General features: G+C 37.9%; 15 protein-coding genes (2 of these 15 cut by a window edge). All 15 read right to left on the reverse strand.

The window, feature by feature from the left end; genetic code table 11:
• Positions 1–436, reverse strand: partial view of an MMPL family transporter gene (locus J7604_RS06820; protein ID WP_293893047.1) — the 5' portion only. It extends 2,156 nt beyond the left edge of the window; 436 of the gene's 2,592 nt are visible here — the first part of the coding sequence; the start codon lies at positions 434–436; the stop codon falls past the left edge of the window.
• Positions 437–539: 103 nt separating this feature from the next.
• A complete protein-coding gene (locus J7604_RS06825) occupies positions 540–1,289 on the reverse strand; it encodes a polyketide synthase (protein WP_293893050.1) in 750 nt (249 codons plus the stop codon).
• Between the two features lie 2 nt (positions 1,290–1,291).
• Positions 1,292–2,083: an enoyl-CoA hydratase/isomerase gene (locus J7604_RS06830; protein WP_293893053.1), complete on the reverse strand. Its 792-nt coding sequence runs from the start codon at positions 2,081–2,083 to the stop codon at positions 1,292–1,294.
• Positions 2,071–3,330, reverse strand: a complete 1,260-nt coding sequence (locus J7604_RS06835) for a hydroxymethylglutaryl-CoA synthase family protein (protein ID WP_293893056.1) — start codon at positions 3,328–3,330, stop codon at positions 2,071–2,073. The genes J7604_RS06830 and J7604_RS06835 overlap by 13 nt, the downstream gene beginning before the upstream one ends.
• Before the next feature lie 309 nt (positions 3,331–3,639).
• Positions 3,640–4,572 carry a hypothetical protein gene (locus tag J7604_RS06840; protein ID WP_293893059.1) on the reverse strand — a complete coding sequence of 311 codons (933 nt, stop codon included), beginning with the start codon at positions 4,570–4,572 and terminating at the stop codon, positions 3,640–3,642.
• A 136-nt stretch (positions 4,573–4,708) separates the two neighbouring features.
• Positions 4,709–5,647 (reverse strand): NAD(P)-dependent alcohol dehydrogenase, encoded by a 939-nt coding sequence (locus J7604_RS06845; RefSeq protein WP_293893062.1) that lies wholly within the window; start codon positions 5,645–5,647, stop codon positions 4,709–4,711.
• 60 nt (positions 5,648–5,707) lie between these two features.
• Positions 5,708–12,949 (reverse strand): SDR family NAD(P)-dependent oxidoreductase, encoded by a 7,242-nt coding sequence (locus tag J7604_RS06850; RefSeq protein WP_293893065.1) that lies wholly within the window; start codon positions 12,947–12,949, stop codon positions 5,708–5,710.
• Between the two features lie 95 nt (positions 12,950–13,044).
• Positions 13,045–19,590 (reverse strand): SDR family NAD(P)-dependent oxidoreductase, encoded by a 6,546-nt coding sequence (locus J7604_RS06855; protein ID WP_293893068.1) that lies wholly within the window; start codon positions 19,588–19,590, stop codon positions 13,045–13,047.
• Positions 19,591–19,623: 33 nt separating this feature from the next.
• The gene (locus tag J7604_RS06860) at positions 19,624–35,121 is read right to left on the reverse strand and encodes an SDR family NAD(P)-dependent oxidoreductase (protein WP_293893072.1); all 15,498 of its coding nucleotides are present in this window, start codon (positions 35,119–35,121) and stop codon (positions 19,624–19,626) included.
• A 7-nt stretch (positions 35,122–35,128) separates the two neighbouring features.
• Complete coding sequence (locus tag J7604_RS06865) at positions 35,129–41,374, reverse strand: polyketide synthase (protein ID WP_293893075.1); 6,246 nt, start codon at positions 41,372–41,374, stop codon at positions 35,129–35,131.
• A gap of 61 nt (positions 41,375–41,435) precedes the next feature.
• Positions 41,436–52,193 carry a beta-ketoacyl synthase N-terminal-like domain-containing protein gene (locus J7604_RS06870; RefSeq protein ID WP_293893078.1) on the reverse strand — a complete coding sequence of 3,586 codons (10,758 nt, stop codon included), beginning with the start codon at positions 52,191–52,193 and terminating at the stop codon, positions 41,436–41,438.
• Positions 52,194–52,232: 39 nt separating this feature from the next.
• Positions 52,233–53,165: a hypothetical protein gene (locus J7604_RS06875; protein WP_028981300.1), complete on the reverse strand. Its 933-nt coding sequence runs from the start codon at positions 53,163–53,165 to the stop codon at positions 52,233–52,235.
• A gap of 265 nt (positions 53,166–53,430) precedes the next feature.
• The gene (locus J7604_RS06880; protein ID WP_293893084.1) at positions 53,431–54,147 is read right to left on the reverse strand and encodes a hypothetical protein; all 717 of its coding nucleotides are present in this window, start codon (positions 54,145–54,147) and stop codon (positions 53,431–53,433) included.
• An 83-nt stretch (positions 54,148–54,230) separates the two neighbouring features.
• Positions 54,231–55,541 carry an FAD-dependent oxidoreductase gene (locus J7604_RS06885; RefSeq protein WP_293893087.1) on the reverse strand — a complete coding sequence of 437 codons (1,311 nt, stop codon included), beginning with the start codon at positions 55,539–55,541 and terminating at the stop codon, positions 54,231–54,233.
• Positions 55,542–55,559: 18 nt separating this feature from the next.
• A protein-coding gene (locus J7604_RS06890) for an SDR family NAD(P)-dependent oxidoreductase (protein ID WP_293893090.1) crosses the window boundary here: on the reverse strand, positions 55,560–57,671 show its final stretch. It continues 12,642 nt past the right edge of the window; the window shows 2,112 of its 14,754 coding nt (coding positions 12,643–14,754); its start codon lies off the right edge, out of view — the gene reads right to left on this strand; its stop codon occupies positions 55,560–55,562.

A 57,671-nucleotide genomic window follows, 5' to 3' on the forward strand; every position in this document is an offset into this window, starting at 1 on the left:
AAGGTTTGGAGATAAGCATATCTTCTTCAACAGCTAACACAGGTGCATTAACTAGACTGTTGATTTTTACAATATGATCAAGTGCAGACTTTTCTCCTTCCTTTAACTTTGACCTGTAATCAAGAAGCTCCTCACGAATTCCTCTTATTGCTTCCAGCGATTTGTGAGAAAACACATTTCCATCTTTGGGCTTATAAACTATATAAACACCATCTTCACTTCCAAACTGAGCGTGATACTCATTAAATGCAACATATACAGGATCGTTCTTTGCAAACCACCCTTCAATTGTAAGATCAAATTTGGACTTCTGCATTCCAAAGAAACATGCTACAGTAGCACCAATGAAAAACAGTGAGAAGAGCAGCTTCCTTTTCCGAACCTGATCTGGAAGATTGGCAAAGTACTCCGAAATGGAGTTAGTGATTCTTTTCATAAATTTTATGATTGATTAAATTATTGTCAAAAATTAATATGGAATGGTTAGCTAGCAAACGAAGGCAAAATCTTTAGATTTAGACTATGACTTATTTATTATATTACTTTCCAAAGAGGTCTTTAATCCTATCTCTTACTTCAGGTTGAAGGAATGTTATTTCATGCATTGCCTCCTCTTGTTCGATTACTTTTGGAAGACCGGCCCGGAGGTCTGCAACCAAATGATCCTTTAAAGTAACAAGTGACACCCTTGGTTTTTCAGCAATCGTCTTTGCCAACTCCAAAGCATATTCCATTACTTGTTCCCGTGGAAGTACAGGAAAAGGAATACCTCTTTTCTGCAACTCTTCTCCTCTATATGTTTTAGCAGAAAGCATCATTTCTTCAGCCAAACTTATTCCCAGCTTTTTTGGAAGGATGAAAGTTGATCCCATACCTGGAGTAAAGCCATATTTCATAAAGTTGGTAGTATAAATACTCTCCCTACTTAGAATCACAAAATCAGCAAACATTCCCATTACAAAACCACCTCCTATCCCATGCCCTTGCATTGCTGAAATTACCGGAATCGGGCAATTCAAAGCCAGGCTATAAAGATCAATATCCGTAAACCTTGCCTTTCCGTCAGAAATTTCAAGTAATCCTTCTTTGGTACCTCCACTGGCAAAGTAGCTTTCATAACCAGTTAATATAACTACTTTATATTGAGCCTGAGTTTTTATAGTTTCAAAAGCTTGAATCAGCCCTTCTGCCAAAGGAACAGAGAACATATTCTTGCTTTCCTTATCCTGCATTTTGATCTGGACAATTCCAGCACTTATCTCTTTAAGTTCAATAACCTCCTCTGACATAATTAAGCTCCTTCCCAGGGAAATTTCCCTGTTTTTACGTATCGTGAAATTTTAGCAAGATTATTGTGATCCGAGAACACTTCAATATTAGCATCAAATGCCTTTTGCCTTGACCTCAAAAGGTCTTCATCCAAGGATCCTATATACTTCTTGTAGCGTGCAACCCCTTCCTTAGATAATCGTCTAAGTCTCAGCAAATGCTTCCTCAATAAATTTTCACTACTTTCTTCATAAGCATCCACTAGGCCCCATTCATGAGCTTGTTTGGCTGTGATAGGGGACGTCATTAATGTCATATAATTCGCTTTGGAAAATCCCATTCGACGAATTAGAAATGGCAATACACAAGCTGGCATTAATCCGAAAAGAAGTTCAGATAAACTGAATACTGCTTTTTCTTCACATAACACGATATCACTGGCTGCAACAAACCCTATCCCACCAGCATTGGCCTTTCCCCTTACATGAGCAATTGTAATATAAGGTCCGGAGGTCATCTGTAACCACAGATTGTAAAGAGGTTCCGGATCTTGCTCATGATGCTGAGTTTGACTTTCAAGGCTTTCCTGAATCCCTTTAAAATCCGCACCAAAGCAAAACACTTCTGGCAAACCTTCTATTACAACAATCTTAACTTCATTTTCACATTGAGCCAGCACTTCGGAAAACTCCTCAATAAGGCCATCATTAATAGTATTATTCGCATCTGGGCGATACATCTGTATATAACAAATGTCGTCTTCGAACCTTGCCTTGATATTTTTATAAGGCTTTGAACTGACTAAGACACCCATTCGTATATTCTTTTAAATTCTTTTATCTCTTTTAAGAATAAAGTTTCTTTACCCATTGCCTTTCTTGCTTGAGGAATGAAACTGCTATCCAAAGTCACATTACGTGTGCCAAATTTAAGTGCATTACTTCCTATGAGAAGGTTTTCATATTCCTCCATCGTCAGTTCATATCTTTTATCTAATTGCTCTCTTATATTAAGAGCCCTTATGCGCAGCTGTCCCTCCTTTCTTGCCACACCACTAAAAAACTCCGAACAACATCCTGAACCATAAGAAAAACAACCAATCCTCTGAGGTGCATCCAGGTTAGCGTTGTCTATTGTGCTTGCTAAAGACAACATTGCGGTAGCTCCCATGATATTGCCCACACGCTGACAATAAGTAAGCCCTGGAATCACCCTGCGATTAAAATCCTCTTCAATATCTTTTGGCTTCGCCTGAACCATTTTGCGCATCAGGTTACGATGAGCACCTTTGATCATACCTCCAAACGGAGTATGGAAAGACAAGTAGCCAAATGTTTTGGCATAGTCTGCACCCTTAACACGTTTTTGATATTCGATAAAAGAGTTTTCACAACAATCAAGATAAGACAGCAATGACAAATCTGAGTCTGCAGCTTCTGAATCTGCAGAAGGTCTGCAAGTATCCATAACTTCATAACCATAGTAGCCATTAGCTCCAACATCTATCTGGAATACGTGAGGCTTTTCACTAATTAGAACTGCTACCGCTCCCGCTCCATTGCTAGGTTCTGCAAATGACCAATCCTGCGAAAGAGCATCACCGCCATCTTCAATCATGAAACGTGAAATATCTGTGGCAATTAGTAATGCTTTGGCTCCTGGTGATGTTTGTGATAAAATAAAATTGATTGCCATTTGCAATCCAGCCACACCTGAGTAGCAAGCATTTTTAAGTTCGACCAAACGACAATTACGATTCAAACCTAAGTAATGATGAATGTATGTACTCATTGACTTGGCAAAATCAAAAGAGGATTCAGTGGATGTAATAACCAGTTCTATACGATCCTTCTCTTCCGGACTCAATGCGTCAATCAAAGGTTTGGCAGCATTTACTCCGAAGGTAATGGGATCTTCATATGGCAATGCAACCGTCTTTTCTTTCATCATAAGGTTATTAAACCGAGTCATATCCAACTTACGATATTCGGCAAGCTTCTCTACGTCCAAATAGGATGTACCAGCGAAAACATTAATCGCTTCAATTCCGACTATACTCATATATTTATTTATGGTAAATTTTTATAAAACTATTATATGTATTAATAGTATATAGTATGTATGCTATATACCGGTACTGATTGGGTATTAATTAAAATATGCTGTTATGAAAATAGAAGTTATTAATAGCTGTTTAAAAGACTTCTTTTCAATATTGCCATAAGGCAAATAATATGCGTACTCAAAAAAACTATCTCTGTAAGAGTTAGTAAAAATAATTATCAGGAATTGAACTACAAAATAGATATGAAATTTTAATATGAAGATATCGTCAAATTTCTCCAGCAATATTATAACCTCATATTTGTATTATGCTTCCTGCATTGAAAAAGATTTGCTTTTCAATGAAGATCTTATCCAAGAATTTAAAATTGACTGACGAGTCTGCGCATCATTTCCCAGCATGTGGTGCAGCTGAATTGTGATACCCATACGTCCGTGTGTTGTCATACATGCAGCACCAATCGGATACATAGATGGAACATTCGGACAAACCATCCAATGACCGCTCCCAGGTATATCCCATACTCCGACATTTGAGAATGTGCCTGTCCAGCTTTCACCTTGTTGCTTTCTATCGACTAGATATTTACGCATTTTCTCCTGACCCATCATTGATCCACCCTGAATGCCAAACCAAGCTCCCCAGTGATAGCCTCTCTTCATTAAGCCAACAATTTTTTCATGAAGTTGCTTTATTGAAAAATCATGATCTACGTCTACAGCTAAGAAAGAAGTATGAATTAGTTCAGCAGAACGTTCTACACCTCCGCGAACATTTACAGGAACAGACCAACGTCTATTTGCTGAAGGCGGCATCAGTTGAGCCGACACCACTGCATCTAAGTGATATAATAAATAAGAATTCACCGTTACACCTGCAGCTCTAGCGGCAAACTTGATTTCCTCTGTTTCTTCCTTAGTGAATAAATACCAAGAGATACGTTCATGAACAGGAAGCGAAATGCGTTTTGCATTAGGGTCAATCCGAAGCCACTCTTGCTTTCTGACACCTGCTGTAGGCAAGTATGCCATCATTCCACGTAGCTTACGAAAAAAAGTGTACTTGTCATCCTTCAAAGTTGGAACCTGATCCACTTTCAGACCTTGCGCCCGCATCAGATACGCCAAACCTCCTACCCCATCATAATCGTAGTGAGGTAGCTCTGTCCATTCAGGCTGAGTTGCACCTTCTTTAATTTGCCCGAAAATTCCTGAGACATCTTCGCCGCAGTCTTCCATGGCTCTAAACCATTCACCTGGCCAATCAATATTCTTTTTCATATTCTCCTCCTATTTTTATTATTATGTTTACTATTTCTTGGGTTAACAACAATTCTGATTAGTCCTACAAATCTATTTTACAAATCCTCAGACATCATCTCATCCAGTAATCCTGGTGGGAAACAGTAATTACTACATTTCCCTTTGCATGTTCTTTATCAACATACCTATGAGCATCTGCCAATTGCTCCAATGGATAACATCTATCAATGACAGGCTTAAACTTTCCCTTTTCAACAAGCTCTTTGAGTAAGACAAAATCTTCAGTAAGTATTTTTGCAGTTCCTGAAGAAAACACCGAAACATATCTTCCATTTGGCTTAAGTAACTTTTTACTTTTTTTATAATTGATTTTACCGACAGCATCAAAGATTATATCATAAAGTTCTTTACTATCGGTATACTCTTTTTTTGTATAATCAATCACAGTATCCGTTCCGAGAGATTTCACCAAATCGATATTTGAAGTACTGCAGACACCAGTAACTTCCGCACCGAAGTATTTAGCAAGCTGGATTGCTGAAGTTCCAATTGCTCCAGACGCACCATAAATAAGTACTTTATCTCCTTTTTTTATGCCACCTTTTCTTTTAAGGAAATGTAAGGCATTAGAACCTCCATAAGGCACAGCAATAGCTTCTTCGTAAGATACATTCGTTGGCTTTAATGCCATAACACATTTTTCTGGAAGGTTCACATACTGTGCATAGGCTCCTAATCGAGAACCTGTACGAGCATATACCTGATCACCTTTTTGAAATTGAGACACATCTTTTCCTACAGATTCAATTTCTCCTGCCACGTACAAACCAAGTATAGGTTTTCTTGGCCTTGTCAAACCAAACATTAATCTTATCAAAATCTTTGCTGCAGGAAAAGGGACATTTAAACCTCTGATTCTTCTGTCTGGTGCAGTTATAGGCGTCGCATAAATTTTTATTAAAACTTCATTATTTTTTGGCACAGGTTTTTCAACCTCTTTAAGTTGAAGGACCTCCGGAGGTCCATATTTTGTGCATACCATTGCTCTCATAGCGGTTCTTTAAGGTTTATCAAACTGGTTAAATTAAAAAAGTATATAACGTTAAAATATCTAAAGCTTACCTAAAGCCCTGACATAAAAGTTTGTTAACTTCACTAAAAGATCTCCACCCTCATTCAACAATTGGATGTTGAATTTTTTTACTTCTGCCTTTGCTTGTTTTTCATTATCTGCATTTTCAACATAAGCATAGCAGACATGTGACATAGGGCGAATGATTTCCAATTCATCGATAGCAAATGGTAGATATGGCGTTGTAGGTTCCGATCCGCCAAGCAAGCCGGCCACAGTCTGCAATGCTCCATCAAGCAAAGAAGGATGGAGGATAAACTGATCAAAATCTGATTTCAAATAATCCGCAATCTTCAATTTAGATAAGGCAAATGACTCACTGATGTAAAACTCCTGAATGGTTTGAAAACCCAAACCGTAGTTAAAACCAGCATTAGTAAATAAATTATATAGATTTGAGCCGCTCTGGGGCTTTGCACATTTTTCCTTTAGAACATTAATTGAGAAGGACTTCTCTGCGGTCTCTGAATGACCAATTCCATTTTTGAAAAACAACCTGCCCTCTGAATGAAGTACTCTTTCATTATCATCATTCAATGATACAATTTGATATTCGATTCCTCTTCCGTTTGGTTTCAATATCGTTTGAACCAATTGAGGACCTGTTTTAAAGCTTAATGGATTAGCCCAAACAATATCCGTGATTTTAGACACCTTCTGCTCACCTGCTATATTTCCTGAAATACCTGCCATTTCCAGAAAACCTGAACCTGGAAAGATCTTTTCCTTATGCACCTGATGATCCATCGCGTAAAATTCCTTATCGGACAATAATGAGCTAAAGCTCACTTCTCTTAAAGTAGAAGAGTTATATGAAACCAAAGGATGCATGTTAGCATGTGCATTTCCTTGATCAGATACTTTTTTCTTTTCTTGAGCATTTACATCTGAAACCCAATAACGCTCCTTAGCAAAAGGATATGTCGGCAGTGCAATTCTATTGGGTTTATTTGTTTCATATAAATTTTCCCAATCAACATCAGTTCCTGCAACCCATAATTCTGCCAGTTTACATAGATCTTTTGATCTAAACATCTTTTGAATATCTTCACTATTGGGGGATTTCTTTCTCCCCTCGCGCGGGTCATATTTCCCTTGATAAATATTATCAGATGGTATCTGCTGTCTCCAGCCCTTTAAATGCTCCATTAGTTCCGTCCTTCCCGAAACAATAATTGCTAGTCGCTCTTGCATACCTTCACGACCAACTTGCAATGAATAAGAAAGATCTGATAGATTTACATTCTTTTCTTTACCTACAAAAGTCAGAAGACGATTGACAGATTCACGAAGGCGGTCTTCATTTTTTGCAGAAAGGATTACAAGATAAGATCCTGGTTCATTCACATTTTCCTTTACATCAGCCTTCTCATATTCCTCCAAAATCATGCATGCGTTCACGCCTCCCGCTCCAAATGAATTGATAATAGCTCTTCTAGGATAATCAGGAGAGGACTCCCATGTTGTTAGTTTATGCTCAAGATAAAAAGGAGATTCTTTGAAATCGATATTTGGATTTACCTCCTCTGAATGGATGGTAGGGACAATCTGCTTATGTTTCATTTGCAATAAAACTTTTGCTACACCTGCAATTCCAGCAGCAGACTCAGGATGTCCAATGTTTGCTTTGACCGAACCAATAGGACAGAATTGTTTTTTCTTAGTTTGCTTATTAAATGCATTGGTTAAAGCTACTATTTCAAGGCTATCACCTAACTGCGTGCCAGTTCCATGGCCCTCAATATATCCTATAGTCTCAGGATGAATTTGCGACTTTCTAAGTGTATGTTCAATAAGGCTTGCTTGTGAATTTGGATTTGGAGCGGAATATCCGTTTGACCTTCCTCCATGGTCAAATGCACTGCCAGCTACTACTGCATAAATATGATCTTTATCTGCAATCGCTTTTCTAAGTGGTTTAAGTATTACAGACCCAACTCCTTCTCCTGGCACAAAGCCATCATCACCTGCACCATAACTGCGACACTTACCTTCCAGAGAAACCATTCTTCTTTTGCAGAAGGAGTGATATTTGGACGGATGTAAATATAGATTAACTCCTCCGGCCACAGCGACCTGGCACTCTTGCTTTTTCAAACTCTCACATGCAAGATGGATGGCAACCAGCGAAGAAGAACAAGCAGTATCAATTGGCATGCTTGGACCCTGAAAGTCGAATATGTATGAGACACGATTTGCAATAGACCATGGCTGTGCGCTAGGAACAACATTCCCCCTGCTCCATTCTTCAGCTGCCAATAAGCTATAAGAATTTGTAGTCACACCAACAAAGACTCCCACATCAGCACTCTTTGCTTTAGGATGACGTTTTTTCAAACTGTTCTTGCTATATCCTGCATCTTCTATTGCCCCCCATACCGATTGCAAGAAAAGACGCTCCTGAGGATCCATAATCTTTGCTTCTTCAGAAGAAATATTGAAGAATTGCGGATCAAATTTGTCTACATCATTTACAAAGCCTCCCCACTTACAATATATCTTTCCCTCTGCAGCCCTCTCAGGATCCTGGTGATAGAACTGTTCATAATCCCAACGGCTGGCAGGAACAAGATCGATCAAATCTTTTCCCTGTTTCAGATTTTCCCAGTACTTATTTAAATCTTCCGATTGGGGGTAGTAACCATGAATTCCAATAATTGCAATCTGCTCATTATCTCCATATTCATGCTTTATCTCAATGCCTTTTTCTTCTTCTAAATGAACTTCACTATCCTCAATAGTTTGAATCTCTTCTTCTGAATACTCCAGATTAAAAAACTGAACTAAGGCCTTACCTGCTTCTCGTGTCAGGTATCCTGCTAATTCTTCTATTGTTGAATATTCATAAAACAACGTCTTGGATAAAGCTCCTAAGTCTTTTTCCAAAGTGACATTAAAACGGCTAACGATGATAGAATCAATACCAAAAGTCTCAAACCGTTCCTGCGAATCAATCTTCTCAGGAGAAAGCTTAATTTCAGCACCTACTAAAGCTTTCAGATATGCTTCCGTTTTTTCCAAAAGAATTGCAGGATCAATAGTGCTAGTCAGGACTTTGGTATCTGCCTTCTTTGATTCCTGACCTGAATAAACATTAACCCTTGATGGATAGCCGTAAAAAGCTATGCCTTGCGTCAGATGTGATTGTAAGAACTCCTCCAAATATTGAATACCAACATTGATAGGTATCGGACAAACTCCCGTTACTTTCTTTGCTATGGCAAGTTCATCCAGAGAAAGAACCATTCCTCCCTCTTCCCAAAAAGGCCAGTTAATTGAAAGAGTCTTGCCAAAACGCTTTTGTTGCTTCTTCTTGCTTTCTCTCAATTCAGCAAATGAATCTAAAAAGTGATTTCCATAAGCATATTCACATTGCCCTAAATTACCCATCACTCCAGCAATAGAAGAAAACAAGATAAACACATCTAAATTTTCATCCTTCGTCGCCTGATCTAAATTAAGCGTTCCATAAATTTTAGGTGCTAACACCTTTTCAATTTCTTCTTTCGTTTTCTTTAGTATAAAAGAATCTTTATTGACGCCTGCCGAATGGATCACACCATTTATCTGAGAAAACTGAAGCTTTGCTTTATGAACAACGGCTTCCATATCTTCCAACTTAGAGGCATCAGCTTGCAAATAAATAACTTCTGCTTTATAGGCCTTTAGTTGATTTACCTTTGCTTCTTGTTCTGCTTTTAGCGCAGATCTTCCGAAAAGAATCAATTTACACTGATAGTTTTTAGCTAAGTATTCGCTGATAATATACCCTAAGCCTCCTAAAGCTCCTGATATGATGTAGACCCCACCTTGCTTAAAAGGCAATGTTGTTAATTTATTTGATACTGGGATATAGCTCGACAATTCTCTGATATTCCTGATATATTTTCCATTATCATGTTTATATCGGACTTCATTTTTATTCCAAAGTTCCTCCCTAAACTCATCCAGAATAATATTGATTTTGCTTTCAATTGAGATCTCAGGATTCGCCGAATTACTCTGAACTTCAATTACCTTAGCAAGATACTTTGGATTCTCTAAATTAAGTGTTTTGAAGAAAGCACCAATTGCCGCACTTTGTGGAACTGTTATACTTCCGTTTGTCGAGAAGATTGATAAAATTTTAACGGACTGTTGATTCTTCTGATGAAGCAGAGCTTTGCAGAGATAAAAGAGCGTATAAAAACTATCATTAACCTGACTATCTTTCTCAAGATGCTCAGTTGTTAATCCATGATATATAATTTGACGAGGAAGCTGATTCCGCTCTTTTAGAGTATCTACTAGTTGATTGAATTGACCTTCCTTGTCTTGGTTAATGGTAAAAACATTAGATGCCAGTTCCTGATAGTCACCTCCCAATTTTACCAGTATGAAGGATTTATCCGCAATGCTTCCCTTCAGCTTTTCTATTGCTGCATTGTATAATTCATCTGTAGTGTCTATAACCAGAGTCGGACCTTCTGCAAATGATTTATTTGTCTCTGATTGAAGAGATATCGGACTTTTCTTCCAATCAGGATAAAAATACATTTTCTGAATTTTTTCCTCCACTTCCTGAGCAGCCTTGTTTTTAGGCTTCATCTCATTGACTTTCTCCTGACTTACAGGAGAAGGATTTACAGATACTTCAACCCAATACTTTTCCTTTGCAAAAGGATAGGTAGGCAGACTGACACGCTGAGGTTTATTATTTCCATAAAGCTTACTCCAGTCAAGCTCCAGACCTTTTACCCATAAATCAACAAGCTTAGAAAGGTTTTTATCACTTATCCATTTATCAACTATCTTTTGTAAATCTGCATCAGTACCATATATAGTCAAGTGATCCTTATCACGTGTTACCTGTCCTTGATAACAATTTTCAATGCTCTGTACACCTGAAATATAAGCTTTAAGTTTTTCAGATAACTCATCAATTGAATTGACCACAAAACCTAAACGTTCTCTCATCTCGTCTCTGCCCACCTGCAATGTATAGGCCATGTCAATCAAATCAATTGACTCTTTATTTTTAAGAATAAAATCAGATAAGTCTTGGCCACGTTGTTTGAGTTGTGCAGGAATTCTTGCTGATAAAGGAATGATGATTCCTCCATTGTTAGTGATGCCAGGAAGAGTTCCATTTTTCTTTGGCTTCTGAAGATACTCTTCGATAACCAAGTGTGAATTGGTTCCACTAAATCCAAAAGAGCTTACACTTGCTCTACGTACTGGACTAACATTATTCACTTTCCAATCCTGCTTTTCCCTGGAAATATAGAATGGGGAATTCTTGAAATCAAAGATGGTATTCTCTTTTACAACATTTAAAGTAGGCACCAAAGTTTTATGCTTTAGCGATAGCAATACTTTCTGTACACTTGCAACTCCCGCTGCGCCGGATGTGTGTCCAACATTGCTTTTTACGGATCCCAACGCACAGAAATTCTTCTTCAAGGTTTTCTCTTTAAATACAGTAGAAAGAGCCTCCAATTCAATCGGATCACCTAACTTAGTTCCTGTGCCATGAGTTTCTACATAACTAATAGTTTCAGGATTAATTTTATACTTAGAATAAATTTCTCTTTCTAACTCTGTTTGACTGTTAACACTTGGAGCAGTGATACCATTTGTTTTACCATCCTGATTAATGCCTGATCCCAGAATAACACCATAGATATGATCATTATCTCTCTGAGCATCTTCCAACCTTTTAAGTACAACAGCTCCTACTCCTTCCCCTGGCACAAAACCATTGGCAGAATCATCGAAAGTCTTGCATTGGCCTTCAGGAGATAACATTCCCGCCTGACACATTCCAATATAAGCTTCGGGGATTAAATACAAACTCACCCCTCCGGCAAGAGCCATATCTATCTCACCATTTAACAATGCCTGACAAGCAACGTGCATTCCAACCAATGAAGAAGAACACGCAGTATCAATCGGAACGGCCGGACCTTTCAAATTCAAGAAGTATGAAAGACGAGCAGCTCCAATGGCAAAGCTGTTTCCGGTTATATTTACGGATGAGGAATTATTTTTCGCAATGAGGTAACTATATTCATTACTCATTATGCCCAAGTAAACTCCACATTTTTTATTACTTAAGGTAGCACCTGAATAACCTGCATCTTCAAATGCTTTATAACCTTCCTCCAAAAACAAACGATGCTGAGGGTCCATCGCTTCTGCCTCTGAAGGTGAAATCTGGAAAAACAACGGATCAAAACATTCCACATCATCCAGCATCCCCATCCACTTGCAATACATTTTACCTTTTTGCTTAGGATCTGCATCGTAGTATTGCTGGATATCCCAACGAGAAGAAGGAACTTCAATGATGGAATTTTTACCCTGAGCCAAATTCTCCCAGTACTGATCTAAGTTCTGTGCCTGAGGATACCTACCTGACATACCTATAATCGCTATTTTATCATTAGCAACCAGATTAGTACTATCAACAACTTGTTTAGGACGAGCTTTCCTGGTCAGATTAGGAAATGAACTTGCTAATGGGACAGTTACTTTAGAAGCAGAAGCCTGAATTACTGGTTGCCTAAGTGAAATTTCTTTTACAGAAGTAACCGGCAAATTCCCCAACTCTTTTGATAAAAACAACGTAAGCTCTTTTATGGTTGAATAATCATAAATCTTTGTAGAAGATACTTCCAACCCTAAGCTTTTATTAATAAACTTAATCCATTCAACTCCTACTATGGAATCAAGACCCATATCAATAAATGACTTATTAACATCCACTTCTGATGGTTTTAAATACAGTGCATCAGCCAAACTTTTAACCAAGACTTCCTGGATATGGTCATTAGTATATACAAGGCCTTGTCCGATTGAGTCACTTGAGGGATTTGAATATAAATTTGCAGAAGCAGCTAATGTCTTCAAATCTGAAATACTATTGGCCGGTAAAGAAGATAATGTACTAACAGGAGCAACTCTCACATTTTCTAGTTCTTTCGATACATACAAGGATAGTTCCTTGATAGTAGCGTAATCGTAAATCTTTGTGGAAGAAATTTCAAGGCCAAAGGTTTTATTAATAAACTTTATCCATTCTACTCCTACTATGGAATCAAGACCAAGATCTATAAAAGATTTATTAATATCTATTTCTGATGGACTCAAATAAAGCGCCTCAGCCAAGCTAGTAACCAAGGCCTGCTGAATTTGCTCTTTGGTATAAAAAAGTTCTTTTTCTTTTATGGAATTTAACATGGTTGTGGAATACGATATAAGATGGAATACTCTGTTTTGGTTTCACCAGCAATCATATGTGGTAGTTCACTGCAAAATCTGTCTACTGAAGTTTATTACATTTCAGATAGAGTAGAAACCGAAACGCTTTTCAATTCTTTTGTTAAAAATGTTGCAAGCTCTTTAATAGTTGCATAATCATATATCCTTGTAGAGGATATATCCAGGCCAAGCTTTTTGTTGATAAACTTAACCCATTCTACTCCAACTATAGAATCAAGTCCCATATCGGTAAACGATTTGTCGATATCTATTTCTGAGGGCTTCAAATAGAGTGCTTCCGCTAAACTTGCAATTAATACATGCTGAATATGCTCTTTATTATAAACTAAGCCTTGCTCATTTATCGGAGTGAGTGGTTCCAAAGAAACATTTCCCGGTGAAAGGTTCTCAACACCTTCAAGAACATATTCACTTTGAGGTTCAGCCACTAAAGGGAACAGCACTTCTGCTTGCTCAGGAGTCTGTGCATTTTCTATTTCTTTAGAAAGGAATAATGCTAATTCCTTAATGGTTGCATAATCATAGATCTTTGTAGAAGATATTTCCAAACCAAGAGTTTTATTAATAAACTTTATCCATTCTACTCCTACTATTGAATCAAGGCCAAGATCTATAAAGGATTTATGAACATCAATTTCTGAAGGCTTTAAATAAAGTGCTTCAGCCAGACTCGAAATTAATATTTCCTGAATTTGATCTTTTGTATATTCCGTATCACTTCTTTTTGAGGAAGCTAAGGGTTGCAATGTCAATTCAATTGGTGATAATTTTGAGTTACCTGAAATACTGTCTTCGAGGTTAATCGCTCCAAGAGAATTATTTAACTGTATTCCTTGTGGCTTGGAAAGGAAAGTATCAGCAATATTGTCATTTACTTGTAGAGAATCTATTAACTTTATTTCCTGAGGCTTTTCAACAATAGACTTTAATGTGATCGTATTTATTTCATCCGAGCCATTCAATTGTATTGCCTGTGGCTTACTTTTTACTCTTTCCGGAAAACTACTAACGTTTACTGGTAAAACAACTTCTTTATTGACTTTCAGGGGAGCACTTATTTTAATTTGTTGTAAAGACAATCCTTTCATCTGCACACAGACATTACCATGTTTATCGCAGAGGTCAACATCTAACTTGATGATCTGATCATTCGGATTGTTTCCTTCATTATAACGTACCCAAGCATACATCTCATTCTTACAGGCAGTTGTTATGCGCAATGCGTCCAGAGAAAATGGCAAAAGAGGGAATCTCAACTGTTGTTGCAAATCAGCAATTAAACAAATAGATACTTGCAAAACACCTTCAATTATGCTAGGATTCAAAACAAAATCTTTCTGGTTTTTTTCAACCGAAGCCGGTAAAGACAGGTGTGCAAGAAGTTGTTTATCACCTTTATAGACAGAAGATATCCCTTGATATGCAGCGCCATAATGAAGGCCTAGTGAAGAAAAGAATGTATAAAGGCCCGCAGGTTCTAATCTGGAAAATCCCCTATTCTGAACAAGGTTCATTATATCAATTCTGGCAGGAGCCTGTTCTTTGTAATAAACAGCCTCTCCCTGGCAATGAACAACCTCCTGATCATTTTCATGGCTGAGGACATCATAACTAACCTGTCCTTTTTCTTCTCCAAACAAAGCCACTGTAACTTTCTTATTCTCATTAGCAATAAAAGGTTGTCCCCAAATCAAATTACTTAGTTCCAGAACAGAAGATCGTTGATTATTAGGTGATGCTAGTTCAACTGCTTTGCGAATCATTTCCAGATATACCGCTGCTGACAGAACCTTTTGTTTAGAGCCATCGTCAGTATTCATTTGATGGTCTGCTATGAAAAATTCTTCACCTGTAAAAGCGGAACTGAAGCTCACTTGGCTCAAATCAGAAGTGTTTGTATGAACCAAAGGATGAAGTATTGATGGCTTATTTACCGTTAAAGAATTTTTTCCATTATTCAATAAATCAACCCAATATCTTTCTCTCGCAAAAGGGTATACAGGAAGGCTAATAAACTTTGGCTTTACTTCATTATAAAGTTTATTCCAATCCAGGTCCAAACCATTCACCCATAAGTCAAGTAATTTAGCTAGCTTCTTATGTGCAACCCATTTATCTATTGTTTCCTGGAAGTCAGGATCCTCACTTAATAAGGCGATAGGTCCTTTTTTGTGATTAGCTTGTCCATGATAGAAGCCATCAATTTCAGGAACACCATTTACGCAAGCTGTTAGCTTTTCAGCTAGTTCTTCAATCGAGTGAACAATAAAACCTACCCTTTCAACCATCGCTTCTCTTCCAATCTGTAGCGTATATGCCAGAGCAACAAGGTCAATCTGATTTGCTGAATTTGTTTTCGAAAGTGAGGAGTTAACAAACTTTAACAGATCCTTGATCTTTTGTTTTAACTGTTCTTCCGTTCTAGCTGAAAGAAGAATGAGGGCTTCTGCCATTTGCTGATGTTGTTTTTCAGCAGGCGACACATATTCTTCAATGATGAGGTGGGCATTCGATCCTCCTGCACCAAAGGATGACAAACCTGCAATTCTTGGTTGCAGCTTACCATCTATCACAGGTTGCTCCCAGGTTTTTAATTTCTGATTAACTATAAAAGGTGTTTTTGTAAAATCTATATATGGATTCAGGACTTTGGAATGCAATGAAGGAACTATTTGTTTATGCTTCATTTGTAATAAGACTTTAGTAAGCCCTGCAATTCCTGCAGCGGATTCACAATGACCTATATTGGACTTGGCCGATCCTATCAAACAAAAACCTGTATCATCTGTCTGCTTTTGAAAAGCCTGACTTAATGCAGCAATCTCAATAGGGTCACCCAACTTGGTTCCCGTACCATGAGCTTCGATATAACTGATCTGACGGGCATTTACATTTGCGTCTGTAAGTGCCCTGCTAATCATGCTGGCCTGAGCCTGCGGATTTGGAACGCTATAACCATTGGTCTTCCCTCCATGATTGAGCGTGCTGCCTTTGATAACTCCGTAAATATGATTACCATCCTTAATCGCTTCAGATAGACGCTTTAAAACAACTACACCCACGCCTTCCCCGGGAATATATCCATCTCCGCCTTCGCCAAAGCTTTGACAGTGACCATCACTGGATATGAATTGTCCGGCACTTATCACCAGATATTTGTTAGGATGTATACTAACATTGACTCCACCTGCAATTGCTAAATTGGTTCGTCCCTGATTCAAATCCTGACATGCAAGATGGATTGCTGTTAAAGAAGACGAGCACATTGTATCCACCGTCATACTTGGTCCATGCAGGTTCAGAATATATGATACCCGATTGGCAATACTCGCATAGCTGGTGCCGATCCCCATACGATTACCCAATGCGCTCGCTTGTGCACCAAACAATTGGTATTCACCATACATTACGCCAACATAAACCCCTACTTGCCCTGGCAAATCCTGTTCTTCAGCAATTTGCAAACTTGCACGGGTATAACCGGCATCTTCCATTGCCATCCATGAATGCTGTAAAAACAGGCGCTCCTGAGGATCTATTAATGCAGCTTCACGAGGAGAAATATTAAAAAAGCGAGGATCAAATTCATCAACTCCTTCAATGAAACCGCCCCATTTACTATAATGATGTCCACCTTTTGATCTGTCTTCAGTATAATAATCTTTCCAGTCCCAACGCTCTTTTGGCACTTCAATGATGCAATCTTTACCATTACTCAGATTTTGCCAATATTCTTCAATATTAAATGCTTCTGGGTAACGGCCACTTAAACCAACAATAGCAATTGGCTCTGTCTTCTTTGAATGCTTAGATTTTGTTGGAGGATTAACACCACGCTGCCTGCTAATACGTCTGTCCGAATTAACTTTAGCTTTAACCAGAGGCTTTGGTTCAAGTACAGGACTAGCATTTCTTTCTACAGCTACATTATCAGTCTTAAAGATTTGATTCAATACATCTGGATGGGATTTGATAAAGTATTCAGCTAACTCGCGAATAGTCTGATATTCGAAAAACAAAGTTTTAGATAATGTTCCAAAAGTTTTTTCCAACTGATTGGTCAGGTTCATCGCTAAAATTGAATCGATACCATATTTCTCTAATGGAGCCTGTGTATCAATTTTATGCGCTTGCAGCTTTAACAAACCTGAAAATTGCTTTTTCAGATATTCTTCTGTTTGCTCGTTTAGAGGTTTTATATCCTTACTAGCTACTATAACTTGCTTCACCGGACGCGCAATTGAAGATGACTCCACCTCTGGCTGATGAATTTTATCTGCAATTAAATTCTTACGTAATTGATTAAGATCTCCCTGTGCTACAAGTATTTGATTGTATTGTAAAGTAAGGCTTTGATAAAATACTCGCATTCCTGCTTCAGTAGGCATGGGATACATTCCTCTTTGCTGCATCCATTTCTGGCTTTCCTGATCAGCTCCCATTCCACCCTCCTGCCATAAGGCCCAATTAAAGGAGATTGTCTTACCAAATCTTTTATTCTGAGAGGACAACTCATTGCGATACATTGCAAATTGATCCATAAATCCATTCGCAACTGCATAATCGGATTGGCCACTATTTCCGGTAACGGAGGCGCCTGAAGAAAACAGTACCATGAAATCCAGATCGATGTCCTTTGCTGCAACATCTAAATTGTATGTACCGATTACTTTTGGACTGAGAACATCATTAAACTCTTTAGCTGTTTTCTTTATAATAAAACTATCAGAAATCATCCCGGCACTGTGAATAATGCCATTCAGCTGATTGTAATTCTTTTTGATAGAAGAAATAAGTCGATGTACCTGATCAAGATCAGCGATATCAAGCTGTTTGTATACGACTTGGCCTTTCTCACATGGTAACTTACTCAATAGAGCTTGTTTCTCTGTGTTTAACTCTGAACGTCCTGTTAATATAACTCTGGCATTCTTTGACTGTCTGAGAATTTCTTTCGTAAATAAAATTCCCAATCCTCCTAACCCTCCAGTGATGAGGTAAACGCCCTGATCTTTGAAACCAATTGATGGATAATTCTCAGTTTCTTGTATTTCCTTTAATCTTAAAACATGACGCGAACCCGGAGTATACTTAATTATACTGTCTTGCGGTCTTGCCACATTTTCCTGCAATTGTTTTACTAAATCTTCTTCAGTAAATTTTGAATCAGAAAGAACTATCTGACCGAAAAACTTTGGATTCTCCTGAGCTGCCGATTTAAGTAATCCAGACAGACCCATGAAAACTCCTCCATTAATGCTCTCTTCCCTGACTCCAATGACAATTTGAACCATCACCTTATCAAAGGTCTTCTCCTTAAGAACCTTTTGGATCAGTTCGAAACAAGCAAGAGAAATTTCACTATAGCTTTCTGAAATACTTATCTGTGTAATATGAAATTTATGGCAGATGCCTTGCGGAGTCAAAGCTTCCACTTTCTTTTCATCAATATTATCAAGATTTATCAGAACAATGTGCTGCTTGCTAAACGTCAATTGATTTGATTTCACATGTGATCCAGGCTGCACTAAATCCCAAACCGGCACAGCAAGCATAGTTCCTATACTTTCATTTTCAGGTTCTTTCTCAATGATATTTGATTCTATATTGATTACTCGTGAAGAAAAACCACGCAACTGAACACATACATTTCCATCCTGATCACACAGGTCAATATCCATTTTAGTAATTTTATCATCTTGCTTACCACCTTGTGAATAGCGAACCCAGGCAAACATCTCTTTTGTGCATGGTGAGATCACACGAATTGATTCCAGCGCAAAAGGAAGTGATTGAGTACGCTCACTTGGCAGGTTGTTAAAATCTGCTATTAAACCTATCGCCGTTTGCAAGGCTCCATCTATTAAGCTTGGATGAAGCTGGTAATTTTTAAGAGTATTACTAACTGAAGCAGGTAAACTTAAGCCAGCAACCAATTGTCTATTGCCTTTATAGATGGCAGTTAATGATTGATGTGAAGGGCCAAACGCAAGACCTAATTTTTTATAGACTGAGTATACGTTGGACGCTTCTATTCTACCTTCCAGCATTTGCCCTTTCAACTGCTCTCTATCAAACTTAATAGATTCCGGCTTGCTGATAAATCTGGCTTGTCCCTGACAATGGATCGTTTCCTGCTGGTTTCCTTCACCATCTTTTTCTACGCTATAGATCTCAAAATCCACTTCACCTTCATTGATCTCTTCATCACTTGCGAACAAGGCTATAGTAACTTGCTTTTGATGATTGACGACAAGAGGTTGTAACCAAACCACACTATGCAATTCAAGGATAGAGTCTTGTTCTGCTGGCATAGCCTTTTCAACTGCCGCTCTTATCATTTCCAGATAGGCAGCACCAGGCAGGACCTTTTGTCCGTTTACCACATGATCTTTCAGGAAAGATTCTTCTTCTGTAAAAACTGAAGTATAGCTTTGCTGAGTCAGATCAGAAGTATTATCGTGCAATAAAGGATGAATATGTGCCTTTATTGAAGTTGATGAATGAAGAGAATATTGTTTAATAAGAGCTAGGGCGTTTGCCTTTGACAATCGCTTGCTCTTTAATTCCGAAACCACATATTCTATAAAATTAGCCATCCTCTTTCTCTTTTTATGGTTGTTCCTAATGAATTAAGCTAGACTAGTTAATAATTTAATAGCCTGTTCAGTATCTATTGAGTCATTATCAATTCTATTGATGATATCCTCTATGGACTCTAAATTTGCATTTGTCATCAATTTATTGTCTGTTGCCCGATTCAGATCCAGGCTGTCGATCCAGTATCTTTCCTTAGAGAAAGGATATCCAGGCAAACTGATACGTTTTGGTTTCACATCGCTGTATAATTTATCCCACTCCAATTCCAGTCCTTTGACCCATAGATCCAAAAGCTTGGAAAGCTTGTTTCTGCTGATCCATTTGTCAACAGCTTCTTTCATATCATCATCCTGGCTGATGATACTTATAGCTTCGCTCTTTCTCTTTACTATCCCAGTTAACATATTTTCAACATGTTGCTCTCCATGAATATAAGCTTCAAGCTTTTCAGCTAACTGACTTAAAGAATTGACTATAAATCCAAGTCTATGCTCCATTGCTTCCCTTGCAATCTGCAGGGTATATGCTACTGAGACAAGGTCAATTTTAGGAATTGAATTGGTAGCCTGCTCTAATGACTGATTTTTAACTAAATCAGATGTGCGGATAAAATTCAACAGATCTTGGGCCTTTTGCTTCAGTTGTTCCTCATTTCTGGCAGATAGCGGGATAATCACATTTATCTTTTGGTCACTAACATCTGAAGTTAAACCTTCTGTCGGTGGTATGTATTCCTGAACAATGAGATGTGCATTAGCTCCACCGGCGCCAAAAGAAGATATACCTGCAATTCTTGGTTTTTCCTTCCCATCAATTACTGGTCTGTCCCAGTCGCTCAGTTTTCGATTTACGTCAAATGGTGTTTTCTGGAAGTCAATATGTGGATTCAACTTCTCTGCATGCAAGGATGGAACAATCTGCTGATACTTCATTTGCAGCAGAACTTTTGTGAATCCTGATATTCCAGCTGCTGCCTCCAGATGACCTATATTGGATTTGACAGAGCCTATCTTACAATAACCTGTATCCTGTGTATCCTTGGAGAACGCCTGTTTTAACCCTGTTATCTCTATTGGATCACCAAGTTCTGTACCGGTTCCGTGTGCTTCAATGTAACTGATGTCGCGTGCATTAATTCCCGCTTTATCTATTGCACGACGAATTAATTCAGCCTGAGCAGTAGGATTCGGAACGGTGTAACCATTTGTTTTTCCTCCATGGTTTACATTTGTTGCCAGAATTACTCCTTGAATATTATCATTATCTCTGATTGCATCTGCCAAAGGTCTTAATAAAACAACTCCAACCCCCTCTCCAGGAACAAAGCCATTTCCTCCTTCACCAAAGCTTTTACAAAGACCATCTTTAGAGAACATATGCTGTGCAGACATATCAACATAACTTGAAGGATGTACATAAACATTGACTCCACCAACAAATGCAAGGTCACAATCTCCACGATGTATATGTTCACAAGCTTCATGAATAGCAGTCAGAGACGAAGAACACATAGTATCAATTGGCATACTCGGACCGTTGATATCCAGGAAGTAAGACAAGCGATTAGCTACTGATCCAAAAGATGTGTGAGGATAAAATTTCTCCTCTCTGATGGCTTGGGTTGATCCGTAGAGGTTATATCCAGGTCTTGTCACACCTGCAAATACACCAACTTTACGATTGAATTTATTCTGTAATGCACCGCGAGTATAACCCGAATTTTCAAGCGCATGCCAGGCCGCTTGTAAAAACAGCCTTTCCTGAGGGTCCATGTTCAATGCATCCCTAGGTGAGATACCAAAGAACAAAGCATCAAATTCTGAAAACTCATTTATAAAACCACCCCACTTAGAATAGCTCTTCCCTTGTTCTATAGCAAGCTTTTCATCCTGCTCAAAGAACTCATCCAGAGACCAGCGTTCATTCGGAATTTCGCTTATACTATTTTTACCTGATTTGAGGTTTTCCCAATATTTCTCTAAGTTAGGAGCCTCAGGATATAGACCGCTGATTCCTATAACTGCGATTGGCCCTTTATCTTGCACCAGGCTCGAAACGGTTTGCACAGCATTTCGCGACAGAAGACGTCCTGATCTGCCAAATGCCGATCCGCTATTAATCTTAGAAGGTTGAATGGTGGATTGAACGGATGGCTGAACATTAGTTGATCTTTCCTCGATTGGCTGAACATCCAATTCAAACTGCGTCTGCAAGGTTGGCTTCTGAGTTTCTATCAGATGTTTTGCCAATGCATTGATCGTTTGATATTCAAATAGTAGTGTGCTACTTATATCACTAAAGTTTTTCTTTAACTGCTCATTAACCAGACCAATTATAATAGAATCAATACCATAGCTTTCAAGTGGTTCAGAAGCATCAATTTGATTGCTACTTATTTTTAAAACTGATCCAATCAATTGTTTTAAATAAACAACAGTTTTTTCCAACAACAGATCGTCATTCAATTTTACAGTATTAATTACAGGTTTAATTTCTGTCTTAGCAGGAGTTGGTGCTTTGGGAACATTCACCTCTTTCTTCATTACAACTTTATTAAAGCCAGCTTTCTGTTTCTGTCTTACCACTCCATTGCTCACTCCAAGAATGATCTGTTGCCCTAACCTGTTTACTTCTTTTGATGGAAAAGCGACCAAATCAAATCCTTCCTCTTCAAGAACTTCTTTCCATGATTCAGCATATAAACCGGGAGCACCAGGAATACGGATTGCATCATCCTCATTCAACCACCAGCCTTCCAGCAGACCGAAAGTTAAATGACTATACAGAGACCTTTCAATAAGTTCATTCAATAGGAGGATACCATTATTGCGAAGGACCGCTTTGGTATTTCTTAACGTATTTCGAATATTTTTAGTAGCATGTAATACGTTGGCAGCAATTACAAAATCATATTCATCCAAACTAATATTCTGACCTTCGATCGGCTCTTCAACATTAAATATTGCTGTGCGCAGATAAGGTGCCTGAGGAGCATAATTATTTTCTGCATGGAATAAAAAGGCCTTAGAAAGATCAGTGTAGCAGTATTCAGCAATTTGACTCTGATATGGACGAAGTTTTTCAAGGATCCCAACTGTAGTAGCACCTGTACCTGCGCCAATTTCAAGAATCCTGATCTTCGCATTAGGATCATCAATTAAGCGAGCCTGAAGTGATGCAATGAAAGCATTTGCCAGACACTCATTATATGCTTTTGAAACTTTATCATTTTTATAAACATTTTCAACCATCTCCAGGGATGATTTCGGGAACATAATATCAGTTGCTTTTGTCTTGCCAGTTAATATTTCTGGCAAAGCATGCACACATTTTTCAACCAGAATATATAAAGCTTTTTTACTTTCGTCCTGATTCCATAGGTTTTTAGCCTTTTCCCATCTATTCCACAAATCTCTAATGTAAGTTGTATAATCCAGCTCCACGTTCCTTTGACCAGCATTCACATATCCCTTTACCGTAAGAATATTTTTAGCTGCATCCAACCACCTATGATAAAATGGAATAATACCCGGCGTGCTGCTGATGATGCTATTCAGGAATTCAGAAAGCAGCAGCTCCATCTCTTCGTCACCCCTTACTTTTACTTCCTTAAATAGAGCAGGTGGTTCAATCGCCTCTGTCCTTATGAGAGCATTATGAAGATTATCATCAGGCATCGTATTTTCATAAGATGAGATCCATTCATCTCCAGCGACTATTTCTGATCTTCTGGATTGGATAATTTTGGCTATAGATATCTGATTGAAACTACCTGAAAGAAGCTGATCCAAAGATTTCATTCCTTCATTGGGCTCTATTGGTCTCTGACCACTTTCAAAGAACCTGTTCTTGAAAGAATCGGAAACAGTATCTCCTGCACCAATAGACCAGTAACCCCAGTTTATAACCTTAACTGCCGCAGGCCATATCTTGCCAAGCTGAAGAGCGAATGTGTCCTTAAAAGTGCATCCAGCAGAATATCCACTTGTTCCTCCTGCTCTCTTGAATGCGGCATTTGAAGAGAAAAACAGAACAAAATCCAATGGTTCATTTTGGAAGACCTGCGCTATTCTTACAGTGAGATCGACCTTAACCGATAGTATATTCTGAAAAACTTCTTCTGTTACTTTTTTCAGACTATCATCATAAGCACCAACTGCAGTGTGAACAACTCCGTTTATATTATGATACTTCTCTTTGATTGTTTTATATGCCTGCTGTAGTTCATTTAAATTGCTGGCATTGGCTTGAATGTAGTCAGGCCTTTTCCCACATGTAGATAATCTATCCAGCTTTTCCTGAATTTCATTATTCATTTCTCTTCTGCCAATCCAGACAACCTGAGCTTGACATTTTTCAATAACATGTTGCGACCAAACTTCACCCAAGCCTCCGCTACCTCCAATTACCACATAAACTCCATTGGAACGGTAAATAAGCTTCTCTTGTGGAAGGTCTTTGATCAGCATTAGTTTTTGAAAGAACCACTCTTTGTTTCTGTAAGCATAAGATGCGCCTTGAGTATCCTGTGGCAAAGTCGACATCTCTGAAAGAGGATTTTCAGCAAATTCCTGCAAATCAAACAGACGTATTTTCCAACGAGGGAATTCTTTAGCCAAACTTCCTGAGAATCCTTGAAGACCAGCGTGTGTAGGATTCACAACATCGTTTTGCTTCACAAGCTGACTGTTAAATACGATAAGATCCCACTCCAGATTCTTTTCCTGATAGCCTAAAGTCATTAAAGATTTAACAATTTTAAAGACCTGAAGAACACCAAGGTTTTGATCTTCAATGATGGATTCCTCCGTGAGAGTTAGAACAGGGTTGTTTGAACCGATCCATACAATTCTATTAAATGCTTGACCTTTTATTTTTTCTGTAATGACATCTATAGAATCTTTCGAGGCAATTTCTATGTTGACTATTTTTGATTTACTATATATCTTTTCAATCAGGGTCATCTGACCAATATCTGCACCAATCAGGAGAATGATTCCGTTTTGATTTGCAGTAGTAATTTCCGCAAAATTGGTAACAAGTTCCCATTTAGGAGTCATCATAACTACCTCTGGTGCGTCTTCAGTCATTGCGGCTGAGGATTTTCCTGAACTCCTTGAATAATCATATGTGTCATTTCTCAGTGCCAACCCACGCATTAATACAGCACAATTACCTTGTAAGTCCATAAGGTCAATATCCAACATACCATCCTGCGCGAATCTTATCCATGCATACATTTCGCTCGCAGTGGCTGCTGATATGGAAAATAAAGTTCCACTTGGCTGAGTCATACCGATAAAATTAGAATCTCCAGTTAGAATCATGCAAGCCTGAACTACACTTTCCATTAAACTTGGATGTAAAAAATATTGATTATTTTCAGCAGTGTCTTGTAGCTTAAGCTTAACCAACAACTGATCAACTCCTTGGTATACTTCGGTTAGACCTTTAAAAGTACCACCATACTTAATACCTGTATTAGTAAAGGTTTGATACAGAGCATCAATTTCCAACTTACCCTGTCCTACTTGTCTTTTTAGTTCTTCTATATCAATCTTGCGCGAAGATGATTTATTGGTAATGACTGCCACTCCCTCACAATGAATCTTTCTCTCTCCCTCTTCAGTACTATAAATCTCATATTCAATTTCCCCATTATCACTAGCAAACAGGGCAATTGAGACTTCCGTATTTCCTGCTACAAATATTGGTTCATGCCAAACAATGTTATGTAACTCAATATCTCCAGATTCGATTTGACTTGTAGTAGCCAGCGTTATTGCTTCACGCACCATCTCTACATAAGCCATTACCGGCAGAACATGTTCTCCTTTGACTTGATGATCTTTAAGGAAGAATTCTTCACCATTGAATGTAGAACTGTAACACTGCTGACTAAGATCTGAGGTGTTTCTATGCAATAAGGGGTGAAGGACAGTAATATTATTAACCTTTTCTATTACCTGTGTGGAATCTATTTCCTCAATCCAATATCTTTCTTTCGCAAAAGGGTAAGCGGGCAGGTTAATACGCTTTGGTTTAGCTTCCCCATATAGTTTTTGCCAATCTATATCAAGACCTTTGACCCATAAATCCAAAAGTTTAGATAACTTCTTCTGATTTATCCATTGCTCAACAATAGTCCTTTTCATATCATCATCACGGCTGATGATGCTAAGGCCTTCCTTATTTCGTTTTACCTGACCTTGATAGACTTCTTCAATATCCTCCTTACCATCTAAGTAAGCTTGAAGTTTTTCAGCCAGTTGTCCTATTGAACTTACCATCAAGCCTAGACGCTCACCCATCTCCTCTCTACCTGTCTGTAAAGTGTATGCCATTTCAAGGAGATCAATAGCAGCCTCTTTTTTTATAAACTCTAAAAGTTCAATGGCCTTTTGTTTAAGCTGTTCAGCAGTTCTGGCTGATAGAGGAATAATAATTTTTCCATTTTCAGTGATAGCAGAAACCGGTGTTTCAAACGTATTTTGCGAAACGTATTCAGATATAACAATATGAGCATTGGTACCACTAAAACCAAATGCGCTGATTGCTGCCTGACGTCTTTCTGAATCCGAAACCTCCCAATTCTGCAATTGGTCGTTTATATAGAAAGGCGTACCTTCCAACCCAATATGTTCATTTAATTTATTATAATTTATTGTTGGAGGCAGTTGTCTATTCTTTATTGACAAAAGTACTTTTATAAAACTTGCTACCCCTGCTGCCGTTAAACAGTGACCAATATTGCTCTTCACCGAACCAATGGCACAATATTCTTTTTTAGTCGTATATTTTTTAAAAGCTGCCTTTAGCGCATCAACTTCTATAGGATCTCCTAATTTTGTCCCAGTCCCATGCGCCTCAATAAGCTGAATCTTTGAAGGGTCTATCTGAAACTTATCATAAACATCCTGCTCCAGACGAGTTTGCGACTCCGAATTGGGCGCAGTAATACCATTTGTTTTACCATCCTGATTTACTCCCCAACCTTGTATAACACCAAGAATTGTATCCTGGTCTCTTTCTGCATCCGTCAGTCTTTTTAACATGACAACACCAACGCCTTCACCAGGAACAAATCCATTTGCTCTTTGATCGAAAGAAAAACATTTACCGTCTGTAGAAAGCATCCCTGTCTGAGAACACATAATATGCATTGCCGGTGTAGCCATTACGACAACGCCTCCTGCGAGAGCGAGATCACTGTTCCCCGAATTCAGACTATCGCAAGCAGAGGCAATAGCAACCAAAGAAGAAGAGCAAGCTGTATCTATTGACAGGCAAGGACCCTGAAGATTCAGGAAGTAAGAGATACGGGCACCAAGAATGGAAGTAGCTCCACCTGTGAAGCCTTGAGCACTCAATTGTTGCTTCTTTGATAATTGAAGATAATCACCATTGGCACACCCCACAAAGACTCCGCATTTTGCTCCTGACAGGCTTTTAGGATTATATCCGGCATTTTCTATAGCATGCCAGCACTCCTGCAGAAACAAACGTTGCTGCGGATCCATGCTTTCTGTTTCAGTTGGAGATATGTTAAAGAATAAAGGATCAAACAAATCATATTCATCCAGAAGCCCCATCCACTTAGAGTTGGTCTTTCCTGGCAAAGCATTTCCTTCCTGATAATATTTGTCAACATCCCATCTTTTTTGAGGTACCTCACTTATACAATTTTTACCATTTGCTAAGTTTTGCCAAAACTCTTCCACATTCCTCGCCTGAGGAAACTGTCCCGACATACCAATTACAGCAATAGGCTGTGATAGATTGCCAGAATTTACAGAAGAAGTCTGACGTGATGCTGAGCGATTGCGCCAGGAAGCAAGCTTCTTACCAGAAGATGGAAGAACTGGTTTATACTGAGGTTTTGGAATTGTATTTAAAGGAATACTTAATTCCGATTTCTTTGTTAATGTTCCAAGCTTCTCTGCTTCTTCCTTTACAAAAGCACTAAGTTGACTAAGTGTTGGATAGCTATATATTTTAGTTGCTTCAATTTCAGTTTGATACTTCTCATTGATCTTGCGAATCCAGGTCACACCTGTAATAGAGTCCAGTCCAAGATCAATAAACTGAGTATTTTCATCAATTTCATTTTCATGAAGGTGTAATTCCTGAGCAAGAAGTTTTCTTAAGCTGGCTATAACCAAAGGAAGATTATCAGAACTATGAGTGATTTCCTCAATTAAGATATTGCCTTGTGGGTCAATGTTAGAAAGTGAAATACCAGATGAAATCACTTCTGAACCTGAAGATATAGAACCTGCATTTTCAGCTTCCTCTTTCACATACTGACTTAGTTTTGTCAGTGTAGGATAGCTATAAATTTTTGTAGCCTCAATTGAAGTATTATATTTTTCATTGATCTTTCTTATCCATGTCACTCCTGTAATAGAGTCTAAGCCAAGATCAACAAACTGCATATTCTCATCAATCTCATGCTCCTGCAAATGTAACTCCTGAGCAAGAAGCTGTCTTAAGCTGGTCGTAACATATGTCAGATTATCTTTACCCAGAGATGGAACAGCAACTGCTGAATGTACCTTATCCCGAATTGAAGTTGGCAATGCCAATTGAGATACTTCTGTTTTAGAATCGTTGCCTTGATAAAAATTATCATTTATCTGCTTTAAAGTATCGAACTGACCAACAAAGGTTTTTTCATGCATTGCCAACTCTCGCTTGTAAGTCTCCTCAAGCGGCGCATACAGGTGCTGAGTTTGTTGATGTTTGAAAGCCACTAAGCTGCTTCTGGAACGATTTGCTATTTGTCTGGCTAAATCCAATGCAGCAGAAGAGACTTGCTCTTTTGGTAAAACAGACATGAAAAGGCCTCTCTCCTTCAACTCTTTTCCAGCATATTCCTGAGCAGTCATTAAGGTTTCTCTTGAGAGATCATGACCGATTTTTTCCGGGAATATAAAAGTAGCACCGGCTCCAGGTGTAAACCCGTAATTCATGTAAGGACTGAAATACCTACTCTCTTCACTAAACAGCACAAAATCAGCAAACATACCCAAGGCCCAACCAGCACCAATGCCGTGGCCTTGCATTGCTGCAATTACAGGTATCTTGCAAGCCACTGCTATTTGATAAATTCTATTATCCGTGAATTTGGTTTTCCCTTCCTGAATCGCTAATAAAGTCTCCTTGGTACCACCGGAAGCAAAATAATTATCATATCCGGTGAGCACTATAACCTTATATGTTGAAGTAGCTTCAATATGCGCAAACACTTCATTCATGCCTTCAATGAAAGACTCAGAAAACATATTCTTAGCTTCTCTATCTTCCATTTTCACTACCAGAATGCCTTCAGGATGAGCTGTTGCGGAAATGACTTTTGATTTAAGTGCTATTGAAGTTGGCTCAATTGATAAAGCTTCAGACGTTTCGTCTTTAGAAACAGACCATGTTGGTAAGCTTTTAATTTTCTCCCGAACACTTAATGCCCTTTCCTTTTTCCAAGACAATAAGGTATTCAATGGTAAAGCAGCCCAATGTTCAGCGATTCGCAAAGCATCCGTAAGAATATTTCCATTTTCCGAAATATGTGTCGTCCCGGAAAGCTGCTTTAATTCTAGCCCTGAATATTCCTTTCCGGTTAGAAGTATTTGTTTCCAGGAATAACTTTCGAATTGTTCTGAGAAGAGCACTCCTGCTTGCCTGGCAATATCACTATTTTGCCAGATATTACTTGCTGAATAAATAGCATTTTTATTATATACACATGCATCACAAAACAAACTTAGCAACCACGCTACACCATTTGTATTTGAATGTAAAACAGCAATGACCGGAATCTGACTTTCCAAAACAAGATTCTCAAAATCCAGTACATCATTGACCGCCAATTCTTCCGCTGTGCCTAGCAGAAAATCAGAATGCTCGCTTACCAGAACAATGGATTTGTATTGAGAATTTTTTACCTGGCTGAAAATTTTTCTCAAATCTGCTACCAATGCCTTTAAGCCATATTCTTTTCCACCAACACACATTTTAATGATCAAAACATTGTCCTTGTGGCTTTCGAGTTCAATATATTTAGCGGGAGAAATAATATTTGAATTAGCCATATCTAACTGGCTCTCATCAGCTAAAGGATCAACCATCGCCAGAACCTCAGCCTTTACAAGGACAGAATTTGATAAGTGTTGCTTCAATAGTCGCAGAGATGCTTCTGATTTCTTTGCCAAACTTGCCGCTAATTTTTGTGCATTAGCCTCAACTTGTCCTGGTGAAAGGATTGCACATGTCCAACCTTTATCTATAAGCTGACTTCCGGTAGAAGCAATTGAGAGGTACAAGAAGTCCTTTGCTCTGGCCTTACCGAAACGTTCTTCAAAAAACTGACATTCTGAAACGGTTGGATAAATTTGATCTTGTGTACTTGTATAATAATAGTTACTGTCCCTGCTACAAATCATGAAGTCGCATAGAGCCCCAACCAGGAAACCCACTCCTGTCGCTTCGCCCTGCATTTCTGCGATAACTGGATACGGGAAAGAAGTTATTACCTGGAATAGCTTCTGCTCAATTGCATAATTGTATTCTGCTCTACCGCCTCTCAAGAAACTATGCTCTGTTCCTTTTAGAATTAAAACCTTAACCATAGGTTCTTTTTGTACAGCAGTAAGTGCTTGGATTAATTCATTTGTTAAATCCTGTGAAAGTGTATTGTTGTTTGCTCCTGCTATTTGAATGGAGAAGATTCCATTTCCTAAGTCAAATAAGCTAACCGAAGATGAAGCATTCTGACTAGCAATGCTTTCAAAGGAACCAAACACTGTATTTGAAAGTGAAACTGAAGCTTTAGTTATTGACCCTGATTCCCTCTTTTCTAAAGAAAGCTCATCTAAAGAAACAATCGAAATTTCTGATGGCTTTCTTAGATCTATATCTGGAAAGGTTTGTGCCAATGTCTCACCAATGAAAATCTTTCTTGGTTCTGAGACCTTATGATCTATTGAAACTTGTTTAGGTTCATTTGCTTTGGTATAGGAAACAGTTTGACTGACTACTGGAGCCTTTGTATTAGAAGTTTCCACCTGATAGGAAATTCCGTGTATCAGCACACACACATTTCCTTGCTGATCGCACAAATCAATATTCAGTTTTGCAGCTGCATTCTCAGCCTGATTTCCTTTCGAATAGCGAACCCAAGCAATCATCTCTTTTGTACAAGCGGCTACTACGGATATTGCTTCCACAGAAAAAGGAATTGCAGACTGACCACCATCTATTAATCCACCTGCCAACTGCAAAGCAGTATGCATCTGGCTCGGATGCAGCACATATTCGTTGTTGCTATTCTCCAAGTTGACAGGCAATTTGATCTCAGACAACAACTGATTCACTCCCTGCCCGACTTGATATTTAAGTTGACCTACATCAAGCTTTTGCTGCATTGACTTTGGAATAAAGACAGCTTGCCCCTGGCAATGAACTGCTGCCTCATCTTTATCTAAACTATAAATTTCAAAATCTATTCGATTATTCTCTTTTGCAAAAAGAGCAATGGAAATTTGTTTGTTCTTTTCATATATAAAAGTTTCTCCCCAAACAACATTCCTCAACTCCAAGATATTTAACTCTCGTTGTGCTGGTAAAGATTTCTCTACTGCAATTCTTGCCATTTCTAGATATGCTGCTGGCGAAAGAATCTTTTGCAATGTCCCATCATTCAACTCAAACTCTTGAAGGAAAAATTCTTTACCATTAAATGTTGAGCTATAGCTCTGCTCAATAAGGTTTGAAGTATTTATATGCAGCAATGGATGAAGGACAGCCGCTTTAGATATATACGACACAGATTGGCTACCAACTTTAGTATCCACCCAATACTTCTCTTTTGCAAATGGATAGGTAGGTAAACTAATGCGATTAGGTTTGTTGCCATCATACAGCTTGTTCCAGTCCAATTCAAGACCCTTAACCCATAAATCCAGAAGTTTAGAAAGCTTTTTCTCGGATATCCATTTACCAACAGTTTGCTGGAGATCAGTATCTGTGCTGAATAAAGACAAGGCTTCTTTATTCCGTTTAACTTGTCCCTGGTAAGTATCCTCAATATTCTGAACACCGTTGATATAAGCCTTAAGCTTATCAATCAGTTGATCAACTGAGCTTACTAAAAAGCCAAGACGTTCTTCCATAGCTTCTCTGCCCACTTGTAGAGTATAAGCCATAGCAGCCAGTTCAGGTCGCGTTGCTTGGACAAAAGATAAAAGGTCATTGGCTTTATGCTTTAGCTGCTCTTCTGTTCTGGCTGATAAAGCAATGAGAACATTTCCTATTTCGTCAGAGCCTTTAGAATAATTTGCTTCTTTAGATGAAGCATATTCCTGAATAATAATATGCGCATTTGATCCTCCAGCGCCAAAAGAAGATATTCCTGCAATTCTCGGAATCTCATCACCATCAATGACAGGTTGATTCCATGGTTTTAATGTTTGATTGACAACGAAAGGTGTCTTTTCAAAATCTATATGAGGGTTTAATTTTGCAGAATGCAAAGAAGGGACGATCTCTCTGTTTTGCATTTGCAATAAAACCTTTGCAAGGCCCGCTATGCCAGCAGCTGATTCACAATGACCGATGTTTGATTTAGCAGAACCGATTAAACAGAATCCAGTGTCTTTGGTATATTGTTGAAATGATTTGCTTAAGGCTGCAATTTCAATAGGATCACCTAATTTAGTTCCGGTTCCGTGAGCCTCAATATAACTTATATGACGAGGATTAATGTTTGATTCAGCTAGTGCCCTGCTTATAACACTTGCCTGGGCTTGAGGATTAGGGACGCTATATCCGTTTGTTTTACCACCATGGTTAAGAATACTTCCTTTAATGATACCATAGATATGATCCCCATCCCTTTCAGCTTCAGATAATCTTTTTAATATAACTGCTCCAACTCCTTCACCTGGAATATATCCGTCTCCTCCTTCACCAAAGCTTTGGCAATGACCGTCACTGGATATAAACTGACCTCCACTGAGCACCAAATATTTATTCGGATGAACAGTAACGTTTACTCCACCTGCAATTGCTAAACTTGTTCTTCCAAGCTTAAGATCCTGACAGGCCAAATGAATAGCTGTCAAAGAAGAAGAACACATGGTATCAACAGTCATGCTAGGGCCATGCAAATTCAACACATAGGAAACTCTATTGGAAATACTTGCATAGCTACCCGGAATTCCCATTCTCTTCCCCTTTGCACTGACTTCAGCTCCAAAAAGCTGATACTCTCCATACATCACGCCCACATATACTCCCACTTGTCCCGCCAAGTCCTGATCACAAGGAATCTGTAGACTTGCTCGAGTATATCCTGCGTCTTCAATTGCCATCCAGCAATGCTGTAAAAACAAACGTTCCTGCGGATCAATAGTAGCTGCCTCCTTTGGTGATATGTTGAAAAACCTTGGATCAAATTCATCAACACCGGATATAAAACCACCCCACTTACTATAGTGATGTCCGCTTTTGTTTCGATCCTCACTATAGTATTCGCGCCAATCCCAGCGATCTTGAGGTACTTCAATGATACAGTCTTTTCCATTACGAAGATTATTCCAATACTCATATAAATTTACTGATTCAGGGAAACGACCACTTAAGCCTATAATCGCAATGGGCTCCATATTCACTGACGTCGTCGGATTTGCCGATGCAGAAGCTTGTGCTTGAGAACTAAACCGTCTGCCAGATATAGCTCTTGTCTGAGTTTGTGACTTAGGGGTTGGTAAAGGAGCAATTACTTTTTTCGGGCTTGATTCAATTGTATTAAAGATGGAATTTAATTTTGGCGAATGAGCATTTATGAAATATTCAGCAAGCTCACCAATAGTTTGATACTCAAAAAAGAGTGTTTTAGATAAGGCGCCAAAAGTCTTTTCTAACTGATTTGTCAGGCTTACTGCTAATATGGAATCAATACCATATCTCTCCAGCGGAGCCGTAGGATCAATTTTATGAGATGGAACTTTCAACAACTCTGAAAGTTGTTTCTTAATTAAATCCTGAGTCTTTTCTAAAAGATTTCCGCTATTAATACTTTGTTCAACTGATGATCCTTCTATAATATTCTTTGAAGTCTCTGTCTGGATTGCCACATCATTAAACAATGAATTCCGGATTTTTGATATATCACCTTTTAGAATCAATGTCTGAGCATATTGTAATTTAAGGGACCTATAAAATGCAGTCATGCCTGTTGCACTTGGTATTGACCGCAATCCCATAGTCTGCTCTAGCATATCCTGAGTGGCTTGATCCAACACCATACCTCCTTCTTGCCATAATGGCCAGTTCACAGAAAGTGTTTTCCCTATTCTCTGTTTTGATTCTGTTAATTGATTCCGATAGGACGCAAACTGGTCCATAAATCCATTACCAGCTGCATAATCTGCCTGACCTATGTTGCCTATCGCAGATGCCATTGAAGAAAACAAAACCAGGAAATCCAAATCAACTTCCTGAGTAGCTTGATCAAGGTTGAATGTACCAAAAACTTTAGGCGTAAGTACTTCCTTAAATTCTCTTGAGCTCTTTTTTAGAATGAAGTTATCTACAATCACTCCCGCACTATGAATGATGCCATTGAGTTGCTTAAACTCATTCTTGATTATAGCAACCAATTGCTTGACCTGATCAATATCTGCAATATCTAATTGACGGTATTCAATTGTCTTTCTCTTTGCCTTCAAAGACTCAAAAGTCTTCTTTTTTTCAGAAGTCAATTTTGAGCGGCCCACTAAAATGATCTTGGCATTGCTGGTTTGCTTAATGATTTCTTTTGCAAACAGAACACCTAATCCCCCTAAACCACCCGTGATCAGATAGACACCCTGGTCTTTGAAAGAAATTGCAGATGATTCAGTTTCATTAAATTCCTCTATTTCCTTCCAACTCAAAACACTTCTAGCACCTTGATGATATTTAATTATCTTATCATTAGGTTTGCTTTGGCAAGCGACTAGCTGTTCAGCAAGTTCTTCTGTACTTGACTGAGGCCCACTAAGAATAACCTGACCCAACAATTGTGGATTTTCAAGAGTTGCTGTTTTGAGCAATCCAGATATTCCAATAAATAATTCTAGTTCAGCTGAGTTAGCAATACAAATCTGGACAAGCACCTTACCCTGAGGTTTGCTTTTTATTATTGACTGAAGTTTCTCAAAACAAGTCAATGCAAAATCACAATAACTCTCGGCTACATTTTTATCGGCTGCTGCTTTCCATGAAATAAAGCTGCTCTCAGTAGTAAGAGTTCCTAATTGCTTAACATCAACATTTCCTAACTCACACAAAAGAATATGCTTTTCAGCATATTCTGATTTATCAGAAGCAGATGTTGCTATAACCTGACTTTGTTCCCACACTTGAGCAGAAAGCAGAACACCCGCATTTTTACTATCCTGCTTTAATGCTTTAATTTTCTCTAAAGCATCCTTTTGTGTAAGCTTGCCCTTTGACAAGTCTTCATATATCTCTTTTAGTCTTTGTTTCATTATTCCTCTATCCTAAATTAACTGCTTCATCAATAGAAACTTCATTATTTAAAATACCTTCAATAACTTTCTTATAATAGGAGTCATCAAAAGGACTCTTACTTGTATTGGGACTCTCTTGAAAATTGAATGCACTTTCTATCTTGTTATACTTATCAGATTTGATATCATTTTCTAAAACCCTCGATTTGAACCCTTTCAACTTAACACAGATATTCCCTTGCAGATCACAGAGATCGATATCAATCTTCATTATTTTATCGTCAGGGCTACTGCCTGATGAATAGCGAACCCACGCAACCATCTCATTTTTACATGCTGAAATAATCTGTAAAGAATCTAAGGCGAATGGCAATATTGGCTTGTTGAGTCCTTCTTTAAGATCAGCAGTTAAACCAATTGAGGATTGTAAGGCACTATCCATCAAGCTCGGATGCAAATGATAATCGTTTTGATCCGCTTCAGCCACTGTTGGCAAATGTAAATATGCAACTACTTCTTTATCTCCAATGTTAATGTGTGATATACCTTGATGTGCAGGTCCATAGGTAAAGCCCATTCTCGTGAATACCTCATATATACTTCCAGAAACTAAAGCCCCTCGCTGTGCTTGTCTTTGCAGTTTATCTATATCAAGTTTTCCAGGAGTCACTTTACTGACAAAGACTGCCTCCCCCTGACAATGAAGGATCTCCTGATCTCCATCCTTAGTATAAACTTCAAAATTGATTGTCTCTTGCTGGCTACCGTTAATTTCATCTGCAAACAAAGCTATGGTTACTTCTTTATCTCCGTCGACTATTATTGGCTGCAACCAAACTGTATTTTGCAACTCCATGATACTTGACTTTGCTTTAACAGGTAAAGCATTCTCTATGGCAGCTCTGGCCATCTCCAGATAAGCCACTCCAGGAAGGACCTTTTGTCCATTCACCTGATGATCTTTTAGGAACAACTCTTTACCTGTAAATACTGAGGTATAGCTTTGTTCTCTGAAATTTGAAGTATTACTATGCAGCAAAGGGTGCAGAACAAATTTCAAAATTTCTTTTGTTGATATCGACGTCTGCTCTACAGAATCAATCCAGTATCTTTCTTTGGCAAACGGATATACTGGAAGTACTATTCGTTGTGATTTTCTATTTCCATATAGTTTATTCCAATCAAATTCCAAACCTTTAGTCCACAAGATCAGTAAATCTGGTAAGTTCTTTTGAGCGATATACTTTTCAACAATGACTTCCTTCGTTGATTCATCTTGAATGATGGCTTTTAAACCAACCTTATTGCCAGTAACCTTTCCCTGATAAGTGGCTGCAATATTTTCGTCATTATTAATATATGCCTTAAGTTTTTGAACCAGCTCAGATAAAGAACCTACAACAAAACCTAAACGCTCCTCCATCTCTTCTCTGCCCACTTGCAAAGTATAAGCAACACTTGTCAGATCTAGAGATTTATCTTTTTGAATAAATTTTAAGAGATCAATTGCTCTCTGCTTTAATTGTTCAGCATTTCTTGCTGATATCGGAATGATCACTTTCTCATTTTTAGAAATAACAGAGATTGCAGAATTGGATCTAACTGTAGATAAATATTCAGATAGCACTATGTGTGCATTTGTTCCGCTAAAGCCAAAGGCACTGATTGCAGCTCGACGCTTCTCCGTATTTCCAACCTTCCAATCGAGCAACCTGTCATTAACATAAAATGGACTATCATTTAATGAGATATGCTCATTCAGTTTACTATAATTAATTGTTGGAGGAAGTTGCTTGTGATTCAATGACTGAATTACTTTTATGAAGCTTGCAACTCCTGCTGCAGTTAAGCAATGACCAATGTTACTTTTCACTGAGCCCAAAGCGCAGTATTCTCTTTTCTGAGTATATTTACTAAAAGCCTGCTTTAATGCATCCACCTCAATAGGGTCTCCTAATTTGGTGCCTGTACCATGCGCCTCTATCAATTGAATTTGTTCAGGATCAATCTGAAATTTATCATATACTTCTTGCTCAAGACGGGTTTGTGATTCTGAGTTAGGTGCAGTAATACCATTTGTTTTACCATCCTGATTAACACCCCAACCTTGAATGACCCCAAGGATTATATCCTGATCTCTTTCCGCATCTGCAAGTCTTTTTAACATTACCACTCCTACACCTTCCCCAGGAACGAATCCATTTGCGCTTTGATCAAATGTATGACACTTCCCATCTTGCGATAGCATTCCCATTTGAGCGCATTTGATATGCACCTCAGGACCTGTCATAATATAAACACCTCCAGCAAGAGCAAGATCGCTATTTCCTGAAGTCAAGCTATCACAGGCATTGGCAATGGCAACCAATGAAGAAGAGCAAGCAGTTTCGATGGATAAACTCGGACCTTGTAAGTTCAAAAAGTAAGAGACTCTTCCAGCTAAAATAGAAGTATCACTACCTGTAAAACCCATAGCACTGATTGGCAAATCTTTTGATAACAAGCGATAGTCTCCCTGGCCACATCCCACAAATACTCCGCATTTTGAGCCTGAAAGTTTCTGAGGATTATATCCAGCATTTTCTATCGTATGCCAGCAAGCTTGTAAAAAAACACGCTGCTGAGGATCCATACTCTCCGCTTCTGTTGGAGATATATTAAAAAACAATGGATCAAACAGATCATACTCTTCCAGTGCTCCAGTCCATTTACTGTTTGTTTTCCCTGGCTTAGCTTCACCCTTTTGATAATAGTTATCAATATCCCAGCGTTTTGGAGAAATTTCACTGATACAGTTTTTACCCTGAGAAATATTCTGCCAAAACTCATCGAGATTGTTTGCCATAGGAAATTGACCCGCCATTCCAATCACCGCTATAGGTTGTAATTGATTCGACTGACGTGTTTCTTCAGCTTTAATTCTTAATGCAGGCTTATTGCTTCTCCAGGAAACAAGTTTTCTTGTTGCAACTTTTGTTGCTTCAATACTCTTCTCAACTGTAGAAATATTAATAGGTGTAGCCGCTTTGTCAACCACAGGCAGATTTGACAATGTACCCCTTCTCTCTGCTTCCTCTTTTACAAATCGACTGAGTTTAGTGATGGTCGGATAGCTATAAACCTTAATTGCATCTATCTTCGTTTTATACTTTTCATTGATCTTGCGAATGAAGGTAACTCCTGTAATAGAGTCCAAACCAAGATCAACAAACTGGGTATTCTCGTCTATTTCATGCTCCTGCATGTGCAACTCTGCGGACAAAAGCTTTTTGATACTTGCCGTAACTTCTGGCAAATTATCTTGCCCCTGAGATTGATCTTCATTTATTAATTCAACCTTCTGTTGGATGCGGAAATTTTGACCTGTAGAAACTGGTGCAGTTTGCACTGTCTTTCTAGACAATAGCAAATTCTTTTCAATTTCTTCCTTTAAAAATCGACTTAGCTTAGTCAGCGTGGGATAGCTATAAACTTTAATTGCATCTATTTTCGTTTTAAATCTATCATTGATCTTACGTACCAAAGTCACTCCAGTAATAGAGTCAAGACCCAGATCAACAAATTGTGTATTTTCATCAATTCCTTGCTCCTGCATGTGCAGTTCTTCCGCTAGCAATCTTTTAACCGATGCAGTGATTTCAGTCAAGTTAGCAAAGGTTGCAGGTATTTCATTGGTTAAAAAATTAGCCTGTAGGTTAGGTTGAGCAGCCTTAGTAACAGATAAATTTACTTCAGGTTTATTAGATAATGTACCCACTTTCTCCACCTCCTCTTTTACAAAGCGACTTAGTTTTGACAAGGTTGGATAACTATACACTTTAATTGCATCTATCCTTGTTTTATACTTCTCATTGATTTTACGAATGAAAGTAACTCCTGTGATTGAATCCAAACCAAGGTCAACAAACTGAATATTATCGTCGATATCATGCTCTTGCATGTGTAACTCATTTGCAAGGAGATTTTTAATGCTTGCTGCAACTGAAGAAAGGTTATCAATGTTCTTATTTAAAGTTGAGACAGTTAATTCTTTAAGTATAGTCTTTTCAGTATCATTTACCTGAGAATTCTGTGAAGATTGCTCTTGAATAAAATTATCTTCAATCTGCTTTAATGTTTCGACATGGCCAACAAAGGTTTTCTCATGCATAGAGAGTTCAAGTTCGTAAGTTTCCTCAAGTGGAGCCCAAAGATGCTGAGTCAACTGATGCTTTAATGCTATTAAGCTACTTCTGGATCTAGTTGTGATATTTCTTGCTATGTCCATAGCTTCCTGATATATCTTTTCTCTAGCTATAAAAGTCATCACAAGACCTCGCTCCTTTAACTCTTTACCAGAATATTCTTGAGCAGTGAGCAATGTTTCTCTTGTCAGATCATATCCGATTTTCTCAGGATAAATAAAAGTTGCGCCTGCTCCGGGAGTAAATCCGTAATTCATATACGGACTAAAATATTTGCTTTCCTCACTGAACAGAACCAAATCAGCAAACATTCCAAGATTCCACCCTCCACCAATACCATGGCCTTGCATAGCTGCAATTACAGGTATCCTGCATGTCATTGCAATTTGAAAAATTCTGTTATCGGTAAATTTTGATTTTCCTTCCTGAATGTCCAGTAAATTTTCCTTTGTTCCACCCGAAGAAAAATAATTATCATAGCCTATGAGAACAACGGCTTTATAAGTTGTAGATTTTTCTACATGCTCAAACACTTCGTTCATCCCTTCTATGAAAGCTCCGGAAAACATATTCTTCGCTTCACGATCTTCCATTTTCACAACAAGTATACCTTCAGGATGAGCTGTTGCAGATATAACCTTTGACTTAATAGATATTATAAAAGGTGAAGCTGGAAGCAATTCACTGTCAACCTCTTTAGGTTCAGACCATGCAGGTAGATTTTTAATCTTCTCCCGAATATCTATAGCATTCTCCTTTTTCCACCTCGTCAAGGTTTCCAATGGATACTTACCCCAATAATCTCCAAGTTGCAAAGCCGCATTTAAGGTATCGTCATTATTCGAAGCCCTGGTAACTCCTGTAATCTTCTGTAGTTCTAAGCCAGAAAAACCTTTAGCAGTTATTAATATTTCATTTCCAGAATAATTACCAAAACGCTTTGAAAAAATAACTCCTGCTTGCTTGGAAAGCTCCGAGTTCTGAAAGATGCCTTTGGCAGAATAATTAGCCCTTGTGTTATATATGCAGGCATCACAAAATAAACTTACAAACCATGCAACACCATTTGTATTTGAATTCAACACTGCAATAACTGGAATAGAGCTTTCAAGAATAAGATTTTGTAAATCCAGAACTTCATTAACTGCAACCTCCGATCCTGTCCCTGGTATAAAATCACCATGCCCACTAGTAAGAACAATAGATTTATAATGTGAAGTCTTATTAACCTGATTAAATATATTTCTTAAATCTGCAACTAATGCTTTAACGCCATATTCTTTTCCTTCAGCACACATTGTTATCACCAAAACATTTCCTTGGTGCTCCAACTCTATATATTTAGCAGGAGAGGTAATCTCCTCCTGAGCCATATTTTGTTTACTATAATTGACTAATGGATCAACAAGAGTCAACCCCTCAGTCTTCCTGACAATGGACCTCGATAAATGTTGCTTCAACAGACTAAGAGACTCTTCAGATTTTGTAGCGAGATTTGCAGCCAATTGCTGAGCATAAGCCTCTACTTGATCAGAAGAGAGAATTGGACATGCCCATCCTTTTCCTTTGAGTTGGTTACCATTTGAAGATTCCGAGGCATATAAAAAATCCGTCGCTAAAAGCTTACCGAAACGTTCCTCATATAGTTGATACTCTGTTAACGTTGGAAATATTCCGTCTTGCAGACTTGTATAATAGTAGTTTCCATTTGTACTGCAAATCATAAAGTCGCACAAGGCACCAACCAGAAAACCTGCACCAGTCGCATCCCCTTGCATTGCTGCTATAACTGGAAATGGAATTGACACAATCGATTGAAATAATTTGTGCTCAATGGCAAGATTATATGCTCTTCTATCACCAGTCAAAAAGCCAGTAGGTGTTCCAGTAAGGATTAGTGCTTTAACCGATGGTTTATTTTGAACTTCACTAATCAACTCTTTCAACTGCTCTATTAAATCCTTCGAAAGTGTATTGTTATTAGGAGCTTTTATTTGAATTGAATATACGCCATATCCTAAATCAGATAAGGCGACTAAAGGTGGAGTATTTATATTGCTTTCTTGGTTTGATGGTTCAAAAGTCATATTCTTTCTCGTAAAGAAGTTTCAAAAGCTAAACTATCTGTATTCCTGCACTGAGGGTTTACTAAAAAATATCCGAAAGTGTAACTGACGCTTTGCTCGAGGCGGAAGGCTCAATTTCCTTTGATCCTAGATCATTCAAAGTAACTAACAAACTACTGGCTAGCTCATTTAATTGTACCTGCTTGTTCAATTTTTCTTGTTGGATATTGAAAGAAATTTCCTTTGATGCAAGCTGGATAGATTTAGGAGTTGGTAGTGCCATTGATGACATTATCTGCTCCTGACCATTTCCTAATTGACTAAGTAGGTCTCGCTGGTATGTGAGGCCTCGCATCGTTACACATATATTTCCTTGTTGATCAAAAAGATCAATATCTAATTTGATCATTACATCATCCTCAACGCTCTCTTGAGAATATCCCACCCAGACAACCATCTCTTTGCTACAATTGGCCAGAATGGATAGCGAATCTAAAGCAAAAAGGTATGATGACTGACTTAGATTTTTAGAAGAACCTCCTATGAATCCACTTGCTACTTTTAAGGCACTATTCATCAGGGTTGGATGCAGCGCATATTCACTCAAGTTATTTTCAAAATTGAGAGGTAATTGGATGATAATCGAAGATCCATTAGTTCTTTGCTTAACAGTAAGAATATCTTTTACCTGCTTAGTAAGGAAAATAGCTTGTCCTTGACAGTGGATAATTTCTTCTTTATTGTCCAGACTATAAATTTCAAAGTCAACCTGATCCATCTCTTTTGCAAACAATGCTATAGTTACTTCTTTGTTATCTCCAGCTATAAATGGTTCTCCCCAAGCTATATTATGGAGCTCCAGAATACTTGACTCCAGACCATGAGGCATTGCTTTTTCTATTGCCACCCTTGCCATCTCCAGATATGCAGCAGGTGAAAGAATTTTTTGAACTGCATTTTTTGCAGTGTTTACTTTAAAATCTTCAAAGAAAAATTCTTTGCCGTTAAATGTTGAGCTATAGCTTTGCTGCAATAAATCTGAAGTATTCACCTGTAACAAAGGATGAATAACGGCAGATGCAACAGCCTTGGCAACCTGTTGCGGTGTATCTGCCGTATCAATCCAGTAACGTTCTCTTGCAAACGGATAGGTAGGAAGACTGATACGCTCGGGCTTTATTTCTCCGTAAAACTTACTCCAATCCAGATTCAATCCTTTAACCCATAGATCAAATAATTTTGAATACTTTCCGCCTGCTATCCATTTATCAATTGCATCTCTTAGATCAGAATCAGTGCTAAATAAGGACAAGGTATCTTTGTTATCTTTAACTTGTCCACGATATATATCTTCAATATCCTGCTCGCCATTAAGATATGCCTGAAGTTTGATCAACAATTCATCTGCAGTGGAGACCATAAATCCAACCCGCTCATCCATAGCAACCCTTCCAACTTGTAAAGTATATGCCACTGAGTCTAATTGAAGGTCCTTTTTAGAATCACGAATATACTCTGCTAAATCATAGGCCTTTTGCTTTAATTGTTCTGATGTTCTCGCAGACAAAGGAATGAAGACCTTATCATTCTTTTCGTTGGAAACATTAGAATGACTTGTTCCTTTTGATGAGATATACTCCTGAACTATTAGGTGAGCATTTGCTCCACCTGCTCCAAATGATGAAATTCCAGCAGTACGAGGTATTTCCTTAATAATTCCGTTTTTATTTTGTAATGGGCGCTGCCATTTCTCCAAACTCTTCTGCACTTTAAACGGAGTCTGACTGAAATCAATCTCCGGATTAGGGACATTGGAATGAAGTGAAGGTACTAGTTCCTGATACTTAAGCTGAAGTAATACCTTAGTTAATCCGGCAATACCTGCAGCTGATTCACCATGACCAATGTTTGATTTTACAGATCCTATAGAACAAAACTGATTTTTATTTGTGGTCTCTTTAAAACTACGGGTTAAGCTGGAAATCTCGATGGGATCTCCCAGCGCTGTACCTGTCCCATGTGCTTCAATGTAACTAATCTCTTCTGCAACCATGTTGGAGCGTTCCAAAGCTTTGGAGACCACTGCAGCCTGAGCTTTAGGATTCGGAACTGTATATCCGTTTGTCCTTCCACCCGCATTGATAGCACTTCCTTTTATGACTCCATATATATGATCTCCATCCTTTTCTGCCTGATGTAAAGGTTTTAGAATAACAACCCCAACACCTTCAGAGTCGACAAAACCATCAGCCTGATCACCAAATGCTTTGCATTGATTGCTTGTCGATAACATGGTCATCTCTGACAGACCTGTATAATGCACTGGATCTATAATCAGATTGACACCTCCTGCAATTGCACAAGTGGTCAAACCACTATACATGCTTTCCAATGCCATGTGAATAGCTGTTAGGGAGGCTGAACATGCGGTATCTACTGCTAAAGAAGGACCTTGGAAATTTAAAAGATATGATACTCTGTTGGCGATAGAATAATGAAAAGGTTGAGCTGTATACCTTGCATTCATTACACCTGCAAATACTCCGATTTTCTCAATATCACCTAAACCTTCAGGAGTATAACCAGCATCTTCTATTGCATGGTAAGCGGCTTCCAGGAATAATCTTTCCTGAGGATCCATACGTTTCGCCTCTTTGGGAGAAATTTTAAAAAACAATGGGTCAAATTTGTCTATGTCGTTTATGAAACCACCCCACTTAGTATAAATTTTCCCAGGCTTTCCTTTCTCCGGATCAAAATAATCTTCCCAATTCCAACGGTCTTTAGGGATTTCAGTAATACAGTTTAATCCCTTAGATAAATTCAACCAGAATTCATTCAGGTTCTTTGATTGAGGATATCTTCCGCTTACACCTACAATTGCAACATCAAAAATCGATGGAGTAAATTTTGCAGTCTGAGCCATCGGAAAAGAATTTTGACGACCTCTCCTTAATACCTGTGTTGATTTTGTTTCTACAACAACCTTGTGTTCATGCACATTAATCTCCTCAGCAGGTTTTGATAACTTCAGAGACTCAATAGTATTAATTGCACTGGCAGTTATTTCAAGTAATATATCTTTTTTGTTTTCTATAAAATAATCTACCAGCCCATCGACAGTCTGCACTTCAAAAAACAAAGTGCTCGTAATATCAGGGAATATTTTCCGAAGTTTATTAGTAAGTTGAACAACCAAAATGGAATCGAGGCCATATTCCGAGAGTGGTTGATATGGGTTTATCTGTCCAGCACTCATTCTCAAAGTCTCCGCAACCAACTTTTGAAAATAAGGAATACACTTATCTCTCAATGATTCAGAATGGCTGCCAGAATCTTTCTTTATTTTTACTACCTCTGTTATGTTAGCTAAGGCAGGCTTATTATGAATAATTACAGGTTTTGGTTCTTGAATATTGATCTGTTGTCTTACAACACCATCGCTACTTGCAGCTATGATCTGCTGACCAAATCCATGAACATCCGCAGCTGGAAAGAATGTTAATTTAAATCCCTCTCCATACAAAACTTCCAGCCATTTCTCTGGTGTCAAGGCAGGGCTGCCTGGCAAACGTAATGCTGCATCCTCATACAACCACCATCCGTCAAGCAATCCAAAGGTAAGGTGGGTAAACAGCGACCATGTGCTTATTTCATTAAGCAAAATAACACCCTGATTTTTTAATACTGCCTTTGCATTTCGCAAAGTCTTTCTGATATTATTTGTTGCATGCAACACATTGGTAGCAATTACCAAATCATAATGATCCGCTTGAATTGTTTGCGACTGTTGTGATAAAGGTTTGGAAATATCGAATAATGCAGTAGTCAACGCTGGAAACTGAGGTTGATAATGTTCTTCCGCATGAAGTAAAAAAGCCTTTGATAGATCCGTGTAACAATACTCTTCAACAAAATCACCAAACTCTTTTAACATAGGTAATAATCTTGCTGTTGTACCGCCTGTACCAGCCCCGATTTCAAGAATACGGAATTTGCTCCCTTTGTCTGCCTGGTACTTTTGTTTAATGAATGCCCTCAGTGTTTCTGCCAGCACCTGATTGTAATAATCTGCAACTACGTTCTTCTTGTAAATCCCTTCTACCAATTCCATGGAAGAATTCGGAAACATAACGTCTGTCGCTGGCTGTTTGCCCCTCAAAATATTCGGTAATGCCTTCAGACATGCTTCCAATAAGGTTATATGAGCCTTAAGATCCGGGTTAGCAATCCATGCTGATTTTTTACTTTCCCACTCCGCCCATGCCTCCTCAAGCTTTTTGATTTTATTAACAGTCAAATTCGCATTTAATAAGCCTTGCTGTTGTAAATGATCAATGGTGGACACCAGCCATTTTTCATAAAAAGGTGCAGGCTGCTTTTCTGAAAGCAACTCACACATTTTATAAATTCCGTCTTTGAATAGCCCCAACGAAACCAAACTCGATATCAAAATTTCTGATATCAAAGCTTCCATTTCTGATGTAAACATCCCTGACTTCAGGGCATTAGGATTTATGGATGGTTTATCTATAATTACTCTAGCTTTTGATAAATTAAGAGTTGTTGATGTAGGATAAAAACTTACTGACTCTGAAACATTGAGATCTTCAAGAGCCTGTGCATTGAGAGTTTTATGTAATATCATCTGGCTCACTTCAGAACCAACCAGATTTTGCAAGGCTTCCATGCCTTCATCAGATTCAATTGATCCAATTCCCTTTTGAATCATTCTCTTCCTATAGGACTCATCCGTAACGATCCCCGCAATTCCCCAATAACCCCAGTTCACAATTTTTACCGGATAGACATGAGTCTCTTGCAGGTGAAGAGCATAACTGTCTTTGAATGTGCAACCTGCAGCATAGTTGGATTGGCCAGCAGATTTATTAAAGGACATCAGAGAAGAAAAGAAAAGCATAAAGTCGAGATCCTGACTGCCAAATACCTTTTCCATGTTTATACTTACGTCAACTTTGGCTGATAGGCTGGCTCTGAACCTAGATTCTTCCATCTGGGTTATGCTCTGATCTTGCAGCACAATAGCCGAATGGATAACTCCATGAATTTTTGGATGAACTTTCAGAATCATTTCCAATGCATGCTCTAAAGCTTCTGACTTTGTGGCATCAGCTGATATATAAAGGGGTGCGTCGCCCAACAAGCTTAATGACCTGATTTTATCTTCTATTGAAGAATTATATTCTTGTCTACCAATCCAGATAATTCTTGCCTGATATTGTTCGATCATATATCTGCTCCACACTTCTCCAACACCTCCAGCACCTCCAATAACCACATATACACCTCTTTGCTTGTATGTTGAAGTAACTTTCGGAATAGTTCCTACATGTGCCAACTCTTGCTTAAACCATTCCCCATTTCTGTGCGCCAGACCATTTCCTTCTTTATCAAAAGGTAATGACAAACATTCTTCAGAAGACAAAGATTGAAGTGAATCCACGTCAAGCAATCGTATATTCCAATGGAGATATTCTTTAGCCAAACTACCTACTAAACCGAATATTCCAGCATGAGTAGGTCTAATGAGATCATCATTCCTTACTTTCTGAGTTTTACCGATGATGATTGTCCAATGAAGCTCATTTTCTGCATATCCTAGCTTTAATAAGGCTTTTATAATCCTGAATACTGCTAATACTCCATCTTCTTGCTTATCTATTATATTTATATCAGCCTCATTAATTTGATCACTTCCAGGAGAAACATCTGGTGCAATCCAAAGTAAATGATCAAAAGAAGATTCTTTTAGTTTAGCTTGAATCGTTTCAATAGATGAACCTGAAGACAATTGAATAAGGAGAGCTTTTGGATAGGATTTTTGCAACCAGCTCAACTGATCTTCAGTTCCTCCTAATAGAAGTATTTTTCCAGATTCAGGAAGATTATTCCTAGTAAGTGCCCCAATCAATAGCGGATTCCACACCGGGATTAAATGCTGCAACCCATCTTTAATTTCCTGACCTTTCTGAATTACTTCTTTCTTGTCAACTCCAAACCCACTTTCCGCAACTCTTGTAGAAAATCCCTTCATCTGCACGCAAACTTTTCCACTCAGATCGCAAAGATCAATATCATATTTAAGAACAGAATCTTCAGGCTTGCTGTCCGGCGAAAAACGTATCCAAGCTAATACTTCTGCAGGACATTCAGATATGATCTGAATAGACTCAAGGGCAAATGGCATTGGAGGATTATTACCCAGCTTATTCAGATCGTCTACTAAGCAAATTGAAGCTTGTAATGCACTATCCATTAAACTTGGATGGAGCAGATAACTATTTTGGCTTGCCTCAACAACACTCGGTATACGAAGTAGGGCTAGTGCTTGATTGTCCCTTTTATAAACAGAAATTATTCCTCTATGAGATGGCCCATAGATGATACCCATTTGGTTAAAGGCCGCATATAACCTTGGCACGTCTAACGAGTCATATCCAATCTCTTCTTTGAGAAGTTCTATATCTATTGAAGCCTGTGCTGGTTTATTAATGAATACCGCTTGACCCTGACAATGAACTATTCTTTGCTCATCTTCCTGAGTGCAAATTTCATATTCTATCTCTTCGCTTAATCCATTATCTGAAACATTTGGATGCAAGGCTATTTTAACTCGACTATTCGTTGTTACTATAACAGGTTGAATCCAAACTGTATTTCGTAACTCTATGATAGTTGATTCAGAATAGTTTGGCATAGATTGCTCTATCGCAGCCCGAGCCATTTCCAGGTAAGCCACTCCTGGCAAGACTTTTCGCTCCGTATGACCACCAATTTTTAACTTATGATCTTTAAGAAAAAATTCATCTCCGCTAAATACTGTACTAAAACTCTGTTCGGCAAAGCTTGAAGTGTTTATATGTAATAATGGGTGAAGCTTGGTTACTTTATCTTCAAATGAGGCCTCTTGAATATTTGATTCTATTATCCAATAACGGTCTTTAGCAAAAGGATATGTCGGTAATGATATTCGACGGGGATTTAAATTGCTATATAGCTTGCTCCAATCAAAGACAAATCCTTTCACCCAAAGGTCCAAAAGCTTACCGTATTTTTTCTTATCAACCCAAGATTCGATAGCGTTTGCTATATCCTCATCCACCACAAATTCTACTAACGCATTTTTTCCACGAGCTACCTGTCCACGATATAAGTTGTTTATTTCGCATTTCCCATCGATGAATTCCAGCAATTTCTCTTTAAGCTCCTGAACTGATTCAGCTACAATGCCTAATCGCTCATCCATCGCTTCTCTGCCTGTCTGTAAGGTATATGCGATATTTATTAAATCCTCATTATGTTTCTCGTTGCTTAACCAGTTCAATAAATGTTGAGCCTGATCTTTCAACCGTTCATTATCCCTGGCAGATAGAACGATCATAACAGGTTCATCTGAAGTTATTGGAAGTTTTGCGTCGTCTGCTTTCTCAGATATATATTCCTCGATAATCACATGAGCATTAGAACCTCCAAAGCCAAATGAGCTTATTCCCGCTCTTAATGGTAATTCTGAACCATCTATGTTTTTTAATCGATCCCATTTATAATGCTTATCAGCAACATAAAACGGACTGTTTTGGAGTGTTATATATGGATTGAGTTGCTTAAAATGAAGTACTGCGGGAATTGTTTTATGTCTGATGGCTAACAATACTTTGATTAGTCCTGCTATTCCTGCTGCTGATTCACAATGCCCTATATTCGTTTTAACAGATCCAAGTGCACAATATTCCCCAATTTTATTATCCCCCAATTCTAGAAAAGCATCCTTAAGAGCCTGTATTTCGATCGGATCGCCTAATGCAGTCCCTGTTCCATGTGTTTCAATATAACCCACACTCCAGGTTGGTATATTTGACTTCTTGTAAGCAGTTTTAATAAGTTGTTTTTGAGCTGCAAGATTCGGTGCGCGCAAAGAGTTGGATTGACCATCATGATTAATTTCAGCAGCTTTGATTACACCATAAATTGTATCCCCATCAGCCTTTGCCTGAATGACTGGCTTCAATAGTATTGCTCCATAACCTTCTGCCCGAACAAATCCATTAGCACTCTGATCAAAAGTTTTACAGCGGCCATCATCAGACAACATGCCTCCTTTATTGGTAGCACAATAAACTCGAGAAGCAAGCAGTAGATTAACTCCTCCCGCAACAGCCAAATTACATTCTCCTTTAGATATTGCTTCTACTGCATGGTGCACTGCAACAAGAGAACTTGAACAAGCGGTATTAATAACCTCACTTGGGCCATGAAAATCCAAAAATCGAGAGACACGATTGGCAATCATGCTAATATGAAGTCCTGAATCCAGGAAAGCGCCATATGTCTCCATAAGTCCTGGCTGGCGAGAAACCAACTCTGCATAATCATTGGTATGAACGCCAATAAATAGACCTATCTGCTTATCAGACAACTGGCGTGGATTATATCCTCCATCTTCAATAACACTCCAAGTAAGCTCAAGTACTTTTCTTTGCTGAGGATCCATACTTTCGGCTTCCAATGTAGAAATATGGAAAAACGAAGCATCAAATGCATCTGCATCCTTTATAAATCCTCCCCATTTAGGTAGAGAATCCTCTGTATTCCCTCGTGATTTTTCGTAATCCTTAATGATACTCGGCCTATCTGATATTGGGCTAATGCAATCCTTTTGTTGCATTAAGTTATTCCAAAAAGAATCTACATCTGTTGCATCTCCAGGGAAATGACAACTAATACCAATTATGGCAATTTCATTATCCCCATTATTTGAAGGATAATTATCACTGTTTTCTTTTGTGTTACTTTGATAATGAGCATCCTGAAAATCTCTACTCTGCTTGAAGATATAGTTACTTAAAGCAGTAAAATCTTTAAACTCATATAGCATAACAGGATTGAATTCAATATTAAAAAATTCCTCAATCCGTTTTGCCACCTGTATATATTGAATGGAGTTAAGTCCTAGTTCATTAAACGATTTAGCTTCTTCCAATATATCAATATCACTGTGAAGTACTTTTACAAAGACCTCTTTTTTCAGTATTTCCAGTAAGCTCTTGTCTGTAGGTGAAGGAATCTCCTTGGCTTCCATAGATGCTCCTGTATTTTGTCTCCTGTACTTGTATAGAAGATTAAGTTGTTGATTGACATAATCGTTACAGCATGCCTTTCTACGAATTTTTCCACTTCCTGTGCGGGGGATACCACCTTTCCGCACCAAGACAATATCATAGATCTTTAACTGATAGGCATGTGAAACGGCGCTTAAGATCTCTTTTGCAATTCTTTTATAATCCGATTCACTTTGTTCATTTTCAAGTTCTTGAACTACAATTACACGCTCTTCCTGATCTATTTCACAAGAGAAGACAGCAGTAGGCAGAATTAAATATGGAAGGTTATTTTTAATTGTCCATTCAATATCAACAGGATGATAATTCTTTCCATGAATAATGATGACCTCTTTCTCTCGACCAACAATATAAAGTTGCCTATTTTTAATAAACCCTAAATCTCCTGTTCGTAAAAATTTATCTTTTGTATTGCCCTTGAGACTTGCGCCAAATATATCTTCCGTCTCTTTTCTTCTGTTATAATATCCTTGGCCGATAGCTGGAGATTTAATCCATATCTCGCCGACTTCTTCTGTTGAACAAGGTGTATGATTTTCTGGATGTACAATTTGTATTTCGACTTCTGTACCAATCTCTCCACAACTAGTAAGTGATTTTGCTTTATCACTCGAATCAGAAATTTTAACCTTTCCCTCTTGCAGACTGGAGATATCTAATGACAAAATCTGCATTGACTTTCCAGGTGTCTTTGTTACAACAGTACCCATTTCAGATAAGCCATATATTGGTGCAAAAACATTCCTTTTAAGTCCAAGCGATTGGAACTTATTATAAAAGTTTTCACAAGATTGTGTATGAATCGGTTCTCCACCGCTTAAAATAAATTGCAGTGATTCCAATGAAATACCTTTAAGAGTATTACCATCAATTGAATTGCAGCAATAATCAAAGGCAAAGTTTGGAGCACCTGTATGTGAAGCTTTGTAGCGACTGATTGCCATTAACCAATCCTGTGGATTCTTGACAAAATTACCAGGGGCTTGAATAACACTTGTCGCGCCTTTTAACAGTGGAGAGAAGATATTCAAATCCTGTGCAAAGCTATGGTATTGTGGCAGCCAAGTTACGATGCAACTCTCATGATTCATTTGCCATTGATTGGCTGAGACCAAAGCTCGGACCTTTAAGTTGTAGTGACTTATCATCACTCCTTTAGGCTGGGAAGTAGATCCGGAAGTATAAAGTAAAATCGCTGTATCACCAGGTAGCTGCGACCTCTCTTGACAATCAGCCGCATCAATTGGGGCCAAATCATGAGCATTCAATATTTCAATTGAATTGAATTCAGCTTGACCTTTTAGAAACTCCTGAGAATAGGCATCGGTAATAATGCATTTAGCCTGAGAGTCCTTCAGAATTGAAGTGACCTTATCGATTACCTCATCCGCTCTTAAAACATCAGAAACAGGAATAGGTACTGCCACCACATTTGCATAAAAACATGCCAGCAAAGAATAAATATATTCCAGTCCTTGAGGCATAATAATAAGTGCCTTCTCTTGCGAAGCTAATTTCATTTGTAAAATATTCCCAAGGATTGTCGCCTTATGAGCCAACATTTTACCAGTAAGGAAATCAGCAGCAACATTCCCTTTTTCAAAAATGAATAGTTTCTTTTCTGGGAAATGATTTTCGCAGAGTTCTAAAAATGATTCGGTAGGAATATCAAGAATATTATTCAGCTCACCTCTTTTCATGGACAACTCCTCTTTTTGATGTTTATATTACCGGGTATTTTACTTTGTTTTTTTGCTACAAATTCCTTCAATCTCCAGAACTAATTCTTTTCTGCATATATCAGTATTTACATAAGATATCCTGCAGGTATCTGGTGCTACTTTGTTAACCTCAGATTCAATAAGTGCTTTGTCTTTTTCATACTTATAGTAAACCCTTAAGAAAATCAGATCATCAAATCCGAATTCATAATCCAATCCATAGCCTTTAAGATTTGAGCCATTGATAAGCATGTGAATATTTTTAAATGTTTGCTTAATCTGAGCAACAATATTATCAGCAAAGGCAGTATCTTCATTAACAACACTGGCGGTTCCAGAGATGAAAAGCAACGTTTCATTTTTCAACTCACATACACTTCCTCTGGAGAATACAGGAGGAAGTTTCCCATACTTCAATGAATATTGATAGGCCGGAATCTGAAGTTTATTTTCAAAAAATAAACTAGGTGCATCAGAAGCGAAAAATTCAATAGAAAGAAAATTATCAAGTGCTCCAACAGCAGATGCTGCAGGGATTTGCCAATCCTCCATATCTTCACCATATCGTTCTTGAAATGCTTTATACCTGCCCGCATTAAAGCATCTGTACACCTCGATATCAGGAGCTGATTGATCCATATTCTGTACAATCAATGGCACATAATTCCATATTCTCACAAATTGGAATCCTGGATAAAGAGAAAGAAAATCAAACATTTCCTTGTATAGAGAGAATGTTATGATCTCCAATTGATGCCCATTGGGACTTCCATCTGTCTCAGGAATTATTTGTGGTTGTAGTGTTCCATAAATACCTTCTTCAGATTTACGAAATGTGATTCTACCCTTTTTGTATTCCTTAACGTCTTCTGGACGATCTGAAAACAAAGCATCAACCATGCTGTCACCACAGTGAGTTAATTCAAACAAATTCTTATTAATTGTTTCCATTTTAAAAATATTTTTTATTGAAAGATTTTAAACTTTAGCAAAGAATTACAGTTGATATACATATATGCAGACCAATTGAAACAAGGCAAATTGAGAATTTCAATCACATACATTTTATTGAAATATATTTTAATTTTTATCCCAATAGCGGCATATATGCTCATCAGGATGTTTTCAGAAGGAGCAAAAGAGGTTCATAACTGGTTACAAGGAATAACCATCGAATACACTTAAGTAGTAGTAAAAAAAGATAATTAAGAGTTATCTATTCATCAAATTCTTTTATATACGCCACCTTTGCATTCTTATACTTCTCCATTTTCATAATTCTTTTTAAATCAGCCATCATCTGATAAAGCATAGGTGCTGCTCCTATATTCTTGAGCACGTAAGGTACAGATCCTCCAAGATCAAATTCATTTTTGAAGTCAACTTCAATCTCTCCATTTGCTAATGGAGTAAATGTATAATTGTTATGCATGTGCTCAATACGGATATAACCTTCACTTGGCGGTGTCTTATTTGGAGCCGCCATTACATTTACTTCTACAGTCTTGCTTTGTGAATTTTGAAAGCGTTGCATAAATGTAAAAATTTCTCTATCAGCAAAAGGGAAAGGCATATCTTGTTTGAAACCTACAAAAGCACTGTAATACCCAGGAGCTGATATTGGGTCTAACACAGTTATTTTTGAACTATCCATACCAATATCTGACCATGACTTAGTATCTTCAATTATCTTCACTAGGCCAGCCATTGTACATTGAACACGGAAATTTGCTCTACACTTTAACAAGCAGTTTCCCGGAGTCTTCATACTCCAAATCTTTATACCTTCTTCTTCTTTCACCAGCTCCCATTGATTGGAGCCGGTGTTCAACCAAACAATATGTGCTATGATTGAAATGAAGGTGATACCTAATATTACTATAGATGAGATCCTTAATACCTTTTTAAATCTCTTCGGTTTATTTTCTGTCATGGTACTAGTTTTTATCTTCCTAACTTTTGAAATAATGTTTAACTATCAAAAGCACTGAATGCTCCATATTTGTAAGCTACCGCTTATTGATTGAATTCTTTTTCAACTATTTCTCTTGGTGACTTTTCACCTTTAGTTGAAACGAATAAATGCTTAGCTAAATACTTTGATAAACAAACAAGAGTAAGTGTAGGAGTTACTTTCATATCTTCAGAAAGTAGTGAAGCATCACAAACATATAAATTCCTAAATTTTGTTTGCAGTGTAGAGTCCACATGCTCATTGATCCTTATAACCCCACCTGGCGCACTCGCACTGATCCCTCCTTTAAAAATATTTTTTGCTCCAGCATTCTTTAATATTCTCTTTGCAGCCTCTTCACCCTTTTTAAACTTCTTAATTTCATCATCAGTTAATCTCTTATTAAAGATCCCGTTTTCTTTAAGTTCACCACTCATAGTATCATGCAACATCACGCCCATGCAGATCGTTTTAGCATGACCATTTAGATTCAACAATTTGAAATTTTGCAACATCAGCATTTTGAATAAGGTACTAGACATATTTGTATCTCCTAACTCAGCTCCTTCCTCAAATTCAGCACCCATACTTCCTACAAAGCTTTCTTTACCTTTTAATCCAGGAACAATTCCGAACATTAAAAAACCTGGCTTACAATAGAAGCCACGATTAACAACATCATGAACACCACTATCACGAAGAATTTTTGGTGAAGCTATCGAACCTGCAGCTAAAACAATTTTGGCACCATATGCTCTGAATACATTGGATTTTATCTTGTACTCAACACCAATTGCTTCCTTATTCTCTACAAGTATTTTGGTGACTTTAGCTTGATTTGTTAATGTTGCTCCAGCTCTTACTGCTTCTTCGACAAATACTTTAGCTTTCCATTTTGCATCATAAGAGTACCCTGAAGTACATTTTGATCTATCAAGCATTATAAGATTCTTCTTACAATTGTATCCCAACTCCCCCATACTTTGTCTCAATCTTAATGACTGAGGAGTTAGTAACTCATCGGGAAATTCTATAAGAGGTAATTCCTTTTTAACTTCTTCCAATTCATCATAAAGCTCTATTCCTAATGACAAAAATGTATCTAAAGGAGGCATCTTGCTTACTGCAAAATAAAGTGCTGTAGATCCTCCAGTAGTGATTGCCCTTAGTGCTTTCATATTACTTGCCACAGGAACTTCATTAGCAATAGGAGCAATACCGGAAAAAGTTTCTTTCAAGACCTGATTCCCTCCTTGTTCCAGAATTAAAACCTTTTTTCCTTGTTTGGTTAATTCTTTTGCGAGTGTAGCACCACAGGTCCCTGACCCAATAATGATTACATCAAATGAGTTTTGTTTTGTTGCATTATTCATGACAGCTTCTCCTTATTTTTATTTTTTTCTATTGTGTATCTCTTTAGAAATTTTCTCAACAGCTCCTTTATCTATTATAGTGAAATGGTTTGATTTTACTTCGCATATGTTAATCGGATTTTGCAGCAACACATTCCAGCCATAATCATCTGGCATTCCTTTATCCACATAACCTTTGGTAGCCCTGAATAACAATACATCAATGTCTTGAGATAGTTTAGATGGTTTATAAGCACGGCAGCAATTTTCACTTGCCATAAACATGATAAAAGTATTGTCAAAAGTTGTGAGGAATTGCTCTTTAACTAAATCTACCCCATTTCGCTTTAAAAGATGATAGACATATTCCCCTCTTGCACTTTCCGATACTTGACGCAATTCTTCTACATCTATATCCAAAGTTCTTCCTAAAGAGTTTGTCAGGTTTGCACAAACATTAACAAGACATTCAAAAGGATCAATCAACTCGCTTGATATCTGCAACGGACAAGGAGTATCAAGTAACATTAAAGACTCAACTTTTTCACCTTTCGCCAATAATATCCTTGTCATTTCATAAGCAACAACACCGCCATTAGAATAGCCTAGTAAATTGTATGGACCTTTAGGTTGAACATTTTGCAAGACTGAAATATTTATATTGGCAATCTCCTCGATGCTTTTCAAAGGAGGTCTTTTACCATCAAGTCCCACCGATTGAAAACCATAAAACGGTTGCTTATCTCCCAAGGCTTTACTCAGCTGCAATAGAGATAGGACATTACCATCAGATCCAGGAGCAGCAAAAATTGGGACGTTATTTCCCTTAGTCTGCATAGGAACAAGGATTTCCGGAATAGATTTCCTTTTTTCCTTACTGATCTTTACTTCACTCAGAACTGCAGTATTTGAATCTACATCTGCAAAATTATCTTCTTCCGTATTGAATGAAGATGATGTTGTCTCGGTTTGTTTTTCTTCAGTATATGCTGGTTCTATGACCTGTGCTACAACTATATTATTGATCTTCTCAGGATAAGCTCCTATTAAAAATTTAGAGAACTTAGGAATATCACTATACTCAAAAAATACACTTGGTGATAAACTTTCCTGTAAAAGGTGACTCGTTTTTTCAATCAAAGAAATTAAGGCAAGGGAGCCTAATCCTAATTCAATAAAGGTTTGGTCTGTAGCAATTCTTTCAGCCGGTAACTTAAGTTGATGTCCAATTTCTTGCTTCAAAAATAATTCTACAATTTCCACTACTCCTTTTGGTCTAATATCTATTAAACCTGGATTGGACCTGGAAACCTCGAATTCATTACTATCTATTGTTTCAATAATTCCTTTATCTATCTGGTTCGAATTGGCCTTTGGAAAAGTAAAGCTTGAATCAAGAAATTTGGAACGAGAAGTTTTAGCTGGATTTATCCAGTACCTTTCTCTTGCAAAAGGATAAGTAGGAAGACTTATACGTTTAGGTTTTTCATCCTCATATAGTTTCACCCAATCTAAGTTCTGACCTTTGACCCATATTTCGAGGAGCTTCGCTAACTTATTATTTGCAAGCCAGTGATCAATCAGTACTGACATCTCTTCATCAAATAAAGCCAAAGCCACTTTATTATCTTTAGCATGTCCTTGATACGCATCTTCTATGTTTTGCTTATCACCAATATAATCCTGAAGCTTTTCAGCTAACTGATCAATAGAACTTACCACAAATCCCAGACGATCTTCCATGGCTTCTCTACCTACTTGCAGAGTATATGCCAAATCTTTTAGATTTATAGTTTCTTTTTCTCGCTCTATGAAACCTAATAGATCACTTGCAATTTGCTTTAGCTGCTTTTTATTCTTTGCTGAAAGTGGAATTATGAATTTTCTATTAGGATCGATATCAACTTCGCTCTCAACAAATCCTTCTGAAGGAACATATTCTTCAAGAACAATATGCGCATTAACACCTCCAAAGCCAAATGAACTAATACCCGCTCTGAATGGAATATCATTCCCATATTCATCCTTCAAGTGTTTCCAATCCTGAGTTTTGGGAACGATATAAAAGGGACTCCCCTCTAATCGAATGTGAGGATTCATTTCATTAAAATGAATATTTCCAGGTATCTTCTTATACTTCATACCTAGAAG

Origin of the sequence: Sporocytophaga sp. (genome assembly GCF_017745095.1) — a bacterium.
Taxonomy (GTDB): Bacteria; Bacteroidota; Bacteroidia; order Cytophagales; family Cytophagaceae; genus Sporocytophaga.

Excerpts from the sequence above, each read along its gene's own strand:
- J7604_RS06850 (WP_293893065.1), bottom strand. The coding sequence starts at position 12,949 with ATGTTAAATTCCATAAAAGAAAAAGAACTTTTTTATACCAAAGAGCAA.
- J7604_RS06860 (WP_293893072.1), bottom strand. The coding sequence starts at position 35,121 with ATGAAACAAAGACTAAAAGAGATATATGAAGACTTGTCAAAGGGCAAG.
- J7604_RS06880 (WP_293893084.1), bottom strand. The coding sequence starts at position 54,147 with ATGACAGAAAATAAACCGAAGAGATTTAAAAAGGTATTAAGGATCTCA.
- J7604_RS06865 (WP_293893075.1), bottom strand. The coding sequence starts at position 41,374 with ATGACTTTTGAACCATCAAACCAAGAAAGCAATATAAATACTCCACCT.
- J7604_RS06840 (WP_293893059.1), bottom strand. The coding sequence starts at position 4,572 with ATGGAAGACTGCGGCGAAGATGTCTCAGGAATTTTCGGGCAAATTAAA.
- J7604_RS06830 (WP_293893053.1), bottom strand. The coding sequence starts at position 2,083 with ATGGGTGTCTTAGTCAGTTCAAAGCCTTATAAAAATATCAAGGCAAGG.
- J7604_RS06825 (WP_293893050.1), bottom strand. The coding sequence starts at position 1,289 with ATGTCAGAGGAGGTTATTGAACTTAAAGAGATAAGTGCTGGAATTGTC.
- J7604_RS06885 (WP_293893087.1), bottom strand. The coding sequence starts at position 55,541 with ATGAATAATGCAACAAAACAAAACTCATTTGATGTAATCATTATTGGG.
- J7604_RS06845 (WP_293893062.1), bottom strand. The coding sequence starts at position 5,647 with ATGAGAGCAATGGTATGCACAAAATATGGACCTCCGGAGGTCCTTCAA.
- J7604_RS06870 (WP_293893078.1), bottom strand. The coding sequence starts at position 52,193 with ATGAAAAGAGGTGAGCTGAATAATATTCTTGATATTCCTACCGAATCA.
- J7604_RS06855 (WP_293893068.1), bottom strand. The coding sequence starts at position 19,590 with ATGGCTAATTTTATAGAATATGTGGTTTCGGAATTAAAGAGCAAGCGA.
- J7604_RS06835 (WP_293893056.1), bottom strand. The coding sequence starts at position 3,330 with ATGAGTATAGTCGGAATTGAAGCGATTAATGTTTTCGCTGGTACATCC.
- J7604_RS06875 (WP_028981300.1), bottom strand. The coding sequence starts at position 53,165 with ATGGAAACAATTAATAAGAATTTGTTTGAATTAACTCACTGTGGTGAC.